Annotated in this window: 45 protein-coding genes and 1 rRNA gene; 25 read left to right on the top strand and 21 right to left on the bottom strand. The window is 38.0% G+C overall.

The genetic code is table 11. The features are described 5' to 3' along the window. The 15 genes from ESU54_RS17995 to ESU54_RS16415 form a co-directional block, all read right to left on the bottom strand. Positions 1-2,059 (bottom strand): GEVED domain-containing protein (locus ESU54_RS17995; protein ID WP_249041335.1); only part of this gene is annotated, 2,059 nt, incomplete at its 3' end. Between the two features lie 271 nt (positions 2,060-2,330). After that, positions 2,331-6,029, bottom strand: a complete 3,699-nt coding sequence (locus ESU54_RS16350) for a T9SS type A sorting domain-containing protein (protein ID WP_111845627.1) — start codon at positions 6,027-6,029, stop codon at positions 2,331-2,333. A 148-nt stretch (positions 6,030-6,177) separates the two neighbouring features. Beyond that, the gene (locus tag ESU54_RS16355; protein WP_111845628.1) at positions 6,178-6,996 is read right to left on the bottom strand and encodes an enoyl-ACP reductase FabI; all 819 of its coding nucleotides are present in this window, start codon (positions 6,994-6,996) and stop codon (positions 6,178-6,180) included. Between the two features lie 71 nt (positions 6,997-7,067). Continuing rightward, a complete protein-coding gene (recN, locus tag ESU54_RS16360; protein ID WP_111845629.1) occupies positions 7,068-8,720 on the bottom strand; it encodes a DNA repair protein RecN in 1,653 nt (550 codons plus the stop codon). Positions 8,721-8,855: 135 nt separating this feature from the next. After that, positions 8,856-9,746, bottom strand: coding sequence for a type IX secretion system protein PorD (porD, locus tag ESU54_RS16365; RefSeq protein WP_111845630.1), 891 nt, complete (start codon positions 9,744-9,746; stop codon positions 8,856-8,858). After that, on the bottom strand, positions 9,739-10,962 hold the full coding sequence (gene coaBC, locus ESU54_RS16370; RefSeq protein WP_111845631.1) for a bifunctional phosphopantothenoylcysteine decarboxylase/phosphopantothenate--cysteine ligase CoaBC: 1,224 nt from the start codon (positions 10,960-10,962) through the stop codon (positions 9,739-9,741). Before coaBC ends, porD begins: the two co-directional genes overlap by 8 nt. Positions 10,963-11,032: 70 nt before the next feature. Then, positions 11,033-11,362, bottom strand: coding sequence for a DNA-directed RNA polymerase subunit omega (locus tag ESU54_RS16375; RefSeq protein ID WP_111845632.1), 330 nt, complete (start codon positions 11,360-11,362; stop codon positions 11,033-11,035). Between the two features lie 12 nt (positions 11,363-11,374). Beyond that, complete coding sequence (locus ESU54_RS16380; RefSeq protein WP_111845664.1) at positions 11,375-12,184, bottom strand: outer membrane protein assembly factor BamD; 810 nt, start codon at positions 12,182-12,184, stop codon at positions 11,375-11,377. A gap of 137 nt (positions 12,185-12,321) precedes the next feature. Next, positions 12,322-13,197, bottom strand: coding sequence for a 4-hydroxy-tetrahydrodipicolinate synthase (gene dapA, locus ESU54_RS16385; protein ID WP_111845633.1), 876 nt, complete (start codon positions 13,195-13,197; stop codon positions 12,322-12,324). 23 nt (positions 13,198-13,220) lie between these two features. Further along, positions 13,221-13,736 (bottom strand): DUF6913 domain-containing protein, encoded by a 516-nt coding sequence (locus ESU54_RS16390; protein WP_111845634.1) that lies wholly within the window; start codon positions 13,734-13,736, stop codon positions 13,221-13,223. A 58-nt stretch (positions 13,737-13,794) separates the two neighbouring features. Next, entirely contained in the window at positions 13,795-15,789 is a 1,995-nt protein-coding gene (gene ligA, locus ESU54_RS16395; protein WP_111845635.1) for an NAD-dependent DNA ligase LigA, read from the bottom strand. Between the two features lie 82 nt (positions 15,790-15,871). Beyond that, positions 15,872-16,576, bottom strand: coding sequence for an MIP family channel protein (locus tag ESU54_RS16400; RefSeq protein WP_068761974.1), 705 nt, complete (start codon positions 16,574-16,576; stop codon positions 15,872-15,874). A 96-nt stretch (positions 16,577-16,672) separates the two neighbouring features. Next, positions 16,673-17,263: an LOG family protein gene (locus ESU54_RS16405; protein ID WP_111845636.1), complete on the bottom strand. Its 591-nt coding sequence runs from the start codon at positions 17,261-17,263 to the stop codon at positions 16,673-16,675. After that, positions 17,256-18,119 (bottom strand): peptide chain release factor N(5)-glutamine methyltransferase, encoded by an 864-nt coding sequence (prmC, locus tag ESU54_RS16410; protein ID WP_111845665.1) that lies wholly within the window; start codon positions 18,117-18,119, stop codon positions 17,256-17,258. Before prmC ends, ESU54_RS16405 begins: the two co-directional genes overlap by 8 nt. A 2-nt stretch (positions 18,120-18,121) precedes the next feature. Further along, complete coding sequence (locus tag ESU54_RS16415) at positions 18,122-18,607, bottom strand: GNAT family N-acetyltransferase (protein WP_111845637.1); 486 nt, start codon at positions 18,605-18,607, stop codon at positions 18,122-18,124. Positions 18,608-18,635: 28 nt separating this feature from the next. Between ESU54_RS16415 and ribD the strand changes: the two genes are divergently transcribed. Genes ribD through ESU54_RS16430 form a run of 3 tightly spaced genes read left to right on the top strand, consistent with a single transcriptional unit; the run spans position 18,636 to position 21,183 of the window. Then, on the top strand, positions 18,636-19,685 hold the full coding sequence (ribD, locus tag ESU54_RS16420) for a bifunctional diaminohydroxyphosphoribosylaminopyrimidine deaminase/5-amino-6-(5-phosphoribosylamino)uracil reductase RibD (RefSeq protein ID WP_235004628.1): 1,050 nt from the start codon (positions 18,636-18,638) through the stop codon (positions 19,683-19,685). Then, positions 19,682-20,554, top strand: a complete 873-nt coding sequence (locus tag ESU54_RS16425) for a DMT family transporter (RefSeq protein ID WP_111845639.1) — start codon at positions 19,682-19,684, stop codon at positions 20,552-20,554. Before ribD ends, ESU54_RS16425 begins: the two co-directional genes overlap by 4 nt. 11 nt (positions 20,555-20,565) lie before the next feature. After that, complete coding sequence (locus ESU54_RS16430; protein ID WP_111845640.1) at positions 20,566-21,183, top strand: IMPACT family protein; 618 nt, start codon at positions 20,566-20,568, stop codon at positions 21,181-21,183. Here the strand turns inward: ESU54_RS16430 and ESU54_RS16435 are convergent, their stop codons facing one another. Next, positions 21,184-21,585 (bottom strand): acyl-CoA thioesterase, encoded by a 402-nt coding sequence (locus tag ESU54_RS16435; RefSeq protein ID WP_111845641.1) that lies wholly within the window; start codon positions 21,583-21,585, stop codon positions 21,184-21,186. Positions 21,586-21,791: 206 nt separating this feature from the next. Between ESU54_RS16435 and dnaA the strand changes: the two genes are divergently transcribed. The 4 genes from dnaA (at position 21,792) to ESU54_RS16455 (ending at position 25,891) form a co-directional block, all read left to right on the top strand. Then, complete coding sequence (dnaA, locus tag ESU54_RS16440; RefSeq protein WP_111845642.1) at positions 21,792-23,219, top strand: chromosomal replication initiator protein DnaA; 1,428 nt, start codon at positions 21,792-21,794, stop codon at positions 23,217-23,219. 82 nt (positions 23,220-23,301) lie between these two features. Beyond that, on the top strand, positions 23,302-23,736 hold the full coding sequence (locus ESU54_RS16445; RefSeq protein ID WP_111845643.1) for a low molecular weight protein-tyrosine-phosphatase: 435 nt from the start codon (positions 23,302-23,304) through the stop codon (positions 23,734-23,736). A 54-nt stretch (positions 23,737-23,790) separates the two neighbouring features. Then, positions 23,791-25,170, top strand: a complete 1,380-nt coding sequence (locus ESU54_RS16450) for a PQQ-dependent sugar dehydrogenase (protein ID WP_111845644.1) — start codon at positions 23,791-23,793, stop codon at positions 25,168-25,170. Positions 25,171-25,177: 7 nt separating this feature from the next. Further along, positions 25,178-25,891: an SAM-dependent methyltransferase gene (locus ESU54_RS16455; RefSeq protein WP_111845645.1), complete on the top strand. Its 714-nt coding sequence runs from the start codon at positions 25,178-25,180 to the stop codon at positions 25,889-25,891. Positions 25,892-25,894: 3 nt separating this feature from the next. Here the strand turns inward: ESU54_RS16455 and ESU54_RS16460 are convergent, their stop codons facing one another. The 4 genes from ESU54_RS16460 to dapF form a co-directional block, all read right to left on the bottom strand. Next, positions 25,895-26,542, bottom strand: coding sequence for a peptidoglycan-binding protein LysM (locus tag ESU54_RS16460; protein ID WP_111845646.1), 648 nt, complete (start codon positions 26,540-26,542; stop codon positions 25,895-25,897). 161 nt (positions 26,543-26,703) lie between these two features. Continuing rightward, positions 26,704-27,747 (bottom strand): endolytic transglycosylase MltG, encoded by a 1,044-nt coding sequence (gene mltG, locus ESU54_RS16465; RefSeq protein ID WP_111845647.1) that lies wholly within the window; start codon positions 27,745-27,747, stop codon positions 26,704-26,706. A 14-nt stretch (positions 27,748-27,761) separates the two neighbouring features. Next, positions 27,762-28,292, bottom strand: a complete 531-nt coding sequence (locus tag ESU54_RS16470; protein ID WP_111845666.1) for a GNAT family N-acetyltransferase — start codon at positions 28,290-28,292, stop codon at positions 27,762-27,764. Beyond that, on the bottom strand, positions 28,289-29,062 hold the full coding sequence (gene dapF, locus ESU54_RS16475) for a diaminopimelate epimerase (protein WP_111845648.1): 774 nt from the start codon (positions 29,060-29,062) through the stop codon (positions 28,289-28,291). Before dapF ends, ESU54_RS16470 begins: the two co-directional genes overlap by 4 nt. A gap of 261 nt (positions 29,063-29,323) precedes the next feature. Between dapF and ESU54_RS16480 the strand changes: the two genes are divergently transcribed. The 18 genes from ESU54_RS16480 (at position 29,324) to ESU54_RS18130 (ending at position 50,516) form a co-directional block, all read left to right on the top strand. Continuing rightward, the gene (locus tag ESU54_RS16480) at positions 29,324-30,712 is read left to right on the top strand and encodes a trypsin-like peptidase domain-containing protein (RefSeq protein WP_111845649.1); all 1,389 of its coding nucleotides are present in this window, start codon (positions 29,324-29,326) and stop codon (positions 30,710-30,712) included. Positions 30,713-30,849: 137 nt separating this feature from the next. Continuing rightward, positions 30,850-32,298: a glyceraldehyde-3-phosphate dehydrogenase gene (locus ESU54_RS16485; protein ID WP_111845667.1), complete on the top strand. Its 1,449-nt coding sequence runs from the start codon at positions 30,850-30,852 to the stop codon at positions 32,296-32,298. Between the two features lie 99 nt (positions 32,299-32,397). Beyond that, positions 32,398-33,990: a cadherin repeat domain-containing protein gene (locus tag ESU54_RS16490; RefSeq protein ID WP_111845650.1), complete on the top strand. Its 1,593-nt coding sequence runs from the start codon at positions 32,398-32,400 to the stop codon at positions 33,988-33,990. A 12-nt stretch (positions 33,991-34,002) separates the two neighbouring features. Next, the gene (locus ESU54_RS16495; protein WP_111845651.1) at positions 34,003-35,418 is read left to right on the top strand and encodes a cadherin repeat domain-containing protein; all 1,416 of its coding nucleotides are present in this window, start codon (positions 34,003-34,005) and stop codon (positions 35,416-35,418) included. A gap of 16 nt (positions 35,419-35,434) precedes the next feature. Next, positions 35,435-37,006, top strand: coding sequence for a cadherin repeat domain-containing protein (locus tag ESU54_RS16500; protein WP_146744042.1), 1,572 nt, complete (start codon positions 35,435-35,437; stop codon positions 37,004-37,006). Positions 37,007-37,158: 152 nt separating this feature from the next. Next, positions 37,159-38,334 carry a DUF748 domain-containing protein gene (locus tag ESU54_RS16505; protein ID WP_111845653.1) on the top strand — a complete coding sequence of 392 codons (1,176 nt, stop codon included), beginning with the start codon at positions 37,159-37,161 and terminating at the stop codon, positions 38,332-38,334. 183 nt (positions 38,335-38,517) lie between these two features. Further along, on the top strand, positions 38,518-39,012 hold the full coding sequence (locus ESU54_RS16510; protein ID WP_111845654.1) for a hypothetical protein: 495 nt from the start codon (positions 38,518-38,520) through the stop codon (positions 39,010-39,012). Beyond that, on the top strand, positions 39,012-39,686 hold the full coding sequence (trmD, locus tag ESU54_RS16515) for a tRNA (guanosine(37)-N1)-methyltransferase TrmD (RefSeq protein ID WP_111845655.1): 675 nt from the start codon (positions 39,012-39,014) through the stop codon (positions 39,684-39,686). Before ESU54_RS16510 ends, trmD begins: the two co-directional genes overlap by 1 nt. Before the next feature lie 41 nt (positions 39,687-39,727). Next, positions 39,728-41,527 (top strand): DUF885 domain-containing protein, encoded by a 1,800-nt coding sequence (locus ESU54_RS16520; RefSeq protein ID WP_111845656.1) that lies wholly within the window; start codon positions 39,728-39,730, stop codon positions 41,525-41,527. 117 nt (positions 41,528-41,644) lie between these two features. Beyond that, complete coding sequence (locus ESU54_RS16525) at positions 41,645-41,899, top strand: autorepressor SdpR family transcription factor (RefSeq protein WP_111845657.1); 255 nt, start codon at positions 41,645-41,647, stop codon at positions 41,897-41,899. A gap of 5 nt (positions 41,900-41,904) precedes the next feature. Next, positions 41,905-42,357, top strand: a complete 453-nt coding sequence (locus tag ESU54_RS16530) for a DUF1648 domain-containing protein (protein ID WP_235004629.1) — start codon at positions 41,905-41,907, stop codon at positions 42,355-42,357. A gap of 9 nt (positions 42,358-42,366) precedes the next feature. Next, a complete protein-coding gene (locus ESU54_RS18125) occupies positions 42,367-42,555 on the top strand; it encodes an SdpI family protein (RefSeq protein WP_262510811.1) in 189 nt (62 codons plus the stop codon). A 188-nt stretch (positions 42,556-42,743) separates the two neighbouring features. After that, the gene (rplS, locus tag ESU54_RS16535) at positions 42,744-43,094 is read left to right on the top strand and encodes a 50S ribosomal protein L19 (RefSeq protein WP_111845658.1); all 351 of its coding nucleotides are present in this window, start codon (positions 42,744-42,746) and stop codon (positions 43,092-43,094) included. Between the two features lie 903 nt (positions 43,095-43,997). Beyond that, positions 43,998-46,226 carry an NADP-dependent isocitrate dehydrogenase gene (locus ESU54_RS16540; RefSeq protein WP_111845659.1) on the top strand — a complete coding sequence of 743 codons (2,229 nt, stop codon included), beginning with the start codon at positions 43,998-44,000 and terminating at the stop codon, positions 46,224-46,226. 55 nt (positions 46,227-46,281) lie between these two features. Beyond that, complete coding sequence (locus tag ESU54_RS16545; RefSeq protein ID WP_111845660.1) at positions 46,282-48,651, top strand: TonB-dependent receptor; 2,370 nt, start codon at positions 46,282-46,284, stop codon at positions 48,649-48,651. A 4-nt stretch (positions 48,652-48,655) separates the two neighbouring features. Beyond that, positions 48,656-49,453, top strand: a complete 798-nt coding sequence (locus ESU54_RS16550; protein WP_111845661.1) for a DUF4249 domain-containing protein — start codon at positions 48,656-48,658, stop codon at positions 49,451-49,453. 30 nt (positions 49,454-49,483) lie between these two features. Further along, on the top strand, positions 49,484-50,299 hold the full coding sequence (gene murQ / locus ESU54_RS16555) for an N-acetylmuramic acid 6-phosphate etherase (RefSeq protein ID WP_111845662.1): 816 nt from the start codon (positions 49,484-49,486) through the stop codon (positions 50,297-50,299). Continuing rightward, positions 50,292-50,516 carry a DUF6095 family protein gene (locus tag ESU54_RS18130; RefSeq protein WP_111845663.1) on the top strand — a complete coding sequence of 75 codons (225 nt, stop codon included), beginning with the start codon at positions 50,292-50,294 and terminating at the stop codon, positions 50,514-50,516. The genes murQ and ESU54_RS18130 overlap by 8 nt, the downstream gene beginning before the upstream one ends. 210 nt (positions 50,517-50,726) lie before the next feature. Here ESU54_RS18130 and rrf read toward each other — a convergent pair. Further along, a 5S ribosomal RNA gene (gene rrf / locus ESU54_RS16565) occupies positions 50,727-50,835 on the bottom strand. Positions 50,836-50,849 lie beyond the last annotated feature (14 nt).

Genomic DNA, 50,849 nt, shown 5'->3' on the forward strand with positions numbered 1-50,849 from the left:
TAGAGATTCCACCGTTGGCGAAAATGCTCGCGGTTATGTTGGTCAAAGTGAAGTTCTCGTCAGCAGAGACAGTTAAGTCGTTTGCGGTCTGAAAAGCAGTTGCAGAGGAACAGTTAATTCCGTTCTCGAAGGTGCCGTCGTTAGGGTTCTCTTCAGAACAAACTCCGCCGCCACCGCCGCCATCACAACTATAGGTTCTAAAAGTGTAGTCAAAACCTAGGAATGGCTGATAACCTGGATTTGCAAAAACATTTCCACCTGGGTAAGGGTCTGTAGTATCACCCGCAACGCAAGGTAAAGTTGGGTCTCCATCAATGACAATATAATATGTGTTTCCAACAGTAACATTCACTACTGGATCCCAAAAAACATCGGCCCAAGCGGTACCATCGGTTTGACTTGTTCCGCTAGCAAGCATAGTTCCACCAGCATTTGGAAGCCCGTCCCATAATGATAAATCCACATCAAGTCCAGTAGAGTTGGCTGTAAACATAATACCAGCTCCAGCAGATTCAGCCTCTAAAGCAATATAAGACTGTGCTAATCCAGTTTGTGTTATAGCGGCCATACAAGTATTAGTAGCATCTTGGTTTACTTCTATAACTGCGTTGGCACATGCGCCACCGCCACCGCCACCAGTAGTAACATTCATAGAGTAATCCTCTGCTTGACCAAAACCTGTTGCCAAACAAGGATCTAGATAATTGGTAGTACCAAATTGCTTTTTAACTCTCATTCTGGTAGTTCCGGCCAGAGCTCCAGCAGGAACATCTATAGTTCCATTAGATTGCTGACCATCGATACCTGTGGAATTGATAAGAAGATCTGTAATTTCATATACTTCACCCGCATCGTTTAAAATTCCGTTTTGGTTCCAGTCAATAAATACAACAAATCTATTTGTAAAGGGTCCGTCTGTATTTCCCTCAAGAGCAATTGGATAACTCATCCCAGCTTCCATATCACCACTAATAGCTGTAAAATCTTCGTGATCTGGGGTACCGTTAAGAACAGCGCTTGTCACGTTGCTTATTCCTGCAACTTCTACCAAGGTAATAGGCTCAACATTGATAGTGAAATCAAGCGGTCCGCAGTAAGGGCTTGGGAAAGGTCCGCCGGCAGCTTCTTCTCCAACAATATTCATGACCATATGCTGATTCGGAAATCCGATTGCAGCTAGATCTGTAGGAGTGCTTATAGCGCAAGCAACAGACATGATCCAAGATACTCCAGTTTGGCCACCAGCATTGGATCCAGGGAACCATGTGGAAGTGGCTCCAGGGTTTATCTTAAGCTCATAGATCATAATTGACCCCGCAGGAATGGTTGCAGTAATTGGAACTGAAACTACGTTTCCAGCATCAGCCACAGTTGAAACATAATTAGCTGTTCCTTGAAGGGTTGCAGAACCTGGATATCCACCTGGAAAGGTAGTTGTCGTAGAATAGATATTTATAGTCAAATTGGTTGGACCACCAACAGCTTCTACCGCAAATTCAGCACTACTTACATTGAAGGCATCAGTGATACCAAAATCGGCTGCTAAATTAAAGTCTCTGTAAAAACTGTTTTGATCAGGAATACCTCCTGCATTACAGGTTACTGAGTTACCCGCAACAATATTCTGGGTAACACTGTGTGTAATTGTCACTGGTGCCCTATTATTGTAATATGAATCAGGGAGCATATTTCTAGATGCAGTTCCAGGAGGAGGACCTATTACTGTCCTTAATGAACTACTAGAAACACTCAAAGACGTTGGTCCAGACAAATTTCTTTGTACAGGAGCACTATTATCTAGAGAAGTAGCAGAGCGACCGTCAGAAATAACAGTTTGAGGATTAGTTTGTTGTTTTTTGTAATTGATAGGGTTGTTTTCCCCTTGGTTCTTTGCGCTAATATCAGTTGGACTGACAGAAACGTTGGAAGGTGCAACAGCCGCTTTCTTTTGCTGTTGATAGTAACGGACGGGGTTGTCTGACCCCATCGATTTTGCATCATGCTGACTATACCCAATAGCGCAGAACATGAACAAAATTAACATAGTAATTCTTTTCATAATTAAAATAGTTTAGTTAGTAATCGATTTTAAAGACCTAAAGCTATTCTAAAAAAATCAAATATCAAAAGTTTTGACTATAAGATTGTTATGTAATTTAAAAAATAAAAGAATCTAGATACTTCTCGAAATAATATAAAGATATTTTTATAAATATATTTTAGCCTGAATTTTAATTAAAGACATCGAAATTCGGACATCTTTTAGAGCATCCATAAAAAAACCACCCGCTCTTGCGGGTGGTTCTACTTAATATTAAATATTTAAAAAATTATTGTTTCAGCACTCTATAAGTACCTATTTCACCATTCACAGACACTCTCATTAAATAAGTGCCAGTGCTTAGTCCAGAAATATCAACCTGTGAAGTGGTAGCTTCCACACGGTTTTCGATTACTAGCTGGCCCAAAAGGTTGTATATCGATACATGCTCGATATTGTCAACACTCTTAAGGTTCAGGATACCATTGGTTGGGTTCGGGTAATAACTGAAACCAGCAATAGTATTGTCTGAAACACCAAGGTTGGTACCGTCTATCACGATGTCCGTAATGGCTCCAGTATTCATCACAAACACATAATATGCTTGACCGCCCAATGTAAATATGGACGCAGAAGTGCCAGGAGCACACTGGTTGGTCTGTTGCGGAACAAGGGTAAGGTCTGTTTCAACAGCATTCTCATCTGGTGCAGTATAGAATGTTACTGAACTAGCTCCACCAGGAGTTACGATCATTGCAGTAGCAGTACCGTCGCCAGCAGGAACAAAGTTATACCAAACACCATTAGCGCCAGTAAGATCACAATTTACAGGATTTCCGCCTTCTGTAGTAGCTGCAGGCATATGTACCGCAGGATCAGTATAAGGGAAACCTATTTCATCAACATCTATTGAATTCACGATCAAATCGTTTGGTGGAGGTGATAGCGCGCAAGTAACATCAGCTTCCCATCCAGATTGCGGAACGGAAGCGTCACTCATAAACACGAAAGTCAACGCACCACTTGGGTCGGTAGATACAAATGGACCAGGTATGCTGGTACCATAATAACCACCTGCAGGGAATCCACTATTAGTAGGTGGGTTTCCACTGGAAATTATCGGGAACGAAGCATCTGGGCCGTCATACACATATAGTGCATCCCAAGTTGCTTCAACCTCAAAGGCTGTGAAAGTTACAGTTACAAGTTCACCAGCATTTTCTGGGCTTATTATAGTTGTAATATTTTCACCATTTTGATAATCTCCGCCTGCACCACCAGTGTCATAAAACTTACCACCACAAGCTGGTGGGGTAGCAAATGTTATTGGTCCTGCATATTGACTTAGTCCATCTGCATTACAATCTGCAACCACATAGAAGTCATAACTGAATCCTCCAGCTAAACCTGTTGCAGTAGCAGTAGTTGTTCCAGCAGGAGTTGTTCCTGTTGCTACTGGTGTATCGGTAACTGGGTTTGCTCCTTGATCAAAAACGTACCAAATATATCCGCTAGTTGCATTTGGCTCGACTGTCCAAGAAAGATCCGCAGAAGTTGGTCCAACATTTGTAACCATTAGGTTTGTTGGTTCAGGACAGGCTGGAGGAGGAAGTGTTTCTCCTATTGAAACCCAAGCCACCTGAGTAGTTGCAGCAGTAGTAACAATTGGACCTAATAAGGTAGTTGCTCCTGTTGCAATATTCACTGATCGCCATTCCCCAGCAAATGAACCACTGTTGAAAGCAGCCATATATACTGTATCTGTAAGCGCATCATAACACATTCCTTGTCCAAAATTGGCATCAAAACCAATATTACCTATAAGTGTTGCTGTAGCAGTTGTAAGATCAATTGAATACAAATTGTCTGTTACTAAGTCATAGGTGTATCCTACTCCGGCACCGTCAATTGCAAGTGCGATTGGTAGATCGCCTGGTGAAATACCCGTTGCACCCACCAATGTAGCAGATACCGCAACTGGATCTATCGTGTAAAGGTCTGCACCAGCAATGGCATATAAAACACCAGAAGCCTGATCAAACTCCATACCTACCCAGTCACCAGGAATATTACCCAATAAAGTGTAGAAACCAGATGCTACATCAAAAGAGTAAAACTGTCCTCCGTTATCAAGAGCATAACCAGTCGTTGGATTTGCAGGATCAATAGCTCCAGCATTTTCAAAGTTTACAGTAACTGGTGAATCACCAAATACCTCAACAGTTGATGGATCTGATACTGGGAAACCAATTAGTTCCACGTTGCTATTGTTCACACCATAAGCTGTGTCTAACACGCCGCCACCGCCGCCAATTGGCTGGCAGTCGCCTGAAAATTCATAAACCTGATCAGAACCAGGTAAGGCCACTCCCCAGGTAACTCCGTTATCTGGTGAAAAGGCTCCGTCATTACCAACAACTGTAGCTGTGCTAAATTCCCAAAAAGAATTACTAGCAGTTGTATTATCAGCATAAATACTTATCCAGTAAGTAGTTGCTACTCCTGCCTGTCCATTAAGCATTACTGGAGAAATATCAAAATTTAATTCCAATACATCAAGAATAGGATTAGCTGGAAAATCACCAATTATAGGTTGAGAAGTTGGAACAATACCTGGAATTGTTGCCAAAACATTACTAGGATCTGGTAAACCTCCAAGGTCTCCGTAAATAGTTATATCTGCAGATACTATTACTTCGCCATCAAAAACTAACCAATTAGCAATAATAGAATCCAAATTTAAATTTGTATCCGCATCTACAATAATGTCTGCCGCTATAATTTGAGGAGTATTGTTAGATGATGTAAAACCGTTCTCAAAATTATTTGAAGGGTTGTCTTGGCTACATGCAGTACCGCCGCCGCCAACTAGGTCTCCATACATTACGAATGGCATACCTTGTGGTCCAACGTCTACTAGAGGAATCCAAACACCAGATTGGTTTTGAAGTGAATTTCCAGTAGTGCTCGCTCCTAAAATAGCAATAGGAGGAGCCCAGGGTCCAGAGGCACCAGAACCTTCAAAAGTATATTCAATCCAGTAAGTACCTGCTGTCAATGAAAGCCCTGTTGTATTAGCAGTTGCTCTTTGAATTTCTCTATTGGTTGCGCCAGGAGCACTTTCCAATTGTCTGAAGGCATTTGTACCAGCAGCAGCATCAAGAATATTAGTGGTAAGGTCACCCCAAACTACACTAGCACCACCACCACTTGGGTCTCCGTCCCAAACCTGCAAATAAACTGCAGTAAGTGAAGGAGCAGTAGATCCTGTTTGATATGCAAATACGTCAATAGACGTTATATTATAATCATCGGTAAGCACTACGTCATCTGCAATACTGTTTCCTGCTGTAAATTGAGCACCAGATCCATAAGTCCCCATACCTAATGAAGTATCTTCCAATAAGCTAACGTCTGGAGTACCTGCTACATTAAAGTAAGGGCCGTTATCATAAACAATGGCATTAGGAGATTGAAAATAATAAGTCCCAGTAAAAGGAACATTCCTATTGAAATCCTGGCCAACATTAACATTCATTCCAGTCGTTTCAGTAATCGCCGATGCACTTCTATTTGTATAAGCAGCTGGTAGCTGAATGTTACGTGAAGAGTTCGGATTATTTGCAAATTCAATAAACAAAGGCATAAACTGTGTATTACTTGATGCACTCTCTGCTTTTGCTGTAAGCTTTTTATTTTCTCCAGCTTTTTTAACAACACCGGCCTTTTTTGCCGATTGTTGGTTACTGAAATAGGAGTGCAACATTTGCTGCTCTTCTTTTGAAAAATATTCGGAAAGCGAACCGCTGTTGCTTCCTATATTCTGATACCTCGTCAGCAACTCCTGAATGGAGGCTGCGGGCCTTTTCTGAACCTCAATATTCGTTGTCCCTGTTTCGGACTTTGAAGTATTGGATTTAGTAGATTGAGCACTCATGGTAAGCGAAAGCAAACCGACGAAACACCCAATAATTGTACTTCTTCTCATAATTTAATAAATTTTAGTTAATAATCATTAAATGTATTTAAAATAATGTTAATACCAAACATATGCCACAACTACTTTCTGAGTTTCAAAAAAAAATCCTGCCCAGTTAACTGGGCAGGATTTAAACTTTTCTAAATATAAATAAATACTACTTTCCTTCCACAAATGCTTCCATTACAGCATCACTTACACCCATATTAGAAAAACCTCCGTCATTATAAAGATTCTGTAGGGTTACACGCTTGGTAAGATCACTGAACATTGCCACTGTATAATTGGCGCAGTCCAAAGCAGTTGCATTACCTAATGGCGACATTTTATCGGCATAGCTGATGAAGCCATCAAAACCTTTCACGCCCTGCCCTGCCGTGGTTGGTGTTGGCGATTGCGAAATAGTATTAACGCGAACCTTTTTATCTCTTCCGAAGTAATATCCAAAACTACGAGCTATACTTTCCAAATAGGCTTTGTTATCAGCCATATCGTTATAATCTGGAAAAACGCGTTGTGAAGCCATATAAGTAAGCGCTATGATGCTCCCCCATTCGCTCATCGCATCTTTTTGATAGAGAACTTGCATGGTCTTGTGAAAAGAGACAGCAGAAATATCCCAACCTTTATGTGTAAAATCATAATTTTGGTTGGTATAATGATTGCCTTTGCGGACATTTACGGACATTCCGATTGAGTGCAACACAAAATCCAATTTGCCTCCCAAAATTTCAGTTGCCTTTGTTATCAAATTTTCTAGGTCTTCTAAACTAGTGGCATCTGCAGGAATAACTTCAGAATTTGTTTTTTCGGCAAGTTCATTTATTTGCCCCATACGAAGTGCGATTGGCGCATTGGTAAGCACAAACTTTCCGCCTTCTTCGTGAACACGCTCTGCGGTTTTCCAAGCAATGGAATTGGCATCCAATGCCCCAAAAATGATTCCCCGTTTTCCTTTTAGTAAATTATAAGACATGTTTTAATAAATTTTATGGTTGAATAGATTTTCGTTTTTTCAGTTTAAATTTGAAAAGTTAAAGATACATTTTAATTCAATAATTCCTTCGCGTTTGCTATTGCTGCCTCCGAAACATTTTTGCCACCAAGCATCTGCGCTATTTCAAGAATACGCTCTTCTTCGCTCAAAATCTTTAAGTGGGTAGTAGTTATATCGTTGCGGTCTTCTTTGTAAACTTTTATATGATGGTCGCCCTTAGCAGCAATTTGTGGTAAGTGCGTAATGCTCAACAATTGCATGGTTTTACTCATTTGGTGCATAATACCTGCCATTTTATTGGCTATTTCTCCTGAAACACCCGTATCTATTTCATCAAAAACAATGGTTGGCAATTTTTTGTATTCCGCCAAAACGGCTTTTATAGCGAGCATGATTCTGCTCATTTCACCACCGGAAGCCACTTTTTTTAATGGACCGAATGCCAAACCCTTGTTTGCAGTGAACAATAATTGCAACGTATCAGTTCCGTTGGTTTTGAAATCTTTGGAAGGGGAAAGCTCAAACTGAAACCGGGCGTTTGGTAAGCCCAACGGAAATAAGGTTTCCTCAAGCTTTTGCTTAAGTACCGGAATAGCTTCTACTCTTTTGGAATGAAGCTCCACAGCAGTTTTCAAAGCTGCTTCGCACAACTTGTTTTTCTGTTTTTCCAGGTTTTCTATCTGATCGTCAAGACCCAAAGTAGTATTCACTTTCTCTTCAAGTTGCTCCTCTATTTCAATTAATTCTGAAACCGTGGAAACGGAATGTTTTTGCTGAAGTTTATATAGCGTTTGTAATTTTTCGTTTACCTGAGAAAGCATTTCGGGATCAGCTTCAATTTTTTCCGCACTATTGGCCACTTCGTCTGAAATATCTTCCATCTCAATAATGGCGCTATTCAAGCGCAGCCAGTAATCTTCAAAAGTCTTTGAAAATTCTTTTATTCGCCCCAAAATAATTCGCGCTTCCTTTGCCGTCTGCAAACTGCCAATTTGATCCTCATCCAAAAGCTTGTTCGCATTTGAAAGGGATTCTTGTATCGCTTCGGCATTGTTCAGCGTTTCATAAGTTTCTTCGAGCTCCTGTTGGTTCAGCTTTTTTAAACTAGCTTGTTGAAGTTCGCTGTAAAGGAAAGTGTTATAATCCAGCTCTTTTAAACCATTTTCTTTTTGAAGTTTAATAACTGAAAGCTTTTCTAAAATGGTTTTGAAATCCGCGAATTGCAATTGATATGATTTTAAAAGGGCATCGTTTCCCGCCAAAGCATCAATCACTTCCATTTGAAAATTTTCGGAAACAATTTCCAAGGTCTCATGCTGGCTATGAACATCAACTAGATATGGCGCCAACGCTTGTAGTTGCGTTAAAGCCACGGGCGTATCATTTACAAAAGCCCTAGATTTCCCGCCAGGTAATATTTCACGACGAATGATGGTCTGCGGCTCATAATCCAGATCGTTTTGATCAAAAACATTTTGGAGTCCGTAATTTTTAACGGAAAAATGCCCTTCAATAACACACTTTTTGGAAGGATCTTTCACGCTACTCAAATCTACACGTTTCCCCAACACTAGTGCCAATGCTCCGAGAAGTATGGATTTTCCGGCACCTGTTTCGCCTGTAATAATTGTCAAGCCCTCATTAAAATCCACGCGAATGTCTTCAATAAGCGCATAGTTTTTTATAGCGAGGCTGGTTATCATTTTTAAGTGTTAGACTTTAGATTGTGAGACGTTAGAACTCTCAATTTGCACCATTGAATTAGCCCCGAATTCTCGGGATTGAACTTATAAAGTTAAAGGAAAGATATTAATTGGTCCAATCTCGTTTAAAAAAAATTAAAACTTGATCTCAGACCAGTTGCTTCGTTTTGTGGGCGCCAATCTGTTTAAGTTTTCAACCAGTTTTGTAATATCAATCTGTGGGCCGCCACTGAAAATGGCCTGTATCTCGTCGCTTTTCGCATCAAAAAAGGTCCGTACTAAAAAGGAGTTTGGACGTCTGTCATTAATACCTTTCAATTTATTGATGGCATCAGCTATTTTTTGCTTAGCCGCTTTTTGATCCGAGGCCATCACATCCAATCCATCGCGATGGTATTGATACATCACTTCGTGAAATTCCTTATAAACAGAAGATACCAAAGCATCGTTATAGCGATATCTTGACTGGTTTCCATCGGTAGATTTCCATCCAGAAAAATTACCGGAAGCTGCCGTATTGGTTATTTGTTTGGCTATTTCAAAATAGGGTGTTCCTCCATTTAAAACATAAGTGTCTGCATCTAAACCAATAATTGTATAAACGTGAAAAGCAATAACCGAAACAAGATTGGAGCCAAAACTGTTCATATTGAAGTTAAGCGGCTCGTATTCCTTGTAATTAAAGCTTAGCTGTTTGTCGAAATAGTTATATACAGGACTGTCATAGGTTGAGTCAAAAATAGGTCGTGAAGTTTGAATTTGAAGTGTTCCTGTAAAGGTATCGCCGTCGTACTGACTTATTACCAAGCTCATATTGCAGTCTATGCGCTCTTGGTTTTTGTACTCTTTATCGGTCCATTTTGTGTTATTTACAAATTCGCGTAACTGGGTTTCCAGTGTTCTAAAAATTTGCAAATTGGGTTGTCCGGTCTGTTCGGCATCAATGGAAACTGTGCAATTGAGTTCTTGGGCCTGTGCAGAAAACACAGTGGTTGCACATAGTAAGAAAAGTAAAATTTTACGCATTTGTCTGTTCTATAATATATTCTAAAATATCTTTTGCTACTTCTTTTTTAGGTTTAACAGGAAAAGGAATTGTTTTATTGTCTTTGCCTATCAAAGTAATTTTGTTGGTGTCGGTTTTAAAACCCGCGCCTTTGTCTCGAAGCGAATTTAACACAATTAAATCTAAATTCTTTTTTTTGAGTTTCAATTTTGCGTTTTCTTCTTCGTTTTCCGTTTCCAATGCAAAACCAACCAAGAATTGATTTTTCTTTATTTCACCCAGCGAAGCAAGAATATCTTTGGTTTTTGTAAGTTGAAGTGTGAAATTATCGGTTTTCTTTTTAATTTTTTCCGAAGCAACTTCCGAAGGGCGATAGTCCGCTACGGCGGCGCTTAAAATAGCAACATCACTTTTGTCGAAATATTTGTGAGCTGCATTGTACATTTCTTCTGCAGAAGTAACGCGGATTATTTTAACGAAATCATTGTCAATTTTTAAAACTGATGGCCCAGAGATTAAAACAACCTCAGCGCCCATTTGTGCGGCTGTTTCGGCAATGGCGTATCCCATTTTTCCGCTGGAATGATTTCCAATAAAACGAACGGGGTCTATTGCCTCATACGTAGGACCGGCGGTAATCAAAAACTTCTTTCCGCGAAAGGGAAGTTTTTTTAGAATATCATTTTCTATAAAAGAAACAATTTCTTCAGGCTCAGCCATTCTGCCCTGCCCTACCAAACCGCTCGCCAATTCGCCATAAGCTGCTGGAATTTGAATGTTTCCAAAACTGTTTAATTTTTCAAAAACCTCTGCCGTGGTTGGGTGTTTGTACATATCCAAATCCATTGCTGGCGCATAATACACGGGACATTTTGCGGAAAGATAGCAAGCGAGCAATAAATTGTCACAGCTACCATACGCCATTTTGGAAAGCGTGTTTGCAGTACCAGGAGCTATCAAAAACAAATCAGCCCAAAGGGCCAACTCAACGTGGTTGTTCCATTTGGGCTCTTTAAAGCTATTGGGCTCTTTTTCTTCAGTGAAGGAAGAATAGACTTCGTTTTTAGATAATGTGGAAAGCGTAAGGGGCGTAACAAATTCTTTGGCAGAAGAGGTCATCACAACTTTTATGTTAGCCCCTTTTTTCACTAAAAGTCTAACTAAAAAAGCTGCTTTGTACGCGGCAATCCCGCCGGTAACGCCAAGCAAGATATTTTTCCCGTTCAAAACAGACATGTTTCAGTTTTAAGTTTTCAGTATTCCGTTAGGTGTATTCCGAATTCCCGATTTGGGCTTAGGAAACCTATTATTCTACTACTTCGTCTGCAGTGTTTCTGTAGTAAATTTTATTTTCTAACCACTCTTGTACTGCCAAAGCATGTGGTTTTGGAAGTTTTTCGTAGAATTTTGAAACCTCTATTTGCTCTTTGTTTTCAAAAATTTCCTCCAAACTATCGTTGTAAGTAGCAAACTCATCAAGTTTTTCAAGAAGTTCTTTTTTGATGTCATTGTTTATTTGTGAAGCTCTTTTCGAAATAATTGAAATAGCTTCATAAATATTGTTTGTAGGCGCATCGATCAAGTTCTTGTCAAGGGTAACTGTATTGATGGGTGCAATTGAATTTTTAATATCCATAATAAAAATTAATTAACTGTTGGGTTCTGTTTCTGTGGTTACAATTCTGCTCTCTAGATCCTGATATATCTTCGTTGCTTCAGGAGCTAGTTCTGTATCCTTATAATATTTCATAAAAGTATTGTAGTGTCCTTTCGCTGTAAGCAAACGCTCTTGGACAAGAGTGGGAATACTGTTGACAGCCAATTTGTATGCCGCAACATACCTTCCGTAAAAAGCATCCTTTCTGTAGTGGGAGCCCGGATTATCGGTTATAAAATTATCAAAAGCATCGATGGCAGCTTTGTAATCTTCAACGTGCAAATATTGTTTTGCAACTTCGTACTCCTTGGTTTCTAGTTTTTCCTGTAATTCGGCAACAAGGGTATTGGCTTCCATTCTTTTGCCGGAATTTGGGTATCGATTGATAAATTCCTGAAGTTTCTCCAACGCTTTATAAGTATCCTTTTGGTCTAAGGAATATCTAGGTGAAAGCTGATAAAAGCTTTTAGCGCCTTTAAATGAAGCCACTTCCGCACTATCACTTTGTGGATATGCTTGCGTAAAACGTTCAAATTGATAACCTGCCAAATAATAATCTTCCAAGTTGTAATAAGTGTTGGAATAGATAAACATCAGCTTTTCACCCTGTGGCTTTCCTCTATATGAAGGTACTATCTGCTCCATCAATTTTAGGCCTTTTCGGTATTTGCCAATTTTGTACAGCGAATCTGCCATGGTAAATTTCTTACCCATATCATCCTTCCGAAGTACCCGCTGGTATTCGCCACAGGATGAAAGAAGAATCGTAAGACTAAGTATAAAAAAAAGTGGTAATCGCATGGGCTTAAAAAACATCGTGCAAAAATAGGGAATTAAACATGATTGAACAAACTTATTCTTTGGCTAAAATATTGCTCTAAAGGCTAATATTTGCAAGCCTTTTGAAATATTTAACGTACAAATGAAAAAGAACTGTTTTAAAAATTTTTAGTAAAAGAATCTATTTTTGCTCTCAGACCATCGCTAACTCCCACCAAAGGAAGCCGCACTGTGTCGCCACATATACCCAAAGTTTTAAAAACTGTTTTTATTCCGGCAGGATTTCCTTCCGCAAAAATATAGTCAATCGCTGGAGCTATTTTGTAATGAATCTTATAGGCCTCATCGGCTTTTCTATCTAGCCCGAGTTTTACCATTTTTGAAAATTCCTTCGGAAAACCTTCCCCGATTACTGAAATTACGCCCGCACCACCAGCAAGCACCATTGGCAGTGTAATCATATCATCGCCAGAAATAACCAAGAAATCTTTAGGACAGCCAGAAATCAATCGCATTGCTTGCACAATGTCTCCCGCTGCTTCCTTTATTGCTACAATTTTTTCAAAATCTTTCGCCAAACGAATCACCGTTTCTGGCAGCACATTTGAAGCCGTTCTTCCAGGAACATTGTACAAAATTATTGGTAGTGGAGCCACTCTTGCAATGGCTGCAAAATGCTGGTAAATCCCTTCTTGAGTAGGTTTGTTATAATAGGGCGAAACCGAAAGAATTGCAGTAAACGCTGAAAGGTCACGCGTTTTCATTTCAGAGATTACTTCTTGCGTATTGTTACCGCCAATGCCTAAAACCAAGGGTAAACGACCTTTGTTTGCAGAAACAATTGCGTTAATAACAATATCCTTTTCTTCTTTTGAAAGCGTTGCGCTTTCGGCAGTGGTTCCCAAAACAACCAAATAATCAATCCCGTTTTCAATGTTGAAATCCACTACTTTTTTAAGTCTTTCAACATCTACGGAAAAGTCACTTTTAAAAGGGGTGATGAGCGCTACGCCAGTTCCAATCAATTCTTTCATAACAATAATATTTTTTTAAGTTCTCAAATCTTCTTTAAGATTTTCAAATATTTTTTTACTTCACTTTTAAACGCTTCCGGTTTTTGGAGATCCACCGTTAACAGCAAATCGAAAAGACGCTCATCTGCATCGTTGAAGCCTATTTTGAATTTCGCTTTGCTCTGCGCGACCATCGCACTTAAAAATTCATGTTTTCCTTTGTAAAATCCAATCAGCACATCAAATGGAAAATCCAGAAATTCCTGTGCATTTTGGTTGTGTATTTCCCCACGCCAGTTGAATTCCTTATTGGTTATCTGGTTCTGCCGAAGCGATGGAATTTTCCGCCGTGTTTCCACAAAGGTGAAAAGTTTCACATCTTTTCGCTGTAAACCAAGCTCGTTTCCAAATTCATAAAGCAATTCAAAATCGTCAAAAAAAACTTCGTCCACCAAAAATCCCAAATACTTTAACGGTGTGTTTCGCTGCGAAATATCACGGTCTGTTAGTTTTTTCTCGGTGTGCTTTTTTAAAGAATGTTTCTTTATTTTTTTCAACATGGAACGCCCAATTCTTAAATGGCAAAAATAGTTTTTTTCATCGCTTTTCAGCTTTCAATTATGAAATCATTTGCAAAAAATCGTCTTCAGAGATTATGGCAACCCCCAGGCTTTCGGCTTTTGTTTTCTTGCTCGGCCCCATATTCTCGCCCGCCACCACATAATTTGTTTTGGAAGAAATAGCACTGGAAACTTTACCACCATTGTCTTCAATCAGTTTTTTCAGTTCATCGCGGGAAACTTTTGTGAAAACACCAGAAACAACGAATGTATTTCCATTTAAAGTGTTTGTTTGGTTGGCGAGTTTTTCTGCGGAAATCTCCAATTGAACACCATAACTTTTCAGCCGCTCAATGGTTGCAATATTTTCTTCGGAAGTAAAAAAGGAAACCACGCTTTGGGCGATGCGTTCGCCTATTTCATCAACAGTTATCAATTCTTCTGCGGAAGCGTTTTTCAATGCATCAATGGTTTTGTAATGCTTTGCCAGTTTTTTGGCAACGGTTTCGCCAACGTAACGTATTCCCAAAGCAAAGAGAACTCTTTCAAAAGGAATTTGCTTTGAAGCTTCTATTCCGCTTATCATATTTTCGGCACTTTTTTGCGCCATGCGTTCCAACGGAATTATTTGTTCTTCTCTCAAAAGATAAAGATCGGCGTAATTGATTATCAAACCGCTGTTTACTAAAAGCGCAACGGTTTCGCCTCCCAAACCTTCAATATCCATCGCTTTCCGTGAAATGAAATGTTGGATGCGCCCAATAATCTGTGGCGGACAACCTTCGGCGTTTGGGCAATAATGCTGTGCTTCGCCTTCGGTCCGGACCAATGATGTTCCACATTCGGGGCATTCAGTTATGTATTTTGCAGTGAGTGAACTAGGATCGCGCTGTGCAAAATCGACCCCAATTATCTTTGGAATAATTTCGCCACCTTTTTCCACAAAAACGGTATCGCCTTCGCGGATGTCGAGTTTTTTTATTTGATCTGCGTTATGCAAAGAAGCACGTTTCACTATGGTTCCAGCGAGTTCTACGGGTTCTAAGTTTGCAACAGGTGTGATGGCGCCGGTTCTTCCCACTTGATAGGTTATTTGGTTTAAAACCGTAGAAACCTGTTCTGCCTTAAATTTGTAGGCCATCGCCCAGCGCGGTGATTTTGCAGTATAACCGAGTTCTTCCTGTTGTTGCAAATTGTTCACCTTCACCACTACCCCATCTGTTTCATAAGGAAGTTCGTGGCGGTGTACGTCCCAATAATTTACGAATTCTAAAACCTCCTCCAGGTTTTTGGCGAGTTTTGCGGCTTCGGGAACTTTAAAGCCCCAATCGCGAGCTTTCTCCAAGCTTTCAAATTGTGTCTTAATGGGAAGCCGTTCGCCTTTTAAACTATATAAAAGACAATCTAACGGACGTTTGGCAACTTCGGCGCTGTCCTGCAACTTTAAGCTACCAGAAGCTGTGTTTCTTGGGTTTCGGTAGGGCTCTTCTCCCAGTTCCACTCTTTCGGCATTCATCTTTATAAAACCTTCAAACGGCAAAACTATTTCGCCGCGAATATCAAAAAGTGGCGGGAAATCTCCCTTCAATTGTAACGGGATGGAACGAATTGTTTTTACGTTTGCGGTAACATCATCGCCCTGAAAACCATCGCCGCGGGTTACTGCTTTTTTCAGCTTGCCATTTTCATAGGTTAAACTTATTGAAGCCCCATCGTATTTCAGTTCGCAAGTGAATTCAACATTCCCGTCTACCATTTTTTCGATTCGCTTTTCCCAGTCTTCAAGGTCTTCTTTTGAATAGGAATTGTCCAAGGAAAACATTCGGTAGTTATGCGGAACGGTTTCAAAATTCTTGGTGATTTCACCTCCAACTCTTAACGTTGGTGAATTTGGATCGTGAAACTCTGGATGCGCTTTTTCCAGCTCTTGAAGTTGCTTTAGTTTTTGGTCAAACTCAAAGTCGGAAATGGTAGGTGTATCCAGTACGTAATAGTTGTAGTTATGTTCGCGGAGCTCGTTGCGAAGGCTTGTGATTTGTTGTTCAATGTTCATAGAACAAATATAAAATTTTAAACCTCACAGCTTTTTAAAAACTATGAGGTTTATTAATGAAATTTTCAACAAAACTTAAAAATCAATCATCCAAAAAGATATTGCGAACCAAGGCAGCACAAAGTCCTCCTGCAATTGGAGCAACAATGAAAAGCCAAAGCTGTTGCAACGCCATTCCGCCTGCAAAAAGCGCTGGACCCAAACTACGGGCTGGATTAACGGATGTTCCCGTAATTGGGATGACAACCATGTGAATCAATGCTAAAGAAATACCTATGGCAAGCCCTGCCATCATTGGCGATGTATGTTTGGAAGCAGTTGCTCCGAAGATTACCATCAAAAAGAGAAAGGTGAACGCAAATTCTGCTATCAGTGCTGATTTCATATCGTATTCCCCGAGATAGCCAGGTCCCCATCCATTGGCTCCCAAGCCCCATTCGGGCATTGAGAAACCTGCACTTCCCGTAGCCAAAACATAGAGTAAGCCTGCCGCAGCAATGGCTCCAATACATTGCGAAATAATATAGCCAACTGTGTCTTTGGCCGAGAGTTTACCAGCTGCCAACATAGCTATAGAAATTGCTGGATTAATGTGGCATCCTGAAATTGGACCAATAGTATAAACCATTACCAAAACCGCAAAACCAAAGGCAAGGGAAATACCCAAAAGACCAATTCCTGCAGGTCCCGAATGGGTTACGCTAGCAATAGTTGCAGCACCACAGCCAAATAAAACTAATGCGAAAGTGCCGAGTGCTTCGGCAAAATACTTTTTTGAAGAATTCATTTTCAATAATTTAAGAGGTTAGACATCTTAAATTTAAAAAAATGAAGTTATTAATTTATTTTTGTTAAAAAGGAAAGCTAAATTGTTGATAAGCAATTAGGTTCTGTCAGAATTCAGCCACTTCGGAACTTCAGGTCTTTTAAATTCCTCCATCTTTTTTAGAAGTTGATTTGGATTGGAGTCTACCAAAAGCAGGCTGTAGTTGTCCATTGAAAGAAAGCCTTTGCGCACCATGGTTTCGAGCATTTTTATAAGATCATTATAAAAACCGTTTATATTTAATAGACCAATTGGTTTTTGGTGTAGCCCAAGTTGTAGCCAAGTCATAATCTCAAAAAGCTCTTCCAGCGTTCCCATACCACCGGGCAGCGCAATAAAACTGTCACTTTCTTCTTGCATTTTCATTTTCCGCTCATGCATGTTTTCAGTAGTGATGAGTTCGGTTAGGCCTAAATGAACTACTTCTTTCTTCTTTAAAAAGTTTGGAATGATGCCGATTACCTTTCCGTTGTTATCCAAAACACTTTTGGCGATGATGCCCATCACCCCTATTTTGGCAGCGCCATAAACCAAAGTGATATTTCGCTCGGCAAATATTTCTCCAAGTTTTATGGCTGCATCGGTTATGGCAAGGTCGTTGCCTTCACTACTTCCGCAGAAAACGCATATTTTTTCAAGATTATTCATTTAAACTACATTTTATCATTCGGTCTTTTCCGAAGATGTCTTTTTTAATTACTATATTTCTAAACCCTTCGCTATTTAACAGCGCATTTAATTCTTCACTAAGGTACTCATTAATCTCGAAAAAAAGTTTTCCGTTGGGTCTCAAATGATTTTTTGCCAAGTGGGAAATTGTCCTATAGAAAAGCAACGGATCTTCATTGCTCACGTACAACGCAGATTCGGGTTCGTATTCTAGAACGTTTTGCTGCATCTGTTTTTTTTCTAATTCGCGAACGTATGGTGGATTTGAAACTATTATATCGTATTGCTTGGGAAGTGTTTTCGTTTTTAAAATATCGACTTGAAAGAATTCAACTTCAGCATTATTTAGATTCGCATTTTCTTGGGCAATTTTTAAAGCCTCATTTGAAATATCCAAAGCCGAAAGTTTTGAATTGAAAAGATTTTTAGCCAATGAAATGGCAATACAGCCAGAGCCAGTGCCGATATCTAAAATAGTTGTGAGTTGTGGGTTCTGTGCTGTGAGTTTTTGTTCAGAAATTATGAATTCAACCAATTCCTCCGTTTCAGGACGAGGAATTAAGGTGTTACTATTCACTTTAAAAAGAAGTCCGTAAAACTCAGTTTCTCCTAATATATATTGAATGGGTTCATGGTTTTTAAGGCGAAGCAACGCCCGCTGAAATTTTTCGGAAGCTTCTTCTGAAATAATCCTTTCAGGGTTTAAAGCCATTTCTATTCGGGAAAGACGTAAATATTCTTCAGAAAGGATATTAAAAAAAGATTGTATTTCTTCAGAAGGATATAAACCTATTAGAGGATTTTGGAAGTCTGTTTTTAATTCTTTTAAAGTCAAAACTATAATGTTTTCAACATATGAACTGGACAAGAGTAATGGCCCGTATCTCCCAATGCACTTTCAATATATTCGAAACCTGCTTGCTTATATAGTTTTTGGGCGTGGGTCATATACTCCATGGTTTCCAAATATATTTTTTCGAAACCAAACTCACGTGCTTTTGACAAGCAAAACTCCATCATTTGCGCACCGACACCCCTTCCCCTGGCTTCGGGCAGGAAATACATTTTTTGGAGTTCGCACACATTACCATCATAGTTGTCCAACTTCGCTACACCCGCGCCGCCGATTATTTTATCGTTTTCGGCAACCACAAAATAAACCGCATTTGGTTTTTGGTAGGTTTCAAACATACAATCCAAAGCAGCATCGGCATAAGCAGTGCCTACTTTCGGCACATTGAAGTCTTCCAAAACGCTGCGTATAACTTTAGCGATTTGGGGATTGTCTTTCTTTTCAATAAGACGGATAATTGGTGTGTCCATTCTAATTAAATCCTTGTATTTTTACGCGGTGAAGATACACGAAAAATATATGTTGCGCTGCATCCAACTGGCCAAAAATGGACTGGGAACTACCTATCCAAATCCTTTGGTGGGTAGCGTGATTGTTCACAATGATATAATTATTGGCGAAGGTTGGCACTACAAAGCGGGACAACCTCACGCCGAAGTAAATGCAATAAAAAGTGTTGAAAATCAGGGATTACTGAAAGAGGCAACTATCTATGTGAGCTTGGAACCTTGCAGCCATTTCGGGAAAACGCCACCCTGCGCAGACTTGATTATTGAAAGCGGAATCAAAAAAGTTATCGTTGGCAGTTTGGACCCAAATCCAAAAGTAGCAGGACGCGGCATTAAAAAACTGATGGAAGCTGGTTGCCAGGTGATTGTAGGTATTTTGGAAAACAAATGTGATGAACTGAACAAACGGTTTTTCACAATACATCAAAAAAAGCGTCCTTATATTTTTCTAAAGTGGGCACAGACAATTGATGGTTTTATCGCTCCAAAAACCGAAACCCGAAACGAAACAAAACCTGTTTGGATCACGAATGAATTTTCAAGACAACTTGTGCACAAAATGCGGTCCGAAGAACAAGCTATTTTGGTGGGAACAAACACGGTTTTACAAGATAATCCATCGCTTACGGCACGGGAATGGGCAGGAGAGAATCCGGTGCGAATTGTTATTGACAGAGATTTAAAAATTCCACAGGATTTATCGGTTTTTAATGCAAGTTCAACAACGATTGTTATCAATGAAAATGAAACCAACACTTCGGAAAATTTAGATCTTGAAAAGATTGATTTTTCCAAAAATATTCCCCAGCAAATCTGCGAAATCCTTTTCCGAAGAAATATTCAAACTGTTATTATTGAGGGAGGCGCGAAAACACTTCAATCTTTTATTGACGCAAATCTTTGGGATGAAGCCTTTGTATTTAACGGCGCCATCGGTTTCGGAGAAGGGATTAATGCCCCCAACTTTAAAGGTGTTTTTATTTCAGAAGAAAAAATAAAGGACGATACATTGCGAATCTTTAAAAACCCTAACTCTTGATAGTTCTGGCGCTCAGCATTCTTTCGTCCACAATGATTTTTGTGGTTTTTAAGCTTTTTTCAAGGTTTAAAATCAACACGATGCACGCCATTGTTTTCAATTATGTAACGGCGTGTTTTTGCGGCATTATCTTCCAAAAAAATGCTGTTGATATTGCAGCAATACCAAACTACAGCTGGTTTCCTTTTGCCTTGGGGTTAGGGGTTCTTTTTATAACCGTTTTTAACCTGATGGCAATAACAACGCAACGCAGTGGACTTTCAGTAGTTTCGGTAGCTACAAAAATGAGCGTAGTTATTCCTATTCTTTTTGGGTTACTTTATTATAAAGAGAATCTCGGGGTTTTTAAAATTGTCGGAATAATTTTGGCGCTCATTGCTGTTTATCTGGCGTCCATAAAAACTAATGACGGACTTAAAATAAAACCTTCAAATTTTATCTTTCCCATTTTGGTTTTTTTGGGAAGCGGAATTATTGACACAACTTTAAAATATTTGGAGGGTGAATTTATAGCCAAAAATGACATCCCTATTTTTTCGGCAACAATCTATGGAATGGCTGCAATTATAGGTTTCTTCATTTTAATCTTTCAGGCCAGTAAAGGGGATTTTCAATTTCAATTCAAGAATTTACTTGGAGGAATAGCTTTGGGAATCCCAAATTACTTTTCAGTTTATTTTTTGGTGCAGGCGCTGCGCAGTGGTATTTTTGATAGTTCGGGCGTTTTCACCGTTAACAATGTGGCCATCGTAATGATTTCAACAGTGCTGGGGATTTTACTTTTTAAAGAAAAATTATTGTTTAAAAACTGGATCGGAATTGGGTTGGCAATCCTTGGAATTGTATTAATTGCTTTTGAAAAATGGTAAAGTTTTAAAAATTGGAAATTGAAAAAGACACATACAAGACCATTTTAAAGGCTTCGGAAGAAGTTCTTTTTAAAGAGAAAGGAAGTAAATTCTTTGGCTATGCCTATCCAGTTTCTTCGGAAGAAGAAGTAAAACAATATATCGAAACTCTAAAAAAGCAGCACCACAGCGCACGACATTGGTGCTACGCTTGGCAATTAGGCAAAAACTATGAACACTACCGCGCCAACGATGATGGCGAGCCTTCAAATAGCGCGGGAATGCCAATTTATGGCCAATTGCAATCCTTTGATGTTACTAATATTTTGGCGGTGGTGGTTCGCTATTTTGGGGGCACTAAGCTCGGAGTCGGCGGATTGATTCAAGCCTACAAAACCACTGCACAGATGGCTTTGGAAACTTGCAAGATTGTTGAAAAAACTATTGATGAAACCTTTCTCTTAAAATTTGAATATCCAGAAATGAATACGGTGATGCGAATAATTAAGGACGAGGACATCAACCTTGTCAATCAAAAAATGGAATTGGATTGTGAAATTGAAATCGCTGTGCGCAAAAAGGATGCAAAAAAGGTTTTTGAAATGTTTGAAAACACCTATAAGGTGACAATTAAACAATTAGAAAATTAACTATTCTTCATTCAGTTTTTTTATTAAATAATCTGGTGCTTTCATTAACTTTTTTGTAGTACTATTCACAAAAACCAAAATAGTAGTTGCCGTAATCAAAAGTTGTTTGGACTCATTATAAATTTCATATTGAAATTCAATTTTTACATTGGGCATTTGCTTCAAAGTTGTCTTTACGGTGAGCAAGTCATCATAAAACGCAGGCTGTTTATAATCAATACTTAAATGAATTACCGGAAGGTGTACATTATTGGCTTCCATCCATTTATACGAAAAGCCAAGCTCGCGTAGCCATTCAGTCCTGCCCTGCTCTAAATACTGTGCGTAGTTGCCGTAATAGACAACTCCCATTTGGTCTGTCTCGCCATAGCGCACTCTAATATGTGTAAGTGTATTCTTCAAAATTTTTAGTTAATTAAAGAAAGTTTTTTTGTAGTTTTATCAAAACTGAAGTATGGGGAAAAAAAACTAATAATTCAACCCCAATCTGGTTTTTTTTATAACTTTTTTGTTCACATATTTGCACTGTTAAGAAATAGCAGGGAAACACTCTCTTCCCCATTTTTTAGCCGCACCTTTTTAAAAACAAAAAAACACAAATTTTAACTATGAGCAAAACTGCGGAATCGGTTTGGAACAATTGTTTGGCTTTTATCGAAGATAATATCACTTCGCAAGCATACAAAACTTGGTTCGAACCCATTAAAGCGGCAAAGCTAACCGATAATGCACTTAGCATTCAGGTTCCGAGCAAATTTTTTTACGAATGGCTCGAAGAACACTACGTTAAAATATTGAAAGTAGCTCTAACCAAAGAGTTGGGTACCAATGCCAAGTTAGTGTACATCATTAGGATGGAAAACACTTACGGCAATAAACAGCCTTTTACTGAAAAAATTCCAAGCGCTAACCGAAGCAACCTTCAATCTCAAGACGTTGACGTGCCTTTGAAAAACAAAAGTCCGGAACTTAAAAATCCGTTCGTCATTCCAGGAATTCGCAACGTAAAGATTGAATCTCAACTTAATCCTAATTATAATTTCGAAAGTTTTCTTGAAGGCGAATCAAATCGATTGGCACGTTCAGCTGGCTTAGCAGTTGCTAACAAACCTGGAGGAACTTCATTCAACCCCTTGCTTATTTTTGGCGGCGTTGGTTTGGGAAAAACGCATTTGGGTCACGCAATTGGTGTTGATATAAAAGATAAATATCCCGAAAAAACGGTGCTGTATATTTCTGCGGAAAAGTTTACACAGCAATATATTGAATCTGTAAAAAAGAACAACCGTAACGACTTTATCCACTTCTATCAAATAATAGATGTGCTAATCGTGGACGACATTCAACTACTTTCTGGAAAAGCTGGAACACAAGATGTATTCTTTCATATTTTCAACCATTTACACCAAAATGGCAAGCAGGTTATTTTAACCAGCGACAAAGCTCCAGTAGATATGATAGACATTGAGCAACGTTTGTTGTCTCGTTTTAAATGGGGACTTTCTGCCGAATTAAATCACCCAGATTACGATACACGTGTTGCTATAATAAAAAACAAATTGTATCGCGATGGTGTTGAAATGCCAGATGATATTGTAGAGTTTTTGGCAAACAACATCAAAACGAATATTCGTGAACTGGAAGGTGCCATTATTTCACTTATTGCACATTCTTCTTTCAATAAAAAGGAAATCACAATAGAACTTGCCCGTAAGATTGTTGATAACTACGTAAAACACACCAAACGCGAAGTTTCCATAGACTACATTCAAAAAGTAGTGAGTGATTATTTCCAAATGGATGTAGATACTTTACAGTCAAAAACACGAAAGAGGCATATTGTTCAGGCACGCCAATTGGCAATGTTTTTTGCGAAGAAATTTACAAAAGCATCCCTAGCTTCTATCGGTTCACAAATTGGACAACGCGACCATGCAACCGTACTCCACGCTTGTAAAACTGTTGATAATCTTTCTAGCACAGACAAACAGTTCCGCAAATACGTGGAAGACCTTAGCAAAAAGTTGACGCTCTAAAAAGTTTCAGGTTTAAGGTTCTAGTTTTTTAAAAATCTATTCACAATTAACCCCAAACATTTTGCAACAGTACAAAATCCTTATGGTCTGCCTTGGCAATATCTGCCGTTCGCCTTTGGCGGAAGGCATCTTAAAATCTAAGGTTGACGCTTCAAAAATATTTGTTGATTCCGCTGGAACAGGTCATTGGCACATTGGTAATGAACCCGACAAAAGAAGCATTGCCGTTGGGAAAAAATACAATATAGATATTACCAATCAACGCGGAAGACAGTTTAGCGCAAGAGATTTTGAAAATTTCGATTTGATTTATGTAATGGACAATAGCAACATGGAAAACGTTTTGGCCTTGGCCGAAAATGATTTTCAAAGAGAAAAAGTAAAGTTGATCCTCGATGAAATTTTCCCAGATGAAAACGTGGATGTCCCAGACCCTTACTTAGGTGGAAATGCTGGTTTTGAAAACGTTTTCAAAATGCTCGATGAAGCTTGTGAACAAATTGCGAAACGACTTTAACTAAGAAATCCGGCTGATTTATCTACTTTAGTACTTTCCATTAAAAAATCAGCTATGAAAAAATTACTCCCTTTACTATTATTTCTATTTCTATCAGGACTTGTTTTTGCACAGCAAGTTGATATTGAACTGTATAAAAGCGGCTTTTCCGACCCTTTAAATTTACAGCACGCCAATGATGACCGTCTGTTTGTAGTAGAACAAGGCGGGAAAATAAAAATAATCCAAGGTGACGGAACGGTTAACACAACTCCTTTTCTAGATATTTCAGGCCAAATTTCAAGTGGTGGCGAAAGAGGTTTGCTTGGTTTGGCATTTCATCCAGATTATACAAATAATGGGTATTTCTATGTTAATTACTCCAAACCAAATGGAGATACACAAATTTCACGATTTTCAGTAGATTCTGGAAATCCAGATATAGCAGATCAAAATTCTGAGTTACCAATTATTGATTATTCTCAGCCTTTTTCTAACCATAACGGAGGTTGTTTAGCCTTTGGCCCAGATGATTATTTGTACATTGCTTCTGGTGATGGCGGTAGCAGCGGTGATCCAGGAAACCGCGCCCAAAATATTAATTTACTACTTGGAAAATTATTGCGTATAGATGTGGACAACCCTTCAGGAGGAAACAATTATGGAATCCCTGCAGGCAATCCTTTTGTTGGAAATCCCAATGCGCGTGAAGAAATCTGGGCTTATGGTTTACGAAACCCTTGGCGTTTTTCTTTTGATTTAACTGAAAACAATCTTTGGATCGGTGATGTGGGACAGAGCAATCTGGAAGAAATTAATCGTGTATCAGTTGCGGAAGCAGGCTTAAATTATGGCTGGCGCTGCTACGAGGGAACCCAACCCTTTAATACACAAAATTGCCCACCACAGTCCGAGATAACATTTCCTATTGCAGAATATACACACGCCAGCGGTAATTGCTCTATTACAGGCGGATATGTTTATAGAGGTTCTGTATATTCAGATATTGCCGGACTTTACTTTTTTGCGGACTACTGCAGTGGGATGATTGGAACCGTTGACGGTTCTGGGAATTTGATAGATCATGGCAATTTTTCCGGCAACTGGGTTTCTTTTGGGGAAGACGTGAACAAAGAGCTTTACATAGTTGATAAAGGTGGTTCTATCTATAAAATAACCGGAGATCCAATAATAGGCACCGAAGATTTTTCATTAGAAGATACACTTAGCATGCTTCCAAATCCCGCTTCGGAAAATGTTACTTTTAGTTTGAAAAACGACATCCTTCAAGCAATTCAGGTTTTTGATGTGAGAGGCAGCTTGGTTTCTTCCGAAGAAAACATATTCAGCAATGAAAAGACAATTTCAATTTCAAATTTGAACCCAAGAATTTATTTCGCCAAAATTACTTCTGTAAAAGAACAAACGATTGTTAAAAAACTAATCGTTCAATAATAAATTAATGACTTCAAAAAAAGGCGATTTATACCTAATTCCCTGTCCATTAGGTGATATACCACCGTTGGCAGTGCTTCCAATTTCAGTGAAAAAGGCGATTGAAAAAATTGATCACTACATTGTGGAGCACGAAAAGAATGCGCGTCGGTTTATAAAAAGTATTGTACCAGAAAAAGAACAAGCCACGCTGAAAATTCAAGAAATAAACAAATTCACCAAACCTGAAGAAATATACCCAATGCTCAATCCGTGTCTGGAAGGTTTTGATGTTGGAGTACTCAGCGATGCAGGTTGCCCCGGAATTGCTGATCCTGGTGCCCGTGCGGTACATTATGCACACGAACTTGGTATTAAAGTAGTTCCGTTGGTTGGTCCTTCTTCAATTTTATTGGCAATGATGGCCAGTGGCTTCAATGGTCAGAATTTTGCTTTTAATGGTTATTTGCCCATTGACAAGGGTGAGCGGAAAACAGAGCTGAAACGTTTGGAAAAAATTTCAAAAGATTTTGATCAATCACAACTCTTCATTGAAACACCTTACCGCAATAACCAAATGCTACAAAGCTTGATTGAAACCCTACACCCACAAACAAGAATTTGTGTGGCTTGCGACATCACTTTGCCTTCAGAATACATAAAAACTGCGCCAGTGAGTCTATGGAAAAAAATAAAGGTGGACCTTCATAAAAGACCCACCTTATTTATTATTCAGGGATAAGTTTTACATTACCCTTGGCTTCTTGTTTGCCACAATGTGCGAGGTGTCATAACCCGAGAACATTTTAAGATAATAACGGATTGAAGTACCATTGGCATCCTCAAAACGATTTTCTCCGGCACTTCTAAGGAATTTTTTTACATTTCCTGCACCTGCTAAATGCGCAGCGGCTAAAATTCCCGATTCGGTAACTTTCACACCACCTATGGTTTTTCCAGCATAGCGCTTAATATCTTTGCGTAGTACCCATTTGTTTAATGAGGTGTAAGCCATAAAAGCAGCTTCTTGTTGGCGAGTATCGTATAGAAAATTATCGGTATTCTTAAACCCCATCATTCTTAGGGTTGCTCGCGAAAATTGATATTTTCCCATATAACCATAATCATTCACGATATGGTAATTTCCTCTTGATTCTTTAAATCCAAGTGCTTCTTTAAATCCTACATAGGATTTCCCCAAAAACAAATAAAATCTCGGGGTCACGGGAGCCATTAATGGCATAAACTCTGCTTCCGTGGGAACGTTATAGTCTAACTCTAATCCTTCCGTGCTAAAAGTAGAAAAATCGTAGCTATCTTTTGAAATGAAACCTGTCCCTACTAGTACGGTAACAACAAGTAATACTGCAATTAGATATATTCTTTTTTTCATTAATTTTTAAAATTCGGATGTATAATTACATCTTGGTTTCAGCGCGCAAAGATAGGGCTTTTTTTAAAAATCTGATTTATAAGCTGTTAAAGTAATGTGAAAAGAAAAACGTCCCTTATTTAAAGGGGCTTTTGAAGGCATTCAGACAAATTTAAAAAAACCTACCTATTTAACCCTTGGCTATTCACCCAGCGAACATATTCCACTTTGTTTATGTTGTGCTGCGCCAAGTTTTTTGCGAATTTATGATACCCAAAGTTGGTAACATCTGCCACGAAATAGTAATAATCGTGTTTTTCGGGATTCAGCACTGCGTCTATTGAAGAAATATCAGGCATTGTAATAGGGCCTGGTGGAACACCGGCATATTTATAAGTATTGTAAGGCGAATCCAATTCCAAATCTACATAAAGCACTCTTTTAATTATTTGGTTGTAGTCGCCACTCTCGCGTTTTAAGGCATAAATAACTGTTGGATCTGCTTGAAGCAACATTCCTACTTTTAAACGGTTTATATAAACGCCCGCTACTCTTGGACGTTCATCTACTTTCGCGGTTTCTTTCTGAACAATGGCAGCCAAGGCCATAACCTCTTCTCTTGAAAGATTTAGGTTTTTTGCTTTTTGTGTTCTCGATTCGCTCCAAAACCTTTCGTATTCGGTTTTCATTCGGTCGCGGAAGGTTTCTGCTGAACTGTTCCAATAAAATTCATAAGTGTTTGGAATGTAAAGAGACAGCGCCGTTTCTTCATCCAAACCAACTTCTTTCAAAAACTGTGGATCGCGCATTGCATTTAAAAGCGAAATGCTGTCTGCCTCAATTTGATTTGAAATATGCCCAGCCAAATTTTCCAAACGTTCTTGATTGTTGAATTTTACGCTGATTGGAATATTTCTACTTCGCAGCGTGTTTACAATGTCATTATTAGTCATTCCTTTGGTAATAATGAAATGGCCCGGTTTAATATTTGAGGAATATTTCTTTTGATTCGCTATTACAAAAAACGATTCGCTATCTCTCAAAAGTGGCTCCAATTCTTCAACAACATCATCTATAGTTGCATTGCTTGGAATATAAACATGGGCTTCCTTATTATTAAAAGCAGTATTTCCAGAAAAAGCAATATTGTAAACATACCAAGCAAAAGCACCCATCCCCACGGCGCCCAGTAAAACAATAATGACCACTATTTTTTTTATATACATCTTTAAAAAAGGGATTAGGGATTAGGGATTAGTTGATAAAAATATTCGCTTTTATATTTTCCTTCGGAAAAAATCCAGTCTTTTTTTATGCCACTTCTTTCAAAACCAACTTTTTCAAAAAGTTTAATGCTTCCTTCATTTTCGTCGGTGATTCCTGCAAAAATTTGATGCACGTTCAAATGCTTAAAAGCGTAATTGCAGGTAAGTTTTAAAGCTTCCGTAGCAAAGCCTTTCCGCTTATCTTCTGCTGAAAAAATATCGATGCCCACTCCTACCCTGCTGTGCTTCGGTTCAAAATCGAAAAGATCGATAAAACCAACTTGAGTTTCGCCTTCGTTTTTACAAATTACAAGGCGCAGCTGTTTCACGTCATAAATATCGCGGTGACTGTTTTTAAGATATTGTTGTAGTATATACTTTGAATAGGGTGTTGTGGTATTACTCACCTCCCAAAGTGATTCGTAGTTTTCCAAATTATACAGAAAATCCAAATCCGAAGGTTCCAAAGCGCGTAAAAATATGTTTTCTCCTTTAAGTGTTGTCATTTCCATATTCCTTTAAAAACTTGTATTGCTGGTCCTTCCAAATATACATTTTTATAACTCGAACCAACTTTTTCAAAGCGCACTTGCAGTTGGCCACCTGGCGTTTTAAGTATCACTATGTTTTCAGAAGTTTTACCGGTTTCAAACATTGCAAGCGCAACGGCAGTCACACCGGTTCCGCAGGAAAGTGTTTCGTCTTCAACGCCACGTTCATAGGTTCTAACTGAAAAAACAGCACTGTCATTCTGTTCTACAAAATTTACGTTTGCCCCCTCTTTTCCGTAGGTTTTATTGCGAATAGTCCTCCCATTTGTAAAAACATCAAAATCCTGAAGTTTTGAAACCATTTCAACGTGATGAGGCGAACCTGTGTTTAGAAAAGTATGCTTTTCAGATACGCTTACTTTTTCAACATTATTCATTTTTAGGGAAACCCAATCTTTTTTAACTGTGGCTTCGTGCATGCCGTCCACAGCTTCAAAAGTTGTTTTTTCTGAAATGATTCCCAGAAACTTTGCAAAATGTGAAATACATCTTCCACCATTACCGCACATCGAGCTTAAGTTGCCATCACTATTGTAATACACCATTCTAAAATCTGCCGAAGGATGATTTTCTAACAAAAGCAGCCCGTCAGCCCCGACGCCAAAACGACGGTCGCAGATTTTTGCCACAAGTTCGGTATGCTTCTTCGGAAAAAATGCTTCCCGATTGTCGATTATCACGAAATCGTTGCCTGTACCTTGATATTTATAAAAAGTGAATTCCATAACAGCGCAAAGATATAAAAAGCCCCCACAGGTATCGGGAAAGTTTTCACGTTAAATACAAGTTAAAAACTGCTTTGTGGCATACTATTTTCTATCCATCATTGTTAAATTTGTGGAAGTGTTTAAATAATGTTTCTTCTAAAAAGTGTTTCCTTTCTCTGTTCTTCTCTGAACCGAAACGCTTAAAACAATTTAAAATGCAAGTCTTGAAAAAGAAAATTTTGAACAATAAATTTTTATTAATTATAAAATTCAATTAAAATGAAACAGACATTCCGTTTATTTCTGGTAGCGCTTTTTGCTGGCGCCATTACGCTTGGGGGGTACAAATTCTTCGAAAAAAAGGATTATATTTCCTTCGACCCACAACAAAATTCAAACTTTATTCCCACCAACTTTTCTGCGACAGGCGCTGAAATGAACACTGATTTTACCGAGGCCGCAGAGAAAACTGTCCACGCCGTGGTTCACGTTAAAAACACCACCGTAAGCAAACAACCTACAAATATTATGGAGTATTTTCAAGGAGGAGGACAGCCACGTGCTATGGTTGGCAGCGGTAGTGGTGTAATTATTTCGCCAGACGGTTATATTGTAACCAACAATCACGTAATCGCCAATGCTTCAAATCTTGAAGTTACATTGAATAACAATAGAACTTATACCGCAAAATTGATAGGCACAGACCCAAGCACAGATATTGCGTTAATTAAAATTGATGGTGATGATGCGTTTCCTTTTATTCCTTTTGGGGATTCAAACAATGTGAAAATTGGCGAATGGGTTTTAGCTGTCGGAAACCCTTTCAATCTAACCTCAACGGTTACTGCTGGAATTATTAGTGCCAAAGCGCGCGATTTAAACCAGTTTGACGGCAATCCGCAATCCTTCCTCCAGACCGATGCAGCAGTAAACCGTGGAAACAGCGGTGGCGCTTTGGTAAATACACGCGGTGAATTGATTGGGATTAATACAGCTATTACTTCGGAAACGGGAAGTTATGTGGGTTATTCCTTTGCCGTTCCTTCCAACAACGCTCGAAAAGTGATTGAAGATATTTTGGAATACGGAAACGTACAACGCGGAATCTTGGGAATCCAAGTGGGTAACATTAATCCACAAATTGTTGAAAAATATGGAATCAACGACACCGAAGGCGTTTTTGTGGGCGGAATTGAAAAAGGAAGTGGTGCCGATAAAGCTGGAATCAAAGAAGGCGACATCATTAAACAACTGGATGGTTATAAAGTTTCAAAATTTGCAGATCTCTCGGGTTATTTAGGATCCAAAAGACCAAATGATGTGGTTGAAGTGACAATACTTCGCGATGGAAGTGAAAGAAAAGTTCCTGTTACCCTCGTAAAGTTGGAAACTTTCTCTATTGACGACCTTGGCTTAGAGGTAAAAAACACAACAGAAGCCGAGCTAAAAGAGCGAGGTTTAGAAAATGGAGTAACCGTTACGCGCGCTTTGACGCCAGAAGTGGCACAATATAAACTGGAAGGGATTATCATCACCAAAATTAACGATGAACCCGTGAATGACATTGGCGATGTAAAACGAATTATGACACAACGCAATTATCGTTCGCCCATAAAAATGACTTTTATGGACACTGCGGGAAATATCAACTCCTTTATATTTAGATAAAACTCGATTAAATAACTTCTGAAACACCACTGAAAATCAAAACTTTCAGTGGTGTTTTTATTTTCAGTTTTTATTTCCCCAAGACGATGAAAATAAGTAATTTTGCACAAAATTTAAACCCTTTAAAATCCTTCCATATGAGTTTTGATGACGTTTATGAAAAAGAACTGTCTTTTCAAACTGACCGCCGAAAAGCTTCAGTAGAATTTATTAAAATCATTAGTGACCTTTGGTACGACAAGTCCATTGAATTGGTACTTTTCCGCAACCAACTTATCGACCGCAATGTGAGTGAAATTTTGAACCTTCACGAGTATGCTGGCGAATTCGTTCAAAAGCCAATCTCAATTTTCGACTCTGTTGAAATTGCACAGGCCATCAAAACTTTGGATCTTCCACCTGCTAAATTGGACATTGGTAAACTTACCTATGAATTCCACCTGGAAGACGATAAATATTCAAACGCTTTGGCTTTCGTTTCAGATAAATTGAAAAATGCCAAAGAAGCGAAAACAGTAGTTCCAAAAGATGTTGTGCTTTACGGTTTTGGTCGAATTGGCCGCTTACTAGCTCGCGAATTAATGACCAGAACGGGACAAGGAAACCAACTTCGTCTTCGCGCTATTGTGGTTCGCGGCAAAATGGATCAAACTGTTTTGGAAAAAAGAGCTTCTTTGCTTCAATACGACTCGGTTCACGGAAATTTCCCTGGAACTGTACGTGCCGATCTTGAAAACAGTGCTTTGATAATTAATGGAACTACGGTTCATATTATTTATGCAAACAACCCGGAAGACATTGATTATACAAAATACGGCATCGAGGATGCTTTGGTTATTGATAACACAGGTGCTTTCCGTGATGATAAAGAACTAAGCCGCCATTTAAAAGCAAAAGGTGCTGCAAAAGTATTGCTTACCGCTCCTGGAAAAGGTGTTCCAAATATCGTTCACGGTGTAAACCAAAACGAATACGATCCAAACACAGTTGATATTTTTTCAGCAGCATCTTGCACTACCAATGCTATCACTCCTATTTTAAAAGCAGTTGAAGATTCTTTCGGCGTAGTTCGTGGGCATTTGGAAACTATTCACGCATATACAAACGACCAGAATTTAGTAGATAACATGCACAGCAAATACCGTCGGGGTCGCGCTGCAGCATTGAATATGGTAATTACAGAAACTGGCGCTGGAAGTGCGGTTGCAAAAGCCTTACCGGTTTTGGCAGGCAAACTTACTTCAAACGCAATTCGTGTTCCTGTACCTAACGGTTCTTTGGTAGTTCTAAATCTTGAAGTTGCAACGCCAACTTCAAAAGATGGCATTAACGCTACTATGAAGAAATATGCTTTAGAGGGCGACTTAGTGGAGCAAATTCAATATTCAATGAATAACGAGTTGGTGTCCAGCGATATTGTTGGTTCTTGCTCTCCGGCAATTTACGACAGCAACGCTACTATAGTTACCGAAGACGGTAAAAACGTGGTGCTTTATGTGTGGTATGACAACGAATATGGCTATAGCCATCAAGTAATTCGCTTGGCTAAGTATATTGCCCAAGTTAGAAGATATACTTATTATTAGTAGAAGTAATCCTTCTTTTTTAAATCAAAAAAATCCTGTTGTTTTGCCAACAGGATTTTTTGTTTATATTTGGCATCTCCCCTTTTTTAACATTTTCTTATGAAATTTTCAATCAATCAGTTTAACCTTAGGGTTTTATTTGTTTTTACAGCCATTCTATTAAATTCCTGCTCCAAAGACAGCGATGACCCAACTCCACAAGAAACAACCATAACTGTTTCAACCGCTGACTTTGCAAAAACGATGGATGAAAATCCAACAAGCGGTCAAGTTATTGGTACTGTTCTGGGAAGCACCAGTGAAGGAAGTGTTACTTTTTCAATAATTGAACAAACTCCATCGGGAGCATTCTCTATTGATGCAGCTTCCGGAGAATTGAAAGTTGCCGATGAAACACTTTTTGATTTTGAAACCAATCCCACAATTACTGGAACTGTGAAAGTGGCGAATGGAAGTATTTTTAAAAATGCCTTAGTAACTATTAATTTGGATGACGTTAATGAGGAAAATATATTTACTGGTAGTGTTCGATTATTTACACAAACGGAAGTAGAAACCTTTGGAAGCAATAATTATACTGCAATAACAGGAACTTTACTTATAGGAAGCTTAGATAATTTAAATAGCCAAATTACAGATTTAAGCTCTTTGAATACGCTTAAAAGTATTGGTGGCCAATTAAATATTATTCAGAATGAAAGGCTCGCAGTGCTTACAGGATTACAAAATATTCATACAGTAACTAATGACGTAAATATTGCTTACAATAGAGGTATCCATAACTTGGAATCATTGAATGGTCTTACAACACTTCATCGCCAATTGACAATAACCGAAAATTTATTATTGGAAAATTTTAATGGATTGCAAAATCTTATAGAAATAGATAAAGATTTACGTATTTGGGACAATCCGGCATTAAAAAATATTGATGCACTTACTAATTTAATTTCAGTAGGCGACAAGATAGCTATTAGCGGTAATGATCTATTGCAAAATATCAATGGGCTTCAAGGTTTAACTTCCATTGAAGGAGATCTCGAAATTACTTCCAATAATGCAATGTTAAATATTGAAGGGCTTCAAAATATTGAAACCATAAATGGTATTTCCGTGAAGATTTCAGGTAATGACGCTCTTGTAAATTTAAATGGCTTAAATAATATTTCCACTCTTTTCTCATTAACAATTGATGATAATAGTTCATTGGAAAACGTTGATGGACTTTCAAATCTTCACAATTTAAAGGGCTTATCCATTACCAACAATCCCTTAATCACAAATATTGAGGCGGTCAGCAATATCACTTCCTTTGAGTCAGGGGTGTCAATTAGCCACAATGAGTCTCTGCCTAATATAAATGGATTACGAAATGTTCTCTCTGTAGGGGGAACTAGATTGGAAATTTCCTACAATAATTCATTAGAAAATTTAGATGGATTACAATCCCTTCAAAATGTTGGCGGTACTTTATATATAATTAAAAACCCATTATTGAGCAATATGGATAGTTTGGAAAATCTACAAACAGTAGGATACAAATTGTATATTTGGAGCAATGATGCCCTAACAAACCTTTGTGGGTTACGCCCTTTACTTCTAAACAATGGGTTGGGAGATGAATACCAGGTTTTTGCAAACGCCTTCAACCCAACAAAACAAGATATTATAGACGGCAATTGCAGTCTATAAAAAACTAAACTCATGAATAGATTATTATCTTTAAAACTATTAGTAATTATCATCCTAACATTTGTTTCCTGTTCAAAAGACAGTGATGAACCTGAACCGGCTGAAACATCCGTGACAACTTCAGATTTTTCAACAACAATGGATGAAAATCCAACCAATGGGCAGGTTATTGGGGCTGTCCAAGGAAGCACTAACCAAGGCTCTATTTCCTTTTCATTAATCGAGCAATTTCCTGAGGGGGCTTTTTCCATTGACCCTTCCACTGGAGAACTGAAAGTTGCAGATGAAACCCTTTTTAATTTTGAGGTAAATCCTACAATAATTGGAACGGTTAAAGTGGCCCAAGGAACTCTCTTTAAAATGGCTTCTGTAATTATAAATTTGAACAATTTAGAAGAAGACAGGTTATATGAAGGTGATATAATTTTGACAACCCAAAACGAAGTTATTGCATTCGGAAACACTGGATATACGCATATAACAGGAAGCTTACTAATTGGAACATCCTATTATGATGACATTGTGGATTTATCACCCTTATTAAATGTTGAGAAAGTTGAGAATACTTTATCCATTAACAATTGTTCCAATCTAATTACTACTGCAGGGCTGCGGAATATCTCTTATGTAGGGTCAGGATTGGTTGTGTATGATAATCCTGTATTAAAAAAAATCACAGATTTGCAAAATTTGGCTTTTTTAGAAGGTGTATTATTTATTTCAGGGAATTTATCTTTAAATGAAATTAGCAGTTTTGATCAATTAACAGAAATTAAAGGAAATTTCCAACTATATGATAGTAGTATTAAAAACTTAGACGCCTTTGTAAATTTAAATTCAATAGAAGGATTTCTCACAATATATAACAACATATATCTCAATAATATAAATGGTCTTGCGAGCCTTAGCGCGGTAGGGGATCATATTAACATAAGTTATAATTATTACTTGACCGATTTAGATGGGCTTTCTAATTTGACAACCACTCTTGTAGGATTAGAAATTTATAATAATTCATCCCTTGAAAACATAAATGGTTTGCACAACATTGAAACCACTGACAGACTTTTCATTACTTCTAATTATTCTTTGAAAAATATAGAGGGTCTTTCGAGCACTAAAAATGTAAATAGATTAAAAATTACCCAAAACAATTCACTCTTGAACCTACAAGGGCTTAATAATCTTACTGTTATTGGTGAGGACGGATTGTATATTGAAGGCAATAATAAGTTAACAAATTTGAATGGACTTAACGGGATTAACAATATTCAGGGGGAGTTATCAATTTCTGAAAATTTCCTTTTAAGAGATTTTTGCATTTTACAGGATTTTCTTACCAACGGAAGTCTGGGTTCCTATTCGGTTTTCGGCAATTTCTATAACCCAACAATGCAAGAAATTATAGATGGAAACTGCAACATATAACACAAAAAAATACAAGATGAAACCACAGATAATTAAATTAATACCCGTAATTTCTCTTTTGTCTTTCATTACTTTACTTTCTTGTTCAAAAGACAATGATGACCCCGTTTCAATACAAACAACTATTTCGGCATATGATTTTTCCCAAGTCATAGATGAAGGTATTCCGGCTGGTTATGAAATTGGCACATTGCAGGCAAGTACTAATCAAGGATCTTTATCCTTTTCGCTTACTAACCAAAATCCGGAAGGAGCGTTATCCATAGATGCAGCCACAGGGAAACTTAAAGTGGCAAACCCAAGTCTGTTTGATTATGAAAGCCATCCTGTAATCTCTGGATCGGCATTAGTTACCAATGAAGCTATTAGTGAAAACATTAATATAACAATTACTTTAAATGATATAAACGAAGACAATGTTTACATAGGAACCATCAATTTGAGAAGTCAAACTGAGGTCGACGCTTTTGGGGCAAACAATTATACTCACATAAGTGAAACCTTAAATATTGGAAAGTATCTTGATAACCAAATTTCTGACATTGATGATCTTTCACCCCTTTCTTCACTAACATCTATTGGTCGTAATTTAATTGTGGGATTAAACCCAAACCTACAAAATCTTCAAGGGCTGGATAATGTTTCGCAGATTAGGGGGCAAATTGTTATAGTACAGAACGAGTCCCTTACCACTATACAAAGCCTTAGCAAAGCCAGTGGTCTCTTTCTTTCTGTGTCGATTTTCGAAAATGATAATCTACAGAATCTCGACGGGTTGGAAAAGCTTGAAAAATTAATTGATTTAAATATCGTTGATAATGCATCGCTAAAAAACATCAATGGCCTTTCCAATGTTAACCGAACTAACGCCATCTATGTTTCCAATAATCCTCAGTTAACCACTTTAACAGGGTTGCAGAACCTTCTAAAAGCAGATGGCGGAATTACCATTAGTGACAATTCCGCTTTAGTAAATATTGATGATCTTTCAAATCTTATAATATTAGGAGACCATTTAAGCATAGTTGAAAACAGTTCATTATCAAACATTAATGGCATAGAAAACGTCATGATGTGGCCAGAAAATATTAGTATTCGAAACAACATTTCCCTTCAAAGTATTTCAGGATTAACAAGGATTAATAATGCAAAGAGTATAAGTATATTGGAAAACCCTGCTTTATATAGTCTTGAAGGCTTAGAAAACTTGACCACAGCATCTAAGATATCAATTAATGATAATGAAAGTCTCCAAAATCTAAATCAATTGAACAACCTTAAATCTGTTGGGGAATTAAAATTGGATGGTAATGAAAATCTGAACAACCTAGATGGCCTTTCAAATTTGGAATCAGTAATCCAAAACATTAGGATAAAAAATAATAATGCCATTACAAATTTGAACGGTTTGCAAAACCTCATTCTTATAGGAGAGAATCTATATATTGAAAATAATTCCTTACTTACCAATTTTTGTAGTCTTCAGCAGATGCTTTTAAGAAATGGGTTAGCTGGTAATTATAATGTATCCAACAACGCCTACAACCCAACAAAACAAGACATCATAGATGGCAACTGCAGTCTTTAAAAACTAAAAGACCATAATTTCTCTGCGTCCTTTGCGCCTCTGTGGTATACTTTCTCCGCAATGTCGCACAGGACGCTGTGTTTTTTATGACTTTATTAACTGAAAATTTCCCCACTTTCCATCAAATTTGTTAAAATTTTTTATAACAGAAAATGTCAGAAATCAAGAAAAAAAGAGGTTTCAAAAAGAAACGCTATACCTTTCCTATTATAATTTTAATTCTACTAATTGCATTTCGCCTCTATCTTCCAACCTTAGTTAAAAATTACGTAAACAAAGTATTGGCAGACATTCCCGGCTATTATGGTCAGGTTGAAGATGTAGATATTTCGCTCATTCGCGGCGCTTATGTTATTAACGGTATGTACCTAAACAAAGGAACGGCAGAGTCACAAGTTCCATTTTTGAACTTTCCTAAAAGCGACATCTCTATTGAGTGGAAATCACTTTTCAAAGGAAAGATTGTGAGTGAAATAATAATGACCAGCCCAGAGGTTATTTATGTTTTTGAAGACCAAAAAGAAGAAAGTGGTGATGCTAATGCTGATGATTGGACTAAAGCGCTCACTGATATCGTTCCCATAGACATTAACCATTTTGAAATCCACGATGGTAAATTGGCCTTCGTTCAACTTTCCGCAGACCCAAATATAGATTTACAGATAGACAAGCTTGAACTCACCGCAGATAACTTACGCAATGTAGTTGAAAAAGAACGTATCCTCCCCTCACCCATTCGCGCCAGTGGCGTTTCTATTGGGAAAGGAAAAGTTTCCTTGGAAGGTTATATGAACTTGGTAAAAGAAATACCTGATATGGATCTTTCTTTTTCGTTGGAAGATGCAGATGTAACGGCCTTAAATGATTTCACAAACTATTATGCCGGTCTAGATTTTGACAAAGGTACATTTGGGGTTTACAGTGAAATTGCCATTGCAGACGGCCATTTGGTGGGCTATGTAAAACCACTTTTGAAAGACACCACATTAATAGGAAAAGGCGATAGTTTTCTAGATGTTATATGGGAAGGATTTGTAGGTTTTTTCAAGTTTGTTCTGAAAAACCAAGGCACCGATACTTTGGCCACCAAAGTTCCTTTTGAGGGAGACTTAAACGATGTTAAGACAGGTGTTTGGCCAACTGTTTTAAATATTTTTGAAAATGCTTGGATCCAAGCTTTTAAAGGCGAAGTGGATAATGATATTAACTATAAGGATGCTTTTAAAGAAGGTGAAATTACACGCGAACAAAAGCGTGAGCTTCGCAAAAAAGAACGAGAAGAAAGACGGGCAGCGCAAAAAAAGGAGCGCGAAGCTAAGAAAGGTTAATGTTTAAATTATTTCTTTATGAAATGCCCACTAACAATATTACAAACCAACCGAAGGTGAATAATCCCGCTCAAACTCTTTATGAAAAATTAGTTTGAAAAAAAGATATAGACTTAAATCATTATAGTTGGGAAGTGTAATTTGTGCCAATAAGCGTATTTTTACATTTTAAATTTCAATATAATGGATCATCTTACCAAACTTGAAGAACTACTGAATCAAGCAAACAACGATATAAAAAATGGTGCTTTTGACGAAGCTACAAACAAGCTCGAAAAAATAATCGATATGGACCCAAACTTCGGGAAAGCCTATAACCACTTAGCATATCTGTATGAAGTAAAGTTCAAGGAATTTGAAAAAGGTGAAACCCTTTATAAGCTTTGCTTGGAAAAAAGCCCAATGTACCCACCGGTTTATTACAACTATACCGTATTACTTTCTACTTTAGGAAAATATGAGGAATTAAAAGAATTACTAGACACGGCTATCAATATTCCGGGTATCACCAAATCCACCATTTATAACGAATATGCCATTATGTTCGAACAACAGGGCAAATTGGAACAAGCTATTGAACACTACAAAAAATGTGCTTTGGATACCTTGGACCAAAGCGTTTTGGAACGCGCAAAAGGCTCCATTGACCGTTGTAATATGAAAAAAGAACTGCTATAATGCGAATTGACATAATTACCGTAGTGCCTGAGTTGCTTCAAAGTCCGTTTGAAGTTTCCATCTTAAAACGCGCCATTGAAAAAGGAATTGTAGAAGTGCACACCCACAACCTTCGCGATTGGTCTACAAATTCTTATAATCAGATAGACGATTACCAATTTGGCGGTGGCGCGGGTATGGTTATGATGATTGAACCTATCGATAAATGTATTACTGAATTGAAGGCCAAAAGGGATTATGACGAAATAATCTATATGACGCCCGATGGTAAAACCTTCAATCAACATACCGCCAACGAGCTTTCACTAAAAGAAAACATTATCATCCTTTGCGGGCATTACAAAGGCGTGGACCAACGCGTACGCGATCATTTCATTACTCGTGAAATTTCAGTAGGAGATTTTGTTTTAAGCGGTGGTGAACTTGCGGCGGCCCTCGTATGTGATGCAGTAATCCGCCTTATCCCTGGGGTTTTAGGCAATGAAACAAGTGCGTTGACAGATTCGTTTCAGGACGATTTATTAGCACCACCCGTTTATACACGACCCGCAGATTATAAAGGTTGGACCGTACCTGAAATCCTCACAAGCGGAAATACAGGAAAAATTGAAGAATGGCGGGAAGACCAAGCATATAAACGCACTAAGGAACGTAGGCCGGATTTGTTGGAGTAAATCGCCACAAAGTAAAAAAAACAACTAAAACCAATATAATAATGAAAACCAATCAAATTTTAACGATGCTGCTTGCGGTAGTTCTTTTCACTGCTTGCAAAAACGAATCAAAGGAAAAAGAGAATTCTAAAACCGACAATACCGTGAGTACAGATTTTAACAAAATGCTCAATACCTATTACGAAGAAGGTTTAAAGCTAAATCCACTGAACGCAACATTTTCGGGAGATACACGCTATAATGATAGCTTCCCGAATTTCCTTTCAGATGAATACAGTACTCAATTAAAAAATTATTACACAAATTATAAGGAAGAAGCTTCAGGGTTTGAGGATAGCGATTTAAGCGAAACCGAAAAAATGAGCAAAGACATTCTGTTGTGGGAATGCAACATCAATCTGGAAATACTTACTTTCAAAAACAGTACGTATTTTCCTATTGATCAAATGTGGTCAGTGAATTTAATGATGGGTCAATTGGCTAGCGGAAGCAGTGCGCAACCTTTCAAAACGGCTGAAGATTACAACAACTGGCTAAAACGTTTGGACGGATATGTAGTTTGGTTAAACGCTGCCGAAAGCAGGATGAAGGAAGGAATGGCGGCAGGTTATGTACTTCCAAAATCGTTGATAGTAAAAATTGTTCCACAGTTGAAAGCGATGACAGAACCAAATTTGGATCAAAACCTGTTCTTTTCGCCAGTAAAAAACTTTCCCGATACCTTTTCTGATCTAGAAAAACAGGAATTTACGAAAGCGTATTCAAAAATGGTTTCTGAAAAAGTGATTCCTGCCTACCAAAGTCTTCACGATTTTATGGCTGGTGATTATTTAAAAGCAGGAAGAACAACCACCGGAATTGCAGATACACCCAATGGCGAAGCATATTACAAACACCAAATAAAACAATACACAACAACTGAAATGACCGCCGATGAGATTCATCAATTGGGTTTAAGCGAAGTGGCGCGTATTTCCTCGGAAATGGAAAAGGTAAAAGAACAGATTGGTTTTAAAGGTGATTTGAAAGCATTCTTCAATTTTGTACGCACCAATAAAGAGTTGATGCCGTACAAAGAACCGCAACAAATCATCGATCATTTTTATGCAATTTATGATACAATGAAACCAAAACTTGAAGTGCTTTTCGATAAAAAACCGAAAACAGCTTTTGAGGTAAAACAGACTGAAAAATTCCGCGAAAGTTCAGCAAGTGCCGAGTACAACCCCGGTAGTTTGGACGGCACGCGTCCAGGAATTTTCTATGTTCCCATTCCAAATGCTTCGGAATATAATGTTTACAGTGATGAATCTTTATTTTTGCACGAAGCAATCCCTGGCCACCATTATCAAATTTCGCTAACACAGGAAAATGATGAATTGCCAATGTTCCGTAAAACGCTTTTCTACAGTGGTTACGGCGAAGGTTGGGCACTTTATAGCGAATCTTTAGGAAAAGAACTTGGTCTTTATACAGACCCATATCAATACTTCGGAATGCTAGGCGCTGAAATGCACCGTGCCGTACGCTTGGTTGTTGATACTGGAATGCACTCCAAAGGATGGAGCCGTGAGCAAGCCATTAAGTATTGTCTAGAAAACGAAGCCGAACCAGAAGCAGGAATCATTTCAGAAATAGAAAGGTATATGGCAAACCCCGGACAAGCATTGGCATATAAAATAGGACAGTTAAAGATTTTGGAACTTCGCCACAAAGCAGAAAAAGAGCTAGGCGACAAATTCAAAATTGGCGAATTCCACAATCAAGTTTTGGAAACAGGTTGCGTTCCTTTGGAATTGCTTGACAAAAAGATTAATAAATGGATTTCTGAAACAAAATAGATAACACAAGACTATAAATCAATGTAGGCGCACGATTAATCGTGCGCCTATTTTTTTTTAAAAGGATTGCGTATTTAAAAAGTTATTTAGATATTTGCCTAAATAACTAAACAAATTGTGAAAGATATATTCAAAGCTCTCAACGATGATACCCGAAGGGAAATACTGGAACTTTTGAAAAAAGAAGATTTAACGGCAGGTGAAATAGCGGAAAATTTCAGTATTTCAAAACCAAGTATATCCCACCATTTGGACATTCTACAAAGGGCAGATTTGATTTCCGGCGAAAAAAAAGGACAATTCATTCACTATTCAATAAATACCACAATTCTGAACGATGTTTTTACCTGGCTACTAACCCTCAAAAAATAAACATTATGAAATTCAATTTAAAAAAAGAGCTGCCTCTACTCCTGCTTTCCACCTTACCAGCTGTATTTCTAGCTTTTATTTGGAATACCTTACCCGCAAAAGTACCGCTACACTGGGGGATTGATGGAGAAGTAAACCGTTACGGCAGCAAGATGGAATTATTACTTATTGGTATAATTCCTATAATTCTATATGCCTTGTTTTTATTGGTTCCGTTGATTGATCCAAAAAAACGGATTCCAGCCATGGGGAATAAATTCTACACCATTAGACTGATTACCGCTGTATTTATTGCAGTACTTTTCACATTTATTATTTATTCCGTGAAAGAAGAATCCTTGGCCAACCCGAACTATCTGTTTATTATAATAGGAGCATTCTTCGTTTTAATGGGGAATTATTTCAAAACAATAAAACCAAACTATTTTGTAGGAATTAGAACACCAAGGACTTTGTAAAACGAGACTATTTGGAAAAGCACACACAAACTCGCCGGCAAATTATGGGTAGCCGGGGGCTTGGTGATAATTTTTTCCTGTTTTATTTTTAATGAACAGACAGCGCTTACCGTATTTTTTATAATTACAGCAATTATAACATTCATACCAGTTGGGTATTCCTATTTGCAGTTTAAAAAAAATCCAGAAACAGTATAATTTTTTCAGAGTAATAATTTAAAAAACAAAACAACTTTCAACTATTGTCGGCTTCAACTTTAGTTACTTAAATTTCAAAAATAAGCTTTGCGTGATAACTTAATTTGCTTACTTTTGCACCCACTTAATTCAACCTCTGGCGAAAACCGCGAACGTTGTTTTATTTTAATCCTTATCAAATTAACAAAATGGAAGAGTTAATTAAATTTGTACAAGACGAATTTGTTACAAAAAAAGAATTTCCTGAATTCGGAGCTGGTGATACTATTACTGTATACTACGAAATCCGTGAAGGCGAAAAAACAAGAACCCAGTTCTTTAGAGGAGTTGTAATCCAAGTTAAAGGAACAGGTATTACCAAGACTTTTACAATTCGAAAAATGAGTGGTACTGTTGGTGTGGAGCGTATTTTCCCACTAAATATGCCAGCGCTTCAAAAAATTGAGATCAACAAAAAAGGTAGTGTGCGTAGAGCTCGTATCTATTACTTTAGAGGTCTTACCGGGAAAAAAGCCCGTATCAAAGAAAAACGTTCATAGTTCATTCTTTGTTGAAAACCCTCAAAGGCCCTGTTTTTACAGGGCTTTTTTTATGAACAATTGTTGATAAACGATGTTCGTAAACTGTGGATTTTTAATGGGTTACAAATTCTTGCATATTGAATTTTGTGTTCTATATTAGCAGTATCAAAATGGTCTAATAGCCAAATTGATAAACTAAAGTAACGTTCTTTTACACTATTTTTTCCTAATTGTTGACGACGCTAACGCTCTTATGAATGTTAGTCTCTAGATTTTGAAAAGATAAAAAGAAAACACTTTATAGGCTTTTTTTAATTGCTTGAGGCACTCAAAATCTTTAGATTATTAGTGCTGAGATTGGAAAAAGTTTTGGGTCAGCTTTTGAAAATGCTATCAACCTCACGGAAGATGGAAATTACAAAAACGAAACCCGTGTAAGTAAACAACGACCGCAAGGGTATAATAAACTTGCCTAGAATACACCCTCGGGCTGATTGGTTGGTAAAAGTTTACTTTACAAGGAGCCATATCACAATGTATTTATACAGTGATATGGCTTTTCTTGTTTTAACCTATTTTATTATATACATCTTGCAAATATTCTATAAAGCTATTTTAGGACGGATCAAAGGAACATATTAGCCCTATTTAACCCACAGATACTTCATAGTTAAAGTATGAATAGAGTATAAATAGAGTATGAACATTACATATTTAACCTTGACCTAACCCCACTGGAAAAATGATAAGATTATACTTATGTTTCTAAACAAAATAAATTGCAAATTCAATTGGGGATGACTGAAAAGTTGGCATAATTAAGCCCCTTATTCGCTTTTAAAAGCCCTGTCAAATCGCTATATTTGCTTTCCTTAAAATTTAAAAAAGAAAGTCAACCATTATTTTCAAAAAAACATTTCAATGACAAAATCTTCCAAAATTATATACACCAAAACCGATGAGGCACCGGCTTTGGCAACCCATTCATTTTTACCTATTGTAAAAGCTTTCACTAAACCCGCAAATATAAAACTGGAAAGTCGAGATATTTCACTCGCCGCCAGAATCTTGGCCGTTTTTCCTGAATTTCTAAAAGAAAACCAGCGCGTAAAAGATGATTTGGCTGAACTTGGCGAACTAGCAAAAACCCCGGAAGCAAATATTATTAAGTTACCAAATATAAGTGCCTCTGTACCGCAATTGAACGAAGCTATTGCCGAACTTCAAGCGAAAGACTTCAATATTCCCGATTATCCTGAATCAGCTACCACTTCCGAAGAAAAAGAAATTAAAGCAAAATACGACAAAATAAAAGGAAGTGCTGTAAACCCTATTCTTCGCGAAGGAAACAGCGACCGTCGCGCCCCTAAAGCAGTAAAAAATTACGCAAAAAAGCATCCGCACAGTATGGGTGCCTGGAGCAGCGATAGCAAAAGCCACGTGGCCACAATGCAGCACGGCGATTTCTTTCACAATGAAAAATCCATTACGCTGGCTTCTGATGATACTCTTAATATTGTTTTAGTTGAAAACAACGGAAACAAAACGGTTTTAAAAGAGAATTTAAAAGTGTTGAAAGGTGAAATCATCGATGCAACGGTTATGAGTAAAAGAGCGTTGGTTTCTTTTTTGGAAGCACAAGTGAAAGACGCCAAAGAAAAGAAAGTGTTATTTTCAGTGCATTTGAAAGCTACGATGATGAAGGTGAGCGATCCAATTATTTTCGGATACGTAGTCAAGGTTTATTTTGAAGATTTGTTCAAAAAATATGCTGATACATTCAAAAAATTAGGCGTTGATGCCAACAACGGCTTGGGTGATTTGGAAAATAAACTTTCCGAATTGAACGAATATGAAAGAGATGCAATTCTTCAAGACATTAAAAAAATAATGGCCGAAAACGCAGATTTGGCAATGGTAAACAGCGATAAAGGCATTACCAACCTTCACGTCCCAAGCGATGTGATTGTGGATGCCTCAATGCCGGCGATGATTCGAAATTCAGGGAAAATGTGGGGTGCCGACGGAAAAAGCCACGATACCAAAGCGGTAATCCCTGACAGTAGTTACGCAGGCATATACGATACCACAATTGAATTTTGCAAAAAACACGGGGCTTTTGACCCCACAACTATGGGAACCGTTCCAAACGTAGGTTTGATGGCACAAAAAGCAGAAGAATACGGAAGTCATGACAAAACTTTTGAAATTTCTGCAGATGGAAAAGTTCAGGTTCTAAATGCTTCTGGAAAAGTAATCTTAGAACACAATGTTGAAAAAGGTGACATTTGGCGTATGTGCCAAGCAAAGGATTTACCTATTCAGGATTGGGTAAAACTAGCTGTGGAACGCGCCCGTGCATCAGGAAATCCCACCATTTTTTGGTTGGATGAAAACCGTGCGCACGATGCGGAACTTATCAAAAAAGTAAACAAATACCTTTTAAATCACAATACCGAAGGTTTGGATATCAAAATCCTTTCCCCAGAAAAAGCTACTGAATATACGTTGGAACGTGTAAAAGCTGGAAAGGACACCATTTCAGTAACAGGAAATGTGCTTCGTGATTATTTGACGGACCTCTTCCCTATTTTGGAATTGGGCACGAGTGCGAAAATGCTTTCCATCGTTCCATTAATGAACGGCGGCGGTCTTTTTGAAACCGGAGCTGGAGGCTCTGCACCCAAACACGTTGAACAATTTTTAGAAGAAAATCATCTACGCTGGGATTCTTTGGGTGAATTTTTAGCACTTACTGTTTCTTTGGAACATTTGGGAACTAAATACAACAACCCAAAAGCCATTGTTTTAGCAGATGCTTTGGATGAAGCAACAGAAAAATATCTCGACAACTCCAAATCGCCTTCGCGAAAAGTGAACGAAATTGACAATCGCGGAAGCCATTTTTATTTGGCAATGTATTGGGCAGAAGCACTTTCAAAACAGGGTAAAGATGAAGATTTGAAAAAAATATTTACACCAATTGCAAAAGAGTTGAAGGATAACGAAGCTAAAATTAATAGCGAGTTGATAGGTGTGCAAGGCCATTCGGTAAATATTGGTGGGTATTACGAACCGACCGAGAAATTAGTTCACGAAGCAATGCGACCCAGCAAAACTTTTAATGAAATACTGACGGAAATAAAATAAGAACCAAAACGTTTTAAAACCTTCAGTCTTACTGAAGGTTTTTTTATACATAAGCATGAAGCACTTAAAAAAAATACTCACTTTCTTTCTTTTCTTCGGAAGCATTGTAATCTTTGCACAGGAAAAATTCACCATAAGCGGGACTATTTCCGAAGCGGATTCGGGGGAAACTCTTTTTGGCGTTAACGTTATAATTCCTTCGCTTCAGACGGGAACAGTCACCAATCAGTATGGTTATTATTCCATCACCCTTCCGAAAGGCGACTACGAAATTTACTATAGCAGCATCGGTTTTGCAACCCAAAAAATTGAAATTTCCCTTTCTGAAAATATAAAAAAGGATTTGGCCCTTGCTACCGATACCGAAAGCTTGGATGAAGTAATTATTGAAACCGATGTTGAAAAGCTCAACATCCGTAGTTCGCAGATGAGTACCAATACACTTTCCACGGGTACCATTAAAAAAATCCCAGTCGTTTTGGGCGAAGTGGATGTTATTAAAGCTATTACCTTACTTCCTGGGGTTACTAGTGCAGGTGAAGGCGCCAGTGGTTTTAATGTACGCGGTGGTGCGGCTGACCAAAACTTGATTTTGTTGGATGAGGCTACGCTGTATAATTCTTCGCATCTATTTGGTTTCTTTTCAGTTTTCAATCCGGACGCTATTAAAGATTTGACACTATACAAAGGAGGAATTCCGGCACGTTATGGCGGAAGAATTTCTTCGGTTTTAGACATATATCAAAAAGACGGAAACAAGCGGGAATATCATGCCAGCGGCGGCATTGGTTTGGTGGCGAGCCGTCTGCTTTTGGAAGGTCCAATTAAAAAAGATACCGCCTCATTTCTCGTTGGTGGCAGAAGTAGTTACGCACATTTATTCCTTCCGTTATTTGACAATGACAACGTTGCATATTTTTATGATTTGAACGCAAAAGTGAGCTACAATCTTAACAAGAACAACCGTCTTTTTCTGTCTGGTTACTTTGGAAGGGATGTTTTTGAGATATCGGATAGCTTCGCGAATAGCTTCGGAAACACAACGTTGAACCTACGTTGGAACCATCTTTATTCTGATAAACTGTTTTCAAATCTATCACTTATTTATTCAGATTACTACTACGGTTTGGAGCTGAAATTTGTTGAATTTGATTTTGACAGCGGCATTCGCAATTTTAATCTGAAGTATGATTTCACTCATTACATTTCAAATAACGTCGATTTACGTTATGGTATCAATAGTATTTATTACAAATTCAATCCTGGAGATGTAACACCAACTACTGAAGATTCTGGGATTAATCCTTTTAAATTAACCGATAAGTACGCTTGGGAAAACGCAGTTTATTTAGAAGCAGAAATAGATTTTTCTGATAAAATATCAGTTCAGGCCGGACTCCGCCTATCAACTTTTAACCGTTTGGGACAGGATGAATTATTTTTATATGAAAATGACAACCCAATAGTTTACAATCCAAGTTTAGACATTTATCAAAAAGCGAAGCCAATCGATACCATTTCATTTAGCCGAAGCGAGACAATTAAATCCTTCGCCCATTTGGAACCGCGGTTTTCGATTTCTTATTTACTAACAGATGATTCTTCCTTAAAAGCCAGTTACAACCGCATGGCACAATACATTCATTTAATAAGCAACACTACATCGCCTACGCCTTTCGATATTTATGCGCCCAGTGGAAAATATATTGAACCACAATTGGCAGATCAAGTAGCATTTGGTTATTTCAGAAATTTTAAAAATTATTCTTTGGAAGTGGAAACCTTTTACAAAGAAGTTAAAAACCGTCTGGATTACATAGATGATGCAGATTTAATAGCCAATGACGCCGTGGAACAAATTCTTTTAAACGGCGAAGCGAGAGCTTACGGGCTAGAAGTCCTTTTCAGAAAAAACACAGGAAAATTCCAAGGCTGGCTTGCTTATACGCTTTCAAAAAGCGAGCAACGCACACCAGGAAGAACACCAATTGAAAGTGGAATAAATAATGGCGAATGGTACAATTCGCCTTGGGATAAAACACACGATATTTCAATTACTGGACAGTACGAGCTTTCCCAAAAATGGTCATTTGGAGCAAATCTCATTTTTCAAACCGGTACACCAACTACCTATCCTGAAGGACAATATGAATATAATGGCGTGGTAGTACCTGTCTATGAAGCTCGAAATAGCAGCCGTCTTTCTGCATTCCACCGTTTGGATCTTTCTGCAACTTGGACTCCTAAACCTGAAAGTAAAAAACGTTGGAAAGGCGAATGGGTTTTCAGTATTTACAACGTTTATAACCGTAAAAATGCTGCTTCTATCAGTTTCAGAGAAAATACAGATATCGGTCAAAATGAAGCCGTTCAACTTTCAATTTTCGGGATAATTCCTTCCGTAACCTATAATTTTAAATTTTAAGAATATGAAGAAGCTATTTTTATTGGTGATTTTATTCGGAATTTTTTCTTCCTGTGAAGACGTGATTGATGTTGAACTTAATGACGCTCCACCAAGACTCGTTGTAGAAGCAAACCTTAACATTTGGGAGGATGGCAGTACGAGTTCGGCAGTTCGATTAACAACTACAGCTCCTTTTTTTAACAATAACGTTCCTTATGTTACTGATGCAAATATCACCGTTACAGACGAAAATGGCCTAATTTATACTTTCAATTATACCCAAGACGGCGTTTATGTGTCACTCATGTCGCTTCAATTAAATGTAGATTATACATTGAACATAGAATATAAAGATGAAACCTACACTGCTACGGAAACGCTTTACACTGTTTCTCCACTAGAATTTGTTGAGCAGCGCGATGATGGGGGTTTTTCAGGAGAAGATATTGAACTAAAAGTATTTTTTACAGACCCAGCTGATGATAAAAACTTTTACTTTTTTGAAGGACTCTCAGAAAGAGGAGATGAGTTAGATGTTTATAATGACGAATTTTTTAACGGTAATACCATTTTTGGTTATTATTTGGTTGAAGATTTAGCTCCCGGAGACGAAGTGCAATTCAATATTTATGGCGTGAGTGAAGCATATTACAACTTTATGTTTATCCTTTTGCAACAAACAGGTGGCGGTGGTGGTCCATTTGAAACACAACCCGCCACCGTCCGCGGAAATATTATAAATGAAACAACGCCTACTAATTATCCGTTGGGATATTTCAGGATTTCGGAAGTTTCTACCCTTAATTACACTGTTCAATAAATCATTTATTTCAAAATCGTAACTTTGATTATGCCTTTTATAAAAACGACTGAATCGGATTCAAAATACAATCATTTGGAAAAAATGAGCGTTTCTGAATTGCTTCGAAACATCAATAACGAAGATAAAACCGTTGCGTTTTCAGTTGAAAAAGCACTTCCACAGATAGAAAAACTTACCGAAAAAGTTGTTGAGAAACTAAACACTGGTGGAAGGCTCTTCTATATTGGCGCAGGAACCAGCGGCCGTTTGGGAATTGTGGACGCAAGTGAATGTCCACCTACCTTTGGCGTTCCGCATGATTTAGTTGTTGGATTGATAGCTGGCGGCGACACCGCCATCCGCAAGGCAGTAGAATTTGCTGAAGATTCGGAAAATCAAGGTTGGAAAGATCTCAAAAAACAAAATATTTCAGAAAAAGATATTGTTATTGGCATTGCGGCTTCGGGTACTACACCCTACGTAATTGGAGCGTTAAAGAAGTGTAATGGAAAAAATATTCCTACGGGATGTATAACTTGCAATGAAGGAAGTCCTTTGGCCCTAACTGCACAGTTTCCGATAGTGGTTATTGTTGGGCCTGAATTCATAACAGGAAGCTCGCGCATGAAAGCTGGTACAGCCCAAAAGCTGGTTCTTAACATGATTTCGTCTACAGCTATGATCCAACTTGGAAGAGTAAAAGGAAACAAAATGGTAGATATGCAATTGAGTAACAACAAGCTTGTTGATCGTGGTGTAAGAATGATTATGACCGAATTGAATATTTCAGAAAAAGAAGCACAAGCGCTTTTGGAAACACATAAAAATGTTCGGAACGCAATAAACAATTTTCAAAATGGGTAAAGAGCACACAGATTTCGATTTATTGAAAAAAGGCCTTAAGTTTATGGCTTTTGCATTGCCTTTACTTTTTTTAAGCCCTTATTTATTAACCTTATCTTTTCTAAATAAAGAAACATTTATGTTTTTCGTGTTCCTTTTCTTCGGAATAGTTGCTGGTGCCGGCGCAATTTATCTTTGTTTTAAAGGGATAAACACTATTATGAAATCTATTTTTTAATAGTATCTACTCCTGAAAAAAATAGTTGGGTCCTATCCAGAAAACATCCTGTTTTCCTCCTTTCTAAAATGAGCTAAATTATATAGCCCTGCAAGGCTTTTCAAAGCATCATAACCTTCATTCAATCATAGCGATATAACCTAGAATGATAATTGGGTTTCGGTTTATCCCATAAAAAAAGCCCCTTCACAAAAGTGAAGGGGCTTTAAAGGAAGGCGGCGACCTACTCTCCCACAGGATGCAGTACCATCGGCGCAAACGGGCTTAACTTCTCTGTTCGGAAAGGTAAGAGGTGAGCCCCGTCGCTATAACCACCTTAGTTTTAGCAATCGG

This window comes from Aequorivita antarctica, assembly GCF_007997155.1.
Lineage (GTDB): Bacteria > Bacteroidota > Bacteroidia > Flavobacteriales > Flavobacteriaceae > Aequorivita > Aequorivita antarctica.

What these genes read in the sequence shown, in the direction of transcription:
- ESU54_RS16350 (WP_111845627.1), bottom strand. Translation starts at nt 6,029, where the DNA reads ATGAGAAGAAGTACAATTATTGGGTGTTTCGTCGGTTTGCTTTCGCTT.
- ESU54_RS16355 (WP_111845628.1), bottom strand. Translation starts at nt 6,996, where the DNA reads ATGTCTTATAATTTACTAAAAGGAAAACGGGGAATCATTTTTGGGGCA.
- recN (WP_111845629.1), bottom strand. Translation starts at nt 8,720, where the DNA reads ATGATAACCAGCCTCGCTATAAAAAACTATGCGCTTATTGAAGACATT.
- porD (WP_111845630.1), bottom strand. Translation starts at nt 9,746, where the DNA reads ATGCGTAAAATTTTACTTTTCTTACTATGTGCAACCACTGTGTTTTCT.
- coaBC (WP_111845631.1), bottom strand. Translation starts at nt 10,962, where the DNA reads ATGTCTGTTTTGAACGGGAAAAATATCTTGCTTGGCGTTACCGGCGGG.
- ESU54_RS16375 (WP_111845632.1), bottom strand. Translation starts at nt 11,362, where the DNA reads ATGGATATTAAAAATTCAATTGCACCCATCAATACAGTTACCCTTGAC.
- ESU54_RS16380 (WP_111845664.1), bottom strand. Translation starts at nt 12,184, where the DNA reads ATGCGATTACCACTTTTTTTTATACTTAGTCTTACGATTCTTCTTTCA.
- dapA (WP_111845633.1), bottom strand. Translation starts at nt 13,197, where the DNA reads ATGAAAGAATTGATTGGAACTGGCGTAGCGCTCATCACCCCTTTTAAA.
- ESU54_RS16390 (WP_111845634.1), bottom strand. Translation starts at nt 13,736, where the DNA reads ATGTTGAAAAAAATAAAGAAACATTCTTTAAAAAAGCACACCGAGAAA.
- ligA (WP_111845635.1), bottom strand. Translation starts at nt 15,789, where the DNA reads ATGAACATTGAACAACAAATCACAAGCCTTCGCAACGAGCTCCGCGAA.
- ESU54_RS16400 (WP_068761974.1), bottom strand. Translation starts at nt 16,576, where the DNA reads ATGAATTCTTCAAAAAAGTATTTTGCCGAAGCACTCGGCACTTTCGCA.
- ESU54_RS16405 (WP_111845636.1), bottom strand. Translation starts at nt 17,263, where the DNA reads ATGAATAATCTTGAAAAAATATGCGTTTTCTGCGGAAGTAGTGAAGGC.
- ESU54_RS16415 (WP_111845637.1), bottom strand. Translation starts at nt 18,607, where the DNA reads ATGGACACACCAATTATCCGTCTTATTGAAAAGAAAGACAATCCCCAA.
- dnaA (WP_111845642.1), top strand. Translation starts at nt 21,792, where the DNA reads ATGAGCAAAACTGCGGAATCGGTTTGGAACAATTGTTTGGCTTTTATC.
- ESU54_RS16445 (WP_111845643.1), top strand. Translation starts at nt 23,302, where the DNA reads ATGGTCTGCCTTGGCAATATCTGCCGTTCGCCTTTGGCGGAAGGCATC.
- ESU54_RS16450 (WP_111845644.1), top strand. Translation starts at nt 23,791, where the DNA reads ATGAAAAAATTACTCCCTTTACTATTATTTCTATTTCTATCAGGACTT.
- ESU54_RS16455 (WP_111845645.1), top strand. Translation starts at nt 25,178, where the DNA reads ATGACTTCAAAAAAAGGCGATTTATACCTAATTCCCTGTCCATTAGGT.
- ESU54_RS16460 (WP_111845646.1), bottom strand. Translation starts at nt 26,542, where the DNA reads ATGAAAAAAAGAATATATCTAATTGCAGTATTACTTGTTGTTACCGTA.
- mltG (WP_111845647.1), bottom strand. Translation starts at nt 27,747, where the DNA reads ATGTATATAAAAAAAATAGTGGTCATTATTGTTTTACTGGGCGCCGTG.
- ESU54_RS16470 (WP_111845666.1), bottom strand. Translation starts at nt 28,292, where the DNA reads ATGACAACACTTAAAGGAGAAAACATATTTTTACGCGCTTTGGAACCT.
- dapF (WP_111845648.1), bottom strand. Translation starts at nt 29,062, where the DNA reads ATGGAATTCACTTTTTATAAATATCAAGGTACAGGCAACGATTTCGTG.
- ESU54_RS16480 (WP_111845649.1), top strand. Translation starts at nt 29,324, where the DNA reads ATGAAACAGACATTCCGTTTATTTCTGGTAGCGCTTTTTGCTGGCGCC.
- ESU54_RS16485 (WP_111845667.1), top strand. Translation starts at nt 30,850, where the DNA reads ATGAGTTTTGATGACGTTTATGAAAAAGAACTGTCTTTTCAAACTGAC.
- ESU54_RS16490 (WP_111845650.1), top strand. Translation starts at nt 32,398, where the DNA reads ATGAAATTTTCAATCAATCAGTTTAACCTTAGGGTTTTATTTGTTTTT.
- ESU54_RS16495 (WP_111845651.1), top strand. Translation starts at nt 34,003, where the DNA reads ATGAATAGATTATTATCTTTAAAACTATTAGTAATTATCATCCTAACA.
- ESU54_RS16500 (WP_146744042.1), top strand. Translation starts at nt 35,435, where the DNA reads ATGAAACCACAGATAATTAAATTAATACCCGTAATTTCTCTTTTGTCT.
- ESU54_RS16505 (WP_111845653.1), top strand. Translation starts at nt 37,159, where the DNA reads ATGTCAGAAATCAAGAAAAAAAGAGGTTTCAAAAAGAAACGCTATACC.
- ESU54_RS16510 (WP_111845654.1), top strand. Translation starts at nt 38,518, where the DNA reads ATGGATCATCTTACCAAACTTGAAGAACTACTGAATCAAGCAAACAAC.
- trmD (WP_111845655.1), top strand. Translation starts at nt 39,012, where the DNA reads ATGCGAATTGACATAATTACCGTAGTGCCTGAGTTGCTTCAAAGTCCG.
- ESU54_RS16520 (WP_111845656.1), top strand. Translation starts at nt 39,728, where the DNA reads ATGAAAACCAATCAAATTTTAACGATGCTGCTTGCGGTAGTTCTTTTC.
- ESU54_RS16530 (WP_235004629.1), top strand. Translation starts at nt 41,905, where the DNA reads ATGAAATTCAATTTAAAAAAAGAGCTGCCTCTACTCCTGCTTTCCACC.
- rplS (WP_111845658.1), top strand. Translation starts at nt 42,744, where the DNA reads ATGGAAGAGTTAATTAAATTTGTACAAGACGAATTTGTTACAAAAAAA.
- ESU54_RS16540 (WP_111845659.1), top strand. Translation starts at nt 43,998, where the DNA reads ATGACAAAATCTTCCAAAATTATATACACCAAAACCGATGAGGCACCG.
- ESU54_RS16545 (WP_111845660.1), top strand. Translation starts at nt 46,282, where the DNA reads ATGAAGCACTTAAAAAAAATACTCACTTTCTTTCTTTTCTTCGGAAGC.
- ESU54_RS16550 (WP_111845661.1), top strand. Translation starts at nt 48,656, where the DNA reads ATGAAGAAGCTATTTTTATTGGTGATTTTATTCGGAATTTTTTCTTCC.
- murQ (WP_111845662.1), top strand. Translation starts at nt 49,484, where the DNA reads ATGCCTTTTATAAAAACGACTGAATCGGATTCAAAATACAATCATTTG.
- ESU54_RS18130 (WP_111845663.1), top strand. Translation starts at nt 50,292, where the DNA reads ATGGGTAAAGAGCACACAGATTTCGATTTATTGAAAAAAGGCCTTAAG.